Below are 55,056 nucleotides of genomic sequence, written 5' to 3' on the forward strand. Positions count from 1 at the left end.
GCTCGAAACAGTGCCCCCGCTCGCCATCTATCTGCTGGTGGGACTGGTCATCGGCCTGGAGAGCCTGGGTATCCCGCTGCCGGGCGAGATCATCCTGGTCTCGTCGGCGCTGCTCGCCTCCCAGCACGGTGACATCGACCCGTTCGTCCTCGGCGCCTGCGCCACCGCCGGGGCGATCATCGGCGACTCCATCGGTTACGCGATCGGCCGCAAGGGTGGGCGTCCCCTGCTGGCCAAGCTCAACCGGCGGTTCCCCAAGCACTTCAGCGAGAGCAATATCGCCGTCGCCGAGCGCTCCTTCGACCGCTGGGGCATGTGGGCCGTCTTCTTCGGCCGTTTCATCGCCCTCCTGCGCATCTTCGCCGGCCCTCTCGCCGGAGTCCTGCAGATGCCCTACTGGCGCTTCCTCGTCGCGAACGTGCTCGGCGGCATCCTCTGGGCCGGCGGCACCACAGCCGTCATCTACTACGTCGGAGTCGTCGCCGAGGCCTGGCTCAAGCGCTTCTCCTGGCTGGGCCTGGTCCTGGCCGTCCTCATCGGCGTCACGTCGATGCTGGTGATCAAGCGCAAGGCGAAGAAGGCGGCGGAAGCGGCGGAGCGGACCGGCGGGGAACTCGTCCCCGCCGACTCCTGAGGGGCGCGGGGCCGGCTGCCTGAAGGTGGCACCTCCGCCGTCCCGTCGTACCGCCGTCCCGTGGCGACCGCGAGACCGGGCCGGCCGGGCCCGAAACCGGCGGACCGGCACCGGTGGACGGGGGCCGAGCCGGAGCACCGGGCTCCGAGCCGAAACCGCAACACCGGGCCCGAGCACGAACCACAACACCAAACCCGAGCGTGTACCGCAGCACCGGCCCCGCCCCGCGCACGGTCTACGCGCCGTACTCCTCCTGCGCCTCCCGGTGCGCCGCGGCCAGCTCCGCGTAGTGCGTGCCGTTCAGGGTCACCAACTCCCGCTCCTCGTCGGTGAGCGGCCGCTTCACCTTCGCCGGCACGCCCGCGACCAGTGAGCCCGGCGGCACCCGCATCCCCTGCGGGACCAGCGCCTGCGCGGCCACCAGCGACCCCGCCCCGATCACCGCGCCGTTCAGCACCGTCGCGCCCATCCCGATCAGGCAGTCGTCCTCGACCGTCGCCCCGTGCACCACCGCGTTGTGCCCGATGGAGACCCGCGCGCCGATCGAGACCGGGAACCCGGGGTCGACGTGCAGCGTGCAGTTGTCCTGGACGTTGGCGTCCGCGCCGATCACGATCGGCTCGAACTCGGCCCGCAGTACGGCCCCGTACCAGACGCTCGACCCCGGCCGCAGCGTCACGTCACCGATCACCACCGACGTGGGGGAGACGAACGCGGCCTCCTCCACATCCGGCTTGTTGCCGCCGAACGTCGTGATCAGGGCCCGCTGCCGGTTCATCGCCGCCTCCTGGTGGTGGATGAGGATCTGTCCTCACCCGCACCGTAAGCCATGGCACGCGCATCCCGTGGGGTGAAGATCACAGCCGTACGGCGTCATGCGGGTGCCGCGCGGTGAGTACCGTGAGCGGGTGCCGAAAAGCAAGAACACGTTCTCGTCCTGGCGGGGCCGCCTCACGCAGCGCGCCGTCCACGCGGGCTGGGCGTGGCTGCAGCGCACGGGGTCGGTGACGGCCGACCGGCCCGGCGCCTTCCGCTTCGGCGCGATGGGAACGGGTACCAGACTGGCCTTCCCGCTCGGCACGGTCTTCGGTGAGCCGTGGATCCAGCTCGGCTCCCACTGCATCATCGGCGAGCAGGTCACTCTCACCGCTGGGCTGATGCCCGATCTGGACCTCGGCGCGGAGCCGATCCTGCGCATCGGTGACGGTGTCGTCCTCGGCCGGGGCAGCCATGTCATCGCCGACACCACCGTCACCATCGGCAGCGACTGCTACTTCGGCCCGTACGTGTACGTGACGTCCACGAACCACTCCTACGACGACCCGCACCAGCCGATCGGCAAGCAGTGGCCGCGGATGGACCCCGTGTCCATCGGGCCGGGCTGCTGGATCGGCACGGGCGCGGTGATCCTCCCCGGCGCCCGGGTCGGCCGGAACGTGGTGGTCGCCGCGGGAGCCGTGGTGCGGGGGGTGGTGCCGGACCACTCGGTGGTGGCGGGGGCGCCCGCGCGGGTCGTGCGGCGCTGGGATCCCGCCGAGGGGTGGCAGCCGCCGATCCGGACGCCCGCGCCGGTGCCGATCCCCGACGGGGTCACGCCGAAGCAGCTGCTGGCCCTGGCCGAGTGGGACGCGCAGGGCGCGGGGGAGTCCGCCTAGGAGGGCGCTGGGGAGTCCGCCTGGGCGATCAAGGCCCCGGCCCCCGCGCAGTACAGTTCGGTGCGTGTCCGGTGCACCCCGCCGCGGTGCCTCGCGGTGAACTCTCCCCTTGAGGATATTGGACGGAATGTGTCGGATCTCGATCTGCTGACCCAGTCCCTGGCGCGGAACGTCAAGCGCTGGCGCACCGAGCGGGGGTTCACCCTGGACGCCCTCGCGACCCGCGCCGGGGTCAGCCGCGGCATGCTCATCCAGATCGAGCAGGCCCGCACCAACCCCAGCATCGGCACCGTCGTGAAGATCGGGGACGCGCTCGGCGTCAGCATCACCACCCTGCTCGACTACGAGCGGGGGTCCCGGGTCCGGATCGTCCCGGCCGAGCAGGTGGTCCGGCTCTGGCACACCGAGGCGGGCAGCCACAGCAAGCTGCTGGCCGGTGCGGAGGCGCCCGGCCCGCTGGAGATGTGGGACTGGCTGCTGATGCCGGGAGAGGGCAGCCGGTCGGACCCGCACCCCGTGGGCACGGTCGAGATCGCCCATGTCACGGAGGGCGAGCTGACCCTCACCGTCGAGGGCACGGAATACCGGGTGCCGGCCGGTGCGAGTGTCACCTTCGAGGCCGGCGCGGAGCACGAGTACGCGAACCGGGCGGACGTGCCGACCCGGATGGTGCTGACGGTGTCGGTGCCGGCCGTGCACTGAGCCGTCGCCGCGGCCGCCCGCCGCGCTTTGTTACGGTGCGGCCCATGCGCGCACCCATCGGAGACTTCGACCACGCCACCCCCGCCCCCGACTGCCTCGACGACCTCGTGGGCCCGGTCTCCGGCGCCGTTCGCGCCTGGTCCGGCAGCGTGCCCGCCGACCGGATCCTGTACGTCGACACGGACCCGGAGTGGGCCGACACCGCCGTGTTCGTCCAGCACTACGGGCAGGACCTGCTCGACACGTCCGCGAACTGCGTGGTCGTCGCGGGCAGGCGGGGCGGCGAGACGACTCTGGCCGCGTGCGTGGTGCTCTCCACCACCCGTGTCGACGTCAACGGCGCGGTCCGCCGCCGGCTCGGCGCCCGCAAGGCCTCGTTCGCGTCGACGGACACCGCCACCGGGGAGACCGGCATGGAGTACGGCGGCATCACCCCGGTGGGACTGCCCGCGTCGTGGCCGGTCCTGGTGGACTCCGCCGTGGTCGACCTGCCGTACGTCCTGGTCGGCAGCGGGCGGCGGCGCGGCAAACTGCTGGTGCCGGGGAAGGCCCTGGCGGAACTGCCCAACGCGGTCGTGCTGGAGGGACTGGGGGTCGTCTGACCGTCCGGCCGCCGGGTGCGACGGGGTGCCGGAGCGCCGACGCCGGGCCCCGGGCGCGCGGCCCGGACCCCGGCGTCGTACGACAGCCGCCCGATCAGGCGGCGACGGTGCCGGCCTGGGCGCTGAGCTGCTCCAGGACCGCGGTCAGGCCGGTGACGACCTCGGCGTCGTCCGCCGGGTGGGTCTCGGCGAAGCGGACGACCGAACCGGGGATGGAGAGCTTGGCGTCCTCCAGGACCGTGGCGCCGGCGATGCCGAGGGCCTTGCGGGTCTCGTCCTGCGCCCACACGCCGCCGAACTGGCCGAACGCGGTGCCGACCACGGCGACCGGCTTGCCGGTGAAGGAGCCGGCGCCGTACGGACGCGACAGCCAGTCGATGGCGTTCTTCAGGACGGCCGGGATGGTGCCGTTGTACTCGGGGGAGAAGAGGAGGAAGCCGTCGACCTGGCCGGCCGCCTCGCGCAGCCGCGCGGCGGTGGCCGGGAGGGCGGCCTCCGTGTCGATGTCCTCGTTGTAGAACGGGACGTCGGCCAGGCCCTCGTACAGCTCGATCGTGACGCCCTCCGGGGCGTGCTTCACGGCGGCCTCGGCGAGCTGGCGGTTGTGCGAACCGGCGCGAAGGCTGCCGACGAGCGCGAGGATGCGTACGGACATGAGCTGACTCCTAGCAAGGGTGAGCACGCGGGGACAAACTAAACGGACCAGGGTCCGTTGAAATTTGTAGCAGCTATCCGGACCGGGGTCCACTTCTCTGTGGTGAGCGTTACGCTCATTTCATGAAAGAGTCGCTGCCGCCCTTTCCGGCGCCTCAGGATCCCGACCCCCTCGACGGACTGCTGAACCTCGCCCCCACCGCCCCCGAACAGCCCCGACTGCGCGCGGACGCGGCCCGCAACCGCACCCGGCTGCTGGAGGTCGCCGCACGGCTGGCGGCCGACGGCGGGGCCGCCAAGCTGACCATGGAGGCCGTGGCGACCGCCGCCGAGGTGGGCAAGGGCACCGTCTTCCGGCGGTTCGGCGACCGGATCGGGCTGATGGTCGCGCTCCTCGACCACCACGAGCGGGAGCTGCAGGCCGCCTTCCTGACCGGCCCGCCGCCCCTCGGCCCCGACGCGCCGCCCGTCGAGCGGCTCCGGGCCTTCGGCGTGGCCGTCATCCGTCACGAGTACGCCCACCGCGACCTCTACCTGGCCGCCGGTGCGGACGTCTCCCGCCGTCACATCAGCCCGGCCAACCAGCTCCGCCTGGGCCACCTGTGCATGCTGCTGCGCCGTGCCAGGACGGCCGGCGACATCGAGCTGCTGGCGCAGACCCTGCTGGGATTCCTGGACATCGGCCTCGTCGACCATCTGGTGGAGCGGCGGGGGATGCCCCTCGAACGGCTGGAGCTGGGGTGGGCGGATCTGGTGGAGCGGCTGGTCGTGACCGCGTAGGCGGCGGGAGTCGGAGGGTGAGTCGTGCTGGCGGCGCGGGCGGGTCGTGGGGAGGCCGGGACAGCAAAAGCGACCGCTTGGTAACTTGGGGGAGGGTGTCGGGGAGCGGCCTCGTACGCCGGGTGAGGGGACGGGCCACATGACCGACGAGACCGCCGAGACCACCGGCAGGGGCGCGGGCGACGCGCAGATCCGCCCGGACAGCCCCGGCACCGGCTTCTTCGCCTCCGTGGACGATGTCGCCGCACGGCTCGCCGAAGCGGGATACCTGGCTTCGACGGCCGTCGCCACCACCGTCTTCCTGGCCGACCGGCTCGGCAAGCCGCTGCTGGTGGAAGGCCCGGCGGGCGTCGGCAAGACCGAGCTGGCCAAGGCCGTCGCCCGCGTCGGTGCCGCCCGGCTGGTCCGGCTCCAGTGCTACGAGGGCATCGACGAGTCCCGCGCCCTGTACGAGTGGAACCACGCCAAGCAGCTGCTGCGCATCACCGCCGGACGCGACGAGGCGTGGGACGACACCCGCACCGACATCTTCAGCGACGAGTTCCTCCTCACCCGCCCCCTGCTGACCGCGATCCGGGGCGACGAGCCGACGGTCCTGCTCATCGACGAGACCGACAAGGCGGACGTCGAGGTCGAGGGGCTGCTCCTCGAGGTGCTCAGCGACTTCCAGGTCACCGTCCCGGAGCTGGGCACGATCACCGCCACCCGGCGCCCCTTCACGGTCCTCACCTCCAACGCCACCCGTGAACTGTCCGAGGCCCTGCGCCGCCGCTGTCTCTTCCTCCATCTCGACTTCCCCGACGCGGAGTTGGAGCGGCGGATCGTACGCCTCAGGGTTCCCGGTCTGGACCTCGCACTCGCCGACTCCCTGGTCCGGGTCGTCGGCGCGCTGCGCGAGATGGAGCTGCGCAAGGCCCCCTCCGTGGCCGAGACCATCGACTGGGCACGTACCCTGCTGGCCCTCGGCGCGGACACCCTGGACGAGAACGTCGTCCGGGACAGCCTGGGAGTGATCCTCAAGCACCAGGACGACATCGAGAAGGCCGCGCGGAAGCTGACGCTGGTATGAGCGCCGGGGCCCGTGACGCCGGCGACCCGACGCCCGGCTCCGCGCTGGCCGACCGGCTGACCGCGTTCGTACGGGCGTTGCGCGGCCACGGGATCCGGATCGGGCCGGGCGAGACCGTGGACGCGGCGGCCGTCCTGGAGGTGCTGGGCCTCGCCGACCGGGAGCGGATCCGCGAGGGGCTTGCGGCGGCGCTGCTGCGCGCGGACCGCCAGCGGGCCGTGTTCGACGCGGCCTTCGAGCTGTACTTCCCGCTGGGGGTGGGGGAGTTGGCGGCGGCGCGCGGTGCGCCCGCCGGGGACCGGGACGAGCTGCGCGACCGGCTCGCCGAGGCGCTCGCCGCGAACGACACGGCGGCACTCACCCGGCTCGCGGCCGAGGCCGTGGAGTTGCTCGGCCGTTACGGCTCGCCGGGTGCGGACGGCTGGTCCGCCCACCAGACGCTGGACCGCCTCCGTCCGCAGACACTGCTGGCTCGGATACTGGCGGGTGCGCGCGCGGACGGCGGGGAGGGCGCCGGTGTCCCGGGTGCGGGGGGCGGTGGCGGGTTCCGCATGGGATTCGGCGGCGGATTCGGACTGGGTACGGGTGTCGGCGTGGGTGCGGGTGCGCGATCCGTTTCGGGTTCCGAAGCCGGTTCGGGTTCCGGTTCCGGCTCGGGTCTCGGAGCGGGTGGGTTCACCGACCGGCTGGACGCCGACGAGATCCGGCGCCGTATCGAGGACTTCCGGAGACGGGTGGGTACGGAGGCGCGGCGGCGGGTCGCCGAGCGGCGGGGCGCGGAGATGATCGCCCAACGGGGCATCGCCCGCGGTGCCGACCAGGTCGACTTCCTCGTCGCGAGCCGCGAGCAGCTCGTCGGACTACGCCGTACGGTCCAGCCGTTGGCCCGCAAGCTCGCGACCCGGCTGGCCGCCCGGCGGCGCAGGGCCGCGCGCGGCCAGATCGACATCCGGCGCACGCTCCGGCGCTCACTGTCCACCGGCGGGGTGCCGCTGCGCCCGGCGTATCGGCGGCATCGGCCCGCGCGTCCGGAGATCGTGCTGCTGTGCGATGTGTCCGGATCGGTCGCCGGATTCGCCAACTTCACGATGCTGCTGGTCCAGGCGATGCGGGACCAGTTCAGCAAGGTGCGGGTGTACGCGTTCGTCAACCGCGTCGACGAGGTCACCGGCCTCGTCACCAACGGCGAGGCCGATCCCGCCGGACTCGGCCGCCGGATCGCCGGCGAGGCCGCGGTCTCCGGCTGGCACGGCAGCAGTGACTACGGTTCCGCGCTCGGGGAGTTCGCCGAGCGCCACCTCGACGCGATCGGCCCCCGTACGTCGGTGATCGTGCTCGGGGACGCCCGCACCAACGGGTTCGACCCGCGCGCGGAGGCACTGCGGCGCATCGCGGCCCGCGCCCGCCGCGTCCACTGGCTGAACCCCGAGTCGCCCGAACAGTGGGGGACGGGCGACTCCGCCGCCCTCGTCTACGCCGAGATCGTCGACATGCACGCCTGCCGGAACGCGCGGCGGCTCGGGGAGCTGGTGACGCGGCTGCTGCCGGTGTGAGGCGTACGGAGGCGCCCCGGCCTCACTCCCGGCCGGTGTCGATCACGCAGAAGCGGTTGCCCTCCGGGTCGGCCAGGACGACGAAGTCGGCGCCCGCCGGATAGGAGTCCCACGCCACGCGGTGCGCTCCGAGGCCCACCAGCCGCTCGACCTCCGCCGCCTGGTCCGCCGCGTTGCCCGCGTAGAGGTCCAGATGCACCCGCGGGCGCTCCTGCACCGGGGTCTCGCTGAGGGTGAGGGAGAGCTGGACGCCGGTGCCCCGCGGATGCACCAGGACGACCCAGTCGTCCTCCGGCTCCTCACGCGGGACGTACCCGAGGGCCTGTGTCCAGAACGCGGTGGCCCGCCGTACGTCGGACGCACCCATCACCACGGAACCGATGCTCAGCATGGTCCGATTCTCGCCCCTGCGGATCCGCCGCCCTGCGGCGATGCTGGAAACAGACCTCGACCTCAGGAGGTGCGCCCCATGTTCCGCACCGTCACCGTGGGTATCGACGGTTCGCGCGAGAGCCTGGCCGCCGCCGACTGGGCGGCCCGGGAGGCGCGGCTCCGCGCGCTGCCGTTGCGGCTGGTCAACGTCTGGGAGCCCGTTCCCGAGCCGATGGGGCGGGAGCCGGTACTGGGTCCGGCCACGGGAGCGGACGGGCTGGACGGGCGGGCGGGGCCGGGTGCTTCGGGGGAGACCGGCGTCGGGAGGGTGCTGCGGGAGGCCGCCGACGGGATACGGCTGCGGCACCCCGGGGTCGACGTGAGCGTCGCGCAGCTGACGGGGCGGGCGAGCGAGGAGCTGGTGCGGGTCGCGCACGAAGGCGAACTGCTGGTCCTGGGGTCCCGCGGGTTGAGCGGGCTGGCCGGCTTTCTGCTCGGCTCGGTCGGGCTGCACGTCGTCGCGCACACCGAGCGGCCGGTGGTGCTCGTGCGGGCGGAGGAGCGGGCCGAGGACGAGCATGCGCCGGGCGCCACCGGGGCGCCGTCCGCCCTGGCGCCGTTCCGGCCCGTCGTGCTCGGGCTGGACACCGTGCAGCCGGACCACACCCTGATCGGGTTCGCGTTCGAGGCGGCGGAGGTGCGCGGGACGCCGTTGCGGATACTGCACGACTGGCGTCCGCCGCACTCCGGGCTGCGGGAGAGGCCCGGTCTGGAGGCCGATCTCGATGCCGACGTGGGAGAGGTGGAGGCCGGCACGCTGCACGAGGTGCTGGTGCCGTGGCGGCGGGAGTTCCCGGGGGTCGACGTGGTGGAGGAGTCACGGCGGGGGAAGGCGGCGGAGCATCTGCTGGAGGCGTCCCGGGACGCCTCCCTCGTCGTGGTCGGGCGGCGCGTGCGGCACGCGCCGGTGGGGGCGCACGTCGGGCCGGTCGTGCACGCGCTGCTCCATCACGCGGGGGTGCCCGTGGTGGTCGTCGCGCACGAGTGAGGCCGGGGTGGACCTGTCGCGCGGTTGCCCGAGCCCCGGGGCGCACGGGAGGGAGGCGCCGCGCTCCCCGGGACGGGGGCTCACCGGAGGGTTCAGGCGTCGGCGGGCAGGCGCGGGATCTCTATCGCCGGGCAGCGGTCCATGATCATGTCCAGGCCCGCCGCCCGGGTGCGGTGGTAGGCCGCCTCGTCGAGAACGCCCAGCTGGAACCAGACCGCCCTGGCGCCGATGCGGGCGGCCTCGTCGGCGACGGGGCCCGCGAGGTCGCTGTTGACGAAGACGTCGACGACGTCCACGGCGAAGGGGATGTCGGAGAGCGAGGCGTAGCCCTGTTCGCCGTGGACCGTCTCGGCCTTGGGGTGCACCGGGACGACACGCTTGCCGTAGCGCTGGAGGACCTCCGCGACGCCGTACGCCGCGCGGCCGCGGTTGCCGGACAGGCCGACGACGGCCCAGGTGTCGCCGAGTTCCGTCAGGACCTTGCGGATCGTGGCGGGATCGCCGTACATGCCGTCTCCTCTGTTCTGGCCGGGTGCCCTGCGGGGGCGTCCTGATGTGGGGGCTGCCTGCGGCAACAGCGGGAGGGGCACGGCGAATTCCCGCGCCCAGGTGCCCCGGGCGTCCGGCTCGATCTCGACAATGGCGTCGTCCGCACTGCGTTCGGCCGTCGTCGCGCCTACGCTCAGCCCGTGCTGCGTATCACTGACGCCCGGACCGGCGAGCCCGCCGAGATCCGCAGGGCGCTCACCCGGGTCCATGCCCACGCTGCGGGGGACACCCCCTCGGCGCTGCGCGTCCTGCTGGTCGCCGATGTCCTCGCCCGCGCTCTCGAACTGGGCGGGAGCCCGGTGCTCCTGGTCGCCGACCCGCCCGCCGCCCTGCGGGAGCGGGCCGACGACCTCGGCATCCGGCAGAGCGAGAACCCCGGGACGACACGGGGCGGGCGGCAGGTCCTGCACGTGACCGGCCCGGGGGAGTCGGTCGACTCCGGCTCCGGCCCCGGGGAGTCGGTCGACCCCGGCTCCGGCCCCGGGATCGGGATCGAGGTGGGCCCGGTGGCCTGGGCCGGTGAGTCGGACGCGGCGGGCAGTGCCCTGCGACTCGCTCTCCTCAGCCACCCGCGCCGGACCCCCGTGACCCTCGACGCCACCGCCGTCGGCGAGGCCGCTGACACGCTCGACCACTGGCGCGGGTCGGTGGCGGCCTGGGCGACCCGTCCGTCGAGGCCGGTCCCCGAGCCCGTACGGGAGGCACTGCGGGACGCCTGGGACGACGACCTCGACGTACGCGCGGTGCTCGACGTCTTGCGGGACGTGGAACGGGCACCGGACATCCCCGACGGCGCCCGGTTCGAGACCTACGCCTACGCGGACCGGCTCCTCGGGCTGGAACTCACCCGGGAGATCGGGGCGACGGCATGACGCCCCGCGCCGGCGCGGGCCCGCTGCGCCGACTCGTCGTCCTGCGCCACGCCAAGTCCGCCTGGCCCGTGGGCGTCCCCGACCACGAGCGCCCCCTGGCACCCCGCGGCCGGCGTGACGCCCCCGCCGTCGGGCGGGCCCTCGCCGACGTGGACTGCCTGCCCGACCTCGCCGTGTGCTCCACGGCTGTACGGGCACGGCTGACCTGGGAACTGACCTCCGCGCAGTGGGGGACGCCACCGCCCGTGCGCTACGACGGGCGGGTGTACGCGGCCGACGTACCCGAGCTGCTCGACGTGGTGCGCGAGACCCCCGGCCATGTGCGGACGCTGCTGCTCGTCGGTCACAACCCGGGGCTGGAGCAACTGGTGCTGGACCTGGCCGGCGACGCGCTCGACGGCGCGCTGGACGACGTACGGACCAAGTTCCCCACCTCGGCGATCGCCTTCCTCTCCTGGCACGGCGCGACCTGGTCCGCGCTCGCCCCGGGCACGGCACTGCTGACGGACGTGATCGTGGCCAGGGGGAGAAAGCGGCCCTGAACAACCCCCGGCCGGCAGCCCGGCCCCCCAGCCCTCGACTCCCGGCCGACGCCCCGCGCGGGCGGGCGCCGGCCTGCGCATAGGCTGGCCGGATGCAGGACGAGTACCGCACCGTCGCCCGCGCCGGCGTGCACGAGACCGAGGTCAACCGATCACGGTTCCTGTGCGCGCTCGCCCCGGCGGCCACCGAACAGGAGGCCCAGGACTTCGTCGCGGCCGTCCGCAGGGAGCACACCGACGCCACCCACAACTGCTACGCCTACGTCATCGGCGCCGACGCGGCCGTCCAGCGCGCGAGCGACGACGGGGAACCCGGCGGCACCGCCGGCGTCCCCATGCTGCAGATGCTGCTGCGCCGGGACATGCGGTACGTCGTCGCCGTCGTCACCCGGTACTACGGCGGGGTCAAACTGGGCGCCGGCGGACTCATCAGGGCGTACGGCGGTGCCGTGGGCGAGGCCCTGGACGCGCTCGGGGGCATCACCCGCCGGCGCTTCCGGCTGGCCACGGTGACCGTCGACCACCAGCGGGCCGGCAAGCTGCAGAACGACCTGCGGTCCACCGGGCGCGAGGTCCGTGACGTGCGGTACGCGGAGGCGGTCACCATCGAGATCGGGCTGCCCGACGCCGAGGTGGGGGCGTTCCGCGCCTGGCTCGCCGACACCACCGCGGGCACGGCCGGGTTCGAACTCGGGGGCGAGGCCTACGGGGACGCGTGACCGGGCGTACCGGCGTACGCGGGTCGGTTCGCCGGTAGGCGCCCGTGATGTCCGACCCGCCTGTTAGGTTCGAGGATCATGAGGCTGCTGCACACTTCCGACTGGCATCTCGGTCGGGCGTTCCACCGGGTGAACATGCTCGGCGCGCAGGCCGAGTTCATCGGTCATCTGGTCACGACCGCGCGCGAGCGCGAGGTGGACGCGGTGGTGGTGGCGGGGGACGTGTACGACCGGGCGGTGCCCGCGCTGGCGGCGGTGGAGCTGTTCGACGAGGCCCTGCACCGTCTGGCCGACCTGGGCGTGCCCACGGTGATGATCTCCGGGAACCACGACTCGGCGCGGCGGCTCGGCGTCGGAGCGGGGCTCATCGGCCGTGCGGGCATCCACCTGCGGACGGCGGCCTCGGCGGCGGGCACCCCCGTGCTGCTGCCCGACACCCACGGCGACGTCGCCTTCTACGGGCTGCCCTATCTCGAACCCGCCCTGGTGAAGGACGAGTTCGGGGTCGAGAAGGCGAGCCACGAGGCGGTGCTCGCCGCCGCCATGGACCGGGTCAGGGCCGACCTGGCCGCCCGCCCGCCGGGCACCCGATCCGTCGTGCTGGCCCACGCCTTCGTCACCGGCGGCGCGCCCAGCGACAGTGAGCGGGACATCTCCGTCGGCGGGGTCTCCTCGGTGCCGGCCGGCGTCTTCGACGGCGTCGACTATGTGGCGCTGGGCCATCTGCACGGCAGCCAGACCCTCACCGACCGCGTCCGCTACTCCGGTTCCCCGCTGCCGTACTCCTTCTCCGAGGCCGACCACCGCAAGAGCATGTGGCTGGTGGATCTCGGCCCCGACGGTTCGGTCGACGCCGAGCGGATCGACTGCCCCGTGCCCCGCCCGCTCGCCCGGATACGGGGCAGGCTGGACGACCTGCTCGCCGAACCGGAGCTGGCCCGGCACGAGGATGCGTGGGTCGAGGCCACGCTCACCGACCCGGTCCGGCCCGCGGAGCCCATGGCCCGGCTCTGCGCCCGCTTCCCGCACACGCTCAGCCTCGTCTTCGACCCCGAACGCGCCCCCGGCGACCCGGACGTCTCCTACGCCCGGCGCCTCGCCGGCCGCGACGACCAGCAGATCGCCGAGGACTTCGTCGCCCATGTCCGCGGCACGGGACCCGACGCGCACGAACGGGCCGTGCTCAGGGACGCGTTCGACGCGGTCAGGGCCGATGAATCGGTTCGGGAGGCTGTTCGATGAGCTGTGGGTGGCGCGGGGTGGGGCGCCCGGTGGGCCGCGTGCGCCGCAGGGTGCACCGCCTGATGGGGGGCGTGGGCCGGTCGGCGGAGGGCGCGGGCCGTCGGGTGGGTCGGTCGGTGTGGGGCGTGGGTGGCGGGGTGGGTTGCTCGGTGTGGGGCGTGCGGGGCTGGGTGTTCGGATCGGCGAGTGGCGTGGGCCGCCGGGTGGGGCGCCCGGTGGGCCGCATGCGTGGCCGGGCGGGTTGTCCGAGGCGCCGCACGTTCCGCCGCGTGCGAGGGACGGTGTGTGGCGTGGGGCCCCGGGTGGGGCGCTCGGTGTGCCCCGTGAGTGGCGGGGCGGGTCGTCCGACGTGCCGCCCGGTCCACCGGGCGGCCTGTACGGCCTGCGCGGTGCGTTGCCGGGCGGGTCGTCCGGCGGCGAGCCGCGGGTGCCGCCGGACGGCCCCTCCGGCGAACGGCCGGGGTGTTCCGGCGAGTCGTCCGTACCGGCCGGAAGGTCCTCCGCCGACGACCGGTCGAACGGCGGCCGCCGGGCACCGGACCCCCGGTTCGCCCCGCCGGGCCGGCACGCTGCCCCGCCCGGCCGGCGTGGCAGGTGGCCGATGAGGCTCCACCGGCTCGACATCACCGCCTTCGGTCCCTTCGGCGGCACCCAGTCCGTCGACTTCGACGTTCTCTCGGCGGCCGGCCTCTTCCTGCTGCACGGCCCGACCGGCGCCGGCAAGACCTCGGTCCTGGACGCCGTCTGCTACGCGCTCTACGGCGCGGTGCCGGGCGCCCGGCAGAACGGCCAGGGCACGACCCTGCGCAGCGACCACGCGGCACCGGCGACGCGCACCGAGGTCCGCCTCGAACTGACCGTCGCCGGACGCCGGTTGGAGATCACCCGGCAGCCGCCCTGGGAACGGCCCAAGAAGGGAAACCGGTCGGGCACCACGGTCGACAAAGCGCAGAGCCGGCTGCGCGAGTACGACGCGGCGGCGGCCTCCTGGAAGGACCTCAGCCGCTCGCACCAGGAGATCGGCGAGGAGATCACCCAGGTCCTGGGGATGAGCCGGGAGCAGTTCTGCCAGGTCGTGCTGTTGCCACAGGGCGACTTCGCACGGTTCCTGCGTGCCGACGCCGAGGCGAGGGGCAGACTGCTCGGCCGTCTCTTCGACACCCACCACTTCGCCGCCGTCGAGAAGCGGCTCGCCGACCGGCGCCGGGCGACCGAGGCCCAGGTCCGCGAGGGCGACGCGGACCTGCTCGCCGACGTCCACCGGATGCAGCAGGCGGCGGGGGACGCCCCGGAGCCGCCCGACCTGGCGCCCGGCGACCCGGGTCTCGCCGACGCTGTGCTGGGCTGGGCCGCCGTCGTCCGCAGCACCGCCCGCGAACGGCTCACGATCGCCCACTGCGCGCGGGCGGCGGCCGAGTCGGCGCGCGCCGCCGCCGACCGGGACCTGGCCGACGTACGCGAAGTGGCTCGGCTGCAGGTGCGGTTCGCGCAGGCGCGCGAGCGGGCCGCACGGCTGGAGGAGCGGGCCGGCGCCCACCGCGAGGACCGGGCGCGCATGGAGCGGGCCCGCAAGGCGGAGGCCGTGGTGCCCGCCCTGGAGCTGCGGGACGAGGCCGAGGCCGCGCACCGGCGGGCGCGAGCGGACGAGCAGGGGGTGCGGGCGCGGCTGCCGGGGACGTACGCCGACGAGGGGGCCGCCGGACTGTCCGCCGCGGCCCGCAGGGCGGCGGAGGAGCTGGGCGGGCTGGCGTCGGCCCGTCGTGCGGAGCGGCGCCTTGCCGAGCTCCTCACCGAACGGGCGGAGTCGGACAGCGAGGAGCGGGCCGATGAGGAGGTCCTCCAGGACGCCGAGAGCTGGCTCGCCGAGTGGGAGACGACCCGCGCGGAGCTGCGGACCCGGATCGAGTCCGCCCAGGAGGCCGCCACCCGCGCCGAACAGCTCGCCGTGCGGCGGGACCCCGCCGAGCAGCGGCTCGCGGCCGCGCGGCAGCGTGATCAGCTCGGGCGTGACACGGAGGACGCGCAGGCGCGCGTGCTCCGGCTCGCCGAACGAGCCGTCGAAGCCCGCGCCCACTGGCTCGACCTCAAGGAACAGCGGCTGTCCGGCATCGCGGCGGAACTCGCCGCCGCACTGGTCGAGGGGCAGCCGTGCGCCGTCTGCGGCGGCACCGAACACCCCGAGCCCGCCCGGAAGGTCGCCGGACATGTGGACCGGGAGACGGAGGAGCGGGCGCTCGCCGCGGTCCAGCGGGCCGACGAGGAGCGGGCCGAGGCGGAGCATCGGCTGGGAGTCGTCCGGCAGGCGTACGCGGCGGCGAGCGCCGAGGCCGGTGACGCGCCGACGGAGCGACTCGCCACGCTGGTCGAGGAGTTGACCGAGGAGTATGCGCGGGCGCGGGCCGGCGCATCCGGGCTGCATCCCGCGCAGGAGGCCCTGCTGCACGCCGAGCGGGAGCGCGACCGGCGGCTCGCCGCCCAGCGGGAGGCGGCCGTGCGGGCCGCGACCCGTAACACCCGGCGGGACGCGCTGGAGCGGGAACGGGCAACCCTGGAAAGGGAGTTGAGCCAGGCCCGGGGTGATGCCGAGAGCGTGGCCACGCGCGCCGCGCAGTGGGAATCGCTGGCCGGGCTCCTCGGCGAGGCCGCCGAGGCGGTGCGGACGGCCGAGGACACCGCGCGGCGCCTGAAGGAGGCCGACGCGCGTCTCGCCGACGCGGCGTTCCGCGCCGGGTTCGACACACCGTCGGCCGCTGCCGCCGCCGTCCTCGACGCCGCCGCCCACCGCGACCTGCAACACCGCCTCGACGCCCGGCAGTCGGAGGAGGCCGCCGTACGGGCCGTCCTCGCCGAGGCCGAGACGGCCGCCGCGGCCCAGCGGCCGCCCGCCGACCTCGCCGCCGCAGAGCGGGCCGCCACGGCCGCCGCCCGGCGGCTCCAGGACACCGTCTCCGGGTGGGACGCCGCCGAGGGGCGCCGCGCCGAACTGGACCGGCTCTCCACGCGGGCGACCGCGTCCGTACGCCGGCTGGCGCCGCTGCGCGAGGAGTACGAGCGCGTCGCCCGGATGGCGGGTCTCGCGGCCGGCACCTCGGCCGACAACGAGCGCAGGATGCGCCTGGAGGCGTACGTCCTCGCCGCCCGTCTGGAGCAGGTCGCCGCCGCCGCGACCGTACGGCTCCAGCGCATGTCCTCCGGCCGCTACACCCTGGTCCACTCCGACGACCGGTCCGGGCGTGGGCGCAGCGGGCTCGGACTGCACGTCGTGGACGCCTGGACCGGGAGGGAGCGGGACACGGCCACGCTCTCCGGCGGCGAGACGTTCTTCGCCTCCCTCGCGCTCGCCCTCGGGCTGGCCGACGTCGTCACCGACGAGGTGGGGGGAGTGCGGCTCGACACCCTTTTCGTCGACGAGGGGTTCGGCAGCCTCGACGACCAGACCCTCGACGAGGTGCTCGACGTCCTCGACGCGCTCCGCGAACGCGACCGCAGCGTCGGCATCGTGAGCCACGTGGCGGATCTGCGGCGGCGCGTCCACGCCCAGCTGGAGGTCGTGAAGGAGCGCACGGGGTCGGTCGTGCGGCAGCGCGGTCAGTGACCGAGGGGCCGCCGGGGGAGCGGTGAGGAGTAGACCACGCTCGTCGTGACCGACCCCAGCGCGCCGAGCCTGCCCGACACCTCCTCCAGATGACGCATCGAACGGGCGGCGACCTTGATCACGAAGCAGTCGTCGCCCGTGACGTGATGCGCCTCCAGGATCTCGGGCGTGACGGCCACCAGGTCGTGGAAGGGCTTGTAGTTCCCGTGCGGGTAGCGCAGACGGACGAACGCCAGGATCGGCAGCCCCAGCCGTTCCGGGTCCACGACGGCCGCGTACCCCTGGATCACCCCGGCCTCCTCCAGCCGCCGCACCCGTTCGGTCACGGCGCTCGCCGACATCGACACGGCCCGGGCCAGCTCGGCGAAGCCGGTCCGGCCCTCGCGCTGGAGGATGTCGAGGATGCGCCAGTCGGTGGCGTCGGGCTCGTACGGGGATTGCGTGGTCATGTGCGAGGAATAGCAGGTGAATCCCCGGCCGAACAAGGCCGGGGCCGTGGATCACCCCTTCTTGCCGGGGCTCGACGGCCGTAGATTCCTGGTCAGGGAGACGGAGCCGAACGGCTCCGCGAGGGAGAGGCCGGTCCATGAGTGTCAGCACGTCCGCCGTCAACCCCGTCCTGAGGGTCGCCCCGGCGGCCCCCGCCGAGGCGGCCGCGTACTTCCGGGCCAGTCTGGTCTTCCACGCCGACGCGTCGGACGTGGCCGCCGCCCTCGCCGCCGACGGCGACCCCGGCTTCGTGCTCCTCGACTCCCGCTCCACCGAGTCCTGGGACCAGGGCCACATCCCGGGCGCGGTCCACCTGCCCACCGCGCTCGTCCCGGCACAGGCCGAGCTGCTCCTCGACAGGTCCGTGCCGGTCGTCACCTACTGCTGGGGCCCCGGCTGCAACGGCGCCACCCGTGCCGCCCTCGCCCTCGCCGAACTCGGCTTCCAGGTCAAGGAGATGCTCGGCGGCTTCGAGTACTGGGCGCGCGAGGGCTTCGCCTACGAGACCTGGGAGGGCGGGACGCGGCGCGCGGCCGACCCGCTGACCGCTCCGGTGGACACCGCCGACTGCGGCTGCTGACAGGTTGTCAACAAGCCTGCCGGGGCGGTCAGTTCCCTCGTACGGGCGCCGTGTAGCTTCTGGGCATGGCGCGATACACGGATACGGCGGTGGCCCCCGGTGCGGTGCGGTGGGTGGAGTCGGGCGGCGGACCGCTCATAGCGCTGCCGGAAGCGGTGCTGCCGTTCTGGGCGGGCGCCGACGGCGACGAGACGTCGTCCGACTACGACCGGGCCTGTGACCTCGACGGACACATCGGCCTGCTGCCGGTCGGCGACACCCGCGCCCTGGTCCTGGGACGTGAGCCCGCCGCCACCACGTATCTGCCCGAGCACGGCACCTTCGTGCGCCGGTACGCCGCCGACTCGGGGGCCGGGCTCCTCGCGGACGTCCCGGCCGCGCTCGACGCGGCCGACTGGGAGCCGGAGGCGCGGTGGCGGGTGCCGGGTCCGGTCGTCCTGTTCGACGCCGCCTGCCCGGGGGACGCCTTCCGTGGGCGGGACCATGTACGGGTGGAGCTGGCCCCCGGCCGCTACGGGGTGCGCGCGGCCCGTGTCGCGACGGGCCCGCGGACCTGGCTCGGTCTCGTCCGGCTCAGACCGCTGACGGGCTGAACCCGGCCGACCCGCGCCGGACCGGCCGCGGCGGGGCCCACGAGAACGGTGCCGGTGCCGGGGGAGCGGGCGGCGGTGGAACCGGAGCGGCGGCCGGGCCCGGTCGCGGGTGACGGGCCCGGCCGGCCCGGATCACAGCCGGGACAGCTCGTCCACCAGATCGTCCAGGCCCAGGGACCCCTGGGACAGTGCGGCCATGTGCCAGGCCTTGGCGTCGAACGCGTCGCCGTGGCGGCGCCTGGCGTTCTCCCGGCCGAGGAGCCAGGCGCGTTCGCCGAGCTTGTAGCCGATGGCCTGCCCCGGCATCGTCAGATAGCGGGTCAGCTCGCTCTCCACGAAGTCCGCGGGGCGGCTGCTGTGGGCGCCGAAGAACTCCTGGGCCAGCTCGACGGTCCAGCGCTCGCCCGGGTGGAAGGGGGAGTCCGCCGGGATCTCCAGCTCCAGGTGCATACCGATGTCGACGATGACACGGGCCGCGCGCATCATCTGCGCGTCCAGGTAACCCAGCCGCTCCTCCGCGTCCTTGAGGAAGCCCAACTCGTCCATCAGCCGCTCCGCGTACAGCGCCCAGCCCTCGGCGTTGGCGCTCACCCCGCCGATCGTGGCCTGGTAGCGGGACAGGTCGTCCTTGACGTAGACCCACTGCGCCAGCTGGAGGTGATGGCCGGGGACGCCCTCGTGGTACCAGGTGGAGACCAGGTCGTACACCGGGAAGCGGGTCGCGCCCATCGTCGGCAGCCAGGTGCGGCCGGGACGGGAGAAGTCCTCGGTCGGCGCCGAGTAGTAAGGGGCCGCCGCGCCGCCGGGCGGGGCGATGCAGGACTCCACCCTGCGGACCGGCTCGGCGAGGTCGAAGTGCGTCCCGTCCAGTGCCTCGATCGCCTCGTCCATCAGGGACTGCAGCCAGGCGCGGACCTCGTCGACGCCCTCGATGTGCCGGCCGTGCTCGTCCAGGTGTGCGAGCGCCACCCACGGCGTCGAGGCGCCGGGCAGGATCTTCGCGGCCTCCTGCCGCATCTCGCCGAGCAGCCGGTGGAACTCGGCCCAGCCGTACGCGTACGCCTCGTCGAGGTCCAGGTCCGAACCCGTGAAGTAGCGCACCAGCCTGCCGTAGCGCTCCCGGCCGACCGTGTTCGGCGCGTCCTCGACCTCCGGGGCGTACACGTCACGCATCCAGTCCCGCAGCTCCACGACGGCCCGGGTCGCCCCGCGGGCGGCCTCGTCCAGCTCGGCGCGCAGCGACTCCGGGCCCGCGGCGGCGAACTCCTCGAACCAGCCGCGTCCCGAACCGTCCGTGTCCGCCCACTCGGTGAGCTGGCCGATGAAGGTCGCGGTCGGACGCGGGCCCGCGTACAGCTTCCGCTCCAGGCCGAGCGCGAGGGACTCGCGATAGCCGGCGTACGCCGTCGGCACCGCGCGCAGCCGCTCCGCGATCGCGGCCCAGTCCTCCTCGGTCTCCGCCGGGGTGATGGTGAAGACCTCCCGTACCTCGTGGGGCGGCGTGACCATGTTGCCGACCGCGCGCAGGCCCTCGTCGGCCTCGTGCACGGCCAGCTCCGCCGACAGCCGCTCGCGCAGCAGGCGTGCGCACCGGCGCTCCGCGTCGCTGTCCGCGCCCGGTCGGCGCTCCGCCTCGTCCAGTCGCGCCAGCGTCGTCCGGATCAGCTCCGCGCGGGCCTCCTGGCCGGCCGGCGAGGTGTCCGGCAGCCTGCTGGAACTCTCCTTCACGCCCAGGTACGTACCGGTCACGGGGTCGAGGGCGACGAGGTCGTCGACGAACGCGTCGGCGACCGCACGGGGCAGCGGGCTCTTGGTGTCAGACATACGGACAATCTTGGTACGCCGACGGGGGCGGCGTCAGCCGCTTGACGGGTGCCAGAGCCTTACGTCGGCCGGATTCGTTCCCCGTCCGGCGGCAGCAGGGGGCCGCACTCCCACTGCTGGAAGATCAACCGGGTCTCCACGCGTGCCACCTCGGGCCGTGACGTGAACCCGTCCAGCACCAGCCGCTGCAGATCCGCCATGTCCCTGACCGCCACATGCACCAGATAGTCGTCCGGTCCGGTGAGGTGGTACACGGTCCGCGACTCCGGCAGCGCCCTGACCCGCTCCACGAACGGCCCCACCAGCTCCCGCCGATGCGGTCTGACCTGCACCGACAACAGCGCCTCCAGACCGCGCCCCAGCTTGGCCGGATCCAGTCGCAGCTGATGACCGAGGATCACGCCCGCACGGCGCAGCCGCGTCACCCGGTCCAGGCAGGTCGAGGGCGCGACCCCGACCTGCGCGGCGAGATCCCGGTACGTCGTCCGGGCGTCGTTCTGCAGGAGACGCAGAAGATGCAGGTCCACCGGATCGAGTGCGACGGATTCGGCCATTGTCCGAACGTAACACGGCGCTTCGTCGCCTCAGCCCGTCCGATGTTCACCCTCATGTCATGAACTCAGCGAGCACGCACGCGTACGATCACGCACGCACCACGCCGAGAGCACTGGCCACCGAGGCCGTGCACGCCGGCCGCGACGACCTCGCGCGCCTGGGCCTGCACGCCCCTCCCATCGACCTGTCGACGACCTACCCCTCGTACGACAGCCGGGGCGAGGCCGCCCGCATCGACGCATTCGCCACGGACGGCGCCGAGCCGGAGGGGCCGCCCGTCTACGGGCGGCTCGGCAACCCGACCGTCGCCCGCTTCGAGACCGCCCTCGCCCGTCTCGAAGGCACCGAGAGCGCGGTCGCCTTCGCCAGCGGCATGGCCGCCCTGAGCGCCGTACTCCTCGTCCGCGCCTCGATGGGCCTGCGCCATGTGGTCGCCGTACGCCCCCTGTACGGCTGCAGCGACCATCTCCTCACCGCCGGGCTGCTCGGCACCGAGGTCACCTGGGTCGATCCGGCCGGTGTCACGGACGCGCTGCGGCCCGACACGGGTCTTGTGCTGGTCGAGTCACCGGCCAACCCCACCCTCGCCGAACTCGACCTGCGGGGCCTCGCCCACGCATGCGGCTCGGTACCGCTGCTCGCGGACAACACCTTCGCCACGCCCGTCCTGCAGCGCCCCGTCGAGCAGGGTGCCCGGCTCGTGCTGCACAGCGCCACCAAGTACCTCGGCGGTCACGGTGACGTCATGGCCGGGATCGTGGCCTGTGACGAGGAGTTCGCCGGGCGGCTGCGGCAGATCCGTTTCGCCACCGGAGGCGTCCTCCACCCGCTCGCCGGCTACCTCCTGCTGCGGGGCCTGTCGACCCTCCCCGTCCGCGTGCGCGCGGCCTCGGCGACCGCCGCGGAACTCGTCCGCCGTCTCGCCGCCGATCCGAGGGTCGCCCGTGTCCACTATCCGCGCATCGGTGGCGCCATGATCGCGTTCGAGGTCCACGGCGACCCCCACGAGGTCATCGCCGCCGTGCGGCTCATCACTCCGGCGGTGAGTCTCGGCAGCGTGGACTCCCTCATCCAGCACCCGGCCTCGATCAGCCACCGCATCGTGGAGGAGTCGGACCGCCGGGGTGCCGGGGTGAGCGACCGGCTGCTGCGGATGTCGGTGGGCCTGGAGGACGTGGACGACCTGTGGGCGGACCTGGACGAGGCCCTGGGGGAGCGGACCGCGGGGGAGCGGGTCCTGGAGGAGGGGGCCGAGCTGTCGGTGGGGCGGGCCTGAGTGTCTTGAGTCCCTGAGTTCCGGGCGGCTCGGGCCGCTCGCGGTCGCCCCGGACCGAGCGACTGGAACATCCGCTCGATCCGGGCCGACCGGGACGGGCTTGGGCCGCCGGGGGGCGCCCCAAGCCCCCGGTCCCTGGTTCGATCCTGTGCGGGTGCGGGTGCGGGTGCGGGTGCGGGTGCGGCGATCGGCTTACGGGCTACCGCGTGCGGGGTTCGGTGTATCGGGTGCGGGAAGCAGGGACCGGCCCGATCGTGCCGGTCAGCAGTTCGGGCGCGGAGAGCCATCCGACCGGTCCCCGCCACACACCGGCACTCGACCTCCTCCTCAACCCCTTCGGCGCCCCTCCGCGGCCCCCACCACCCGCACCTCGTCCAGCCGCGCGGTGATCACCAGCGTCCCCTCCTCGATCTGGTAATCGATCGGCAGTCCGAGCCCTCGCATCGCCGCGACCATCCCCGTGTTGGACGACTGCGTCACCACGTACACGTTCTCGCAGCCAGACTCGGCCGCCATGTCCACCAGTCGGCGCAGCAGTTCGCCGCCGATCCCGCGCCGCTGCCAGTCGTCCTCGACGAGCAGCGCGATCTCCGTCTCGTCACCGTCCCAGAGGAGGTGCCCGAGTCCGACGAGACGGCCGGACGTCGTCCGTGCCGCGAGCGTCCGCCCGAAGCGGGGACTGAGCAGGTGCCGGAGATACCGGTCGGCGTCACCCACCGGTCCGTGGTACCGCATGCCCAGCGTGCGCGGAGAGCACCGCTCGTGCATCTCCTTCGCCGCCCGCAGATCCCCGGCGTCGGCGCGTCCGACCATGATGTCGTTGCCCTCGGGCAGTGTCAGCACGTCCCGGTCGCGCGGGATCCGTGGCCCCAGCCGCGCGTCCAGCTCCACCAGGGCCCTCGCCCGCGCGAACTCCGTCGGCGTGAACGGCAGATAGGGCCGCTCCACCACGATCACCCCACCCTCCGGCGCCCGCAGCCGCATCACCGTCTCCTCCAAGACCCCTTCGAGCGGGGCGCTCTCCTGCTCCCGGCACGAGCCGGGAGCGGTCGCGGGCAGCGAGCGGATCGTGCAGCGCCCCAGCAACTCCCTGAGCGCGAGCGGGAGTTCCGCCGCGTCCAGTGCCGTACGCGTGGCCAGGCCGAGGATCCGGGTCGGCGCGTCCACCAGGTCGTGGGCGTCGCCGCGCTCCATCCAGGTCCCGGTGCCGCCCGCCGCCGACACGGCCCGGCCGATCTCGGTGGCCGACAGTTCCTCGGGCGCCCGGAGCAGGAACTCGTCCACCGTGCCCTCGGTCAGCGGATGCGTCTGCAGGCTGAGAATGTCGATCCCGTGCTCCGCCAGAGCCGTGCACAGCACGGCCAGCGATCCCGGCGCGTCCCGTACCGTCGTCCGCAACCGCCACATCAAAGTCGAACCCGTGCCCGCACCCGTGCCCGCCCGGACGCCTGTCTCGGACGGCCCGGCCTGCTGCCCCTCGCTGAGCGGCGGCCGGGCGTCGGTATCGCTCGTGGGCGGCGCGTGCCCGTGGCGCCGTTCCCACCAGCTGCGGAACCCGGCGGTGAGGGACCGCAGGCGGTGGTGCGACGGGCGGCTGTCGCGCGCCCGCGTCTCATCAGAGATGTCAGGAGTCATGTGGCCACTGTGAACGAATCGTGTTGCGTGATCACGAACGCTTTGTGACTGACCGGTAAAAGCGTCGTTCCGCTCCTTTTATTGCATTTTGTATGACTGAAGCTGTCGGAAGCGATGGCCATAGTGACCGCAGTGGTCACAGGTCGACGGTCGGGCGGCAGCGGAGATCTACGGCACGCGGGTCACTGCCCGACGAGACCCGGCTGGAGCACCTTCGTGTAGAGCACGGTCCCGTCCTGTTCCCGCAGTCGTACCGTCAGCTCGCCGCTGTGGCCGTCGATGTCGACCTCGCCGAAGAACTGGTAGCCGCCCGCCGGTGAGACGTTCGCCGTCGTCGGCGCCTTCATGAACACCCGTTCGGGGCCGAAGGTGTTGTCGAGCGCGTTCGCCGGGAAGGCGCCGGCGTTGAGCGGGCCCGAGACGAACTCCCAGAACGGCTCGAAGTCGGTGAAGGCGGCCCGCGCCGGCTGGTAGTGCTGCGCCGAGGTGTAGTGCACGTCGGCCGTGAGCCACACCGTGCCCGTGATCCTGCGGTGCTTGACGAACCTCAGCAGCTCGGCGATCTGCAGCTCCCGCCCGAGCGGCGCACCCGGGTCGCCCTGCGCGACGGCCTCGATGTTCGGCCTGCCGTCGCCGGTGTCCGGTACGACCAGGCCGAGCGGCATGTCGGAGGCGATCACCTTCCACACCGCCCGCGACTTCGACAGCTCCCGCTTGAGCCAGTCCAACTGCTCGGCGCCGAGGATGCCCACCGCGTCGGTTGCCTGTGTGCCGGGCGAGTTGGCGTTGCGGTACGTCCGCATGTCCAGCACGAACACGTCCAGCAGGGGGCCGTGCCGCAGCACGCGGTGCACACGGCCCTCCCGGGCGCCCGGCCGCAGCGTGGAGATCGGGAAGTACTCGCTGAAGGCCCGCCGCGCCCGTGCCGCCAGCACGTCCACGCTCTTCTCGGTGTACCGGGCGTCGGTGAGGATCTCGCCCGGGTACCAGTTGTTGACGACCTCGTGGTCGTCCCACTGCACGATCGACGGGACCTGCGCGTTGAACCGCTTGAGGTTCTCGTCCAGCAGGTTGTAGCGGAAGTTGCCCCGGAACTCGGCGAGTGTTTCCGCGACCTTGGACTTCTCCTCGGTGGTGATGTTGCGCCAGGTGCCGCCGCCCGGGAGTGCCGCCGTCGCCGCGATCGGGCCGTCGGCGTAGATGTTGTCGCCGCTGCACAGGAAGAAGTCCGGGTCCAGCGCGCCCATCGCGTCGAAGATGCGGTAGCCGCCACGGTCCGGGTTGATGCCCCAGCCCTGCCCCGCCAGGTCGCCCGACCACACGAACCGTGCCCCGGAGCGCCGCTTCAGGGACGTCGTACGGAACGTCCCGGTGACCGGCTCCCCGGTGCGGCGCGGGTCGTCAGGGTCGGCGAGCAGCACCCGGTAGTGGATCTGCTCGCCCGAGGGCAGGCCCCGCAGGCGCGTCGTACCGGTGAAGTCCGTGCCGGCGTCCAGCAGGGGGCCGTGCCATCTGCGCGGGTTGCGGAACGACTCGGTGGCGGACGTCTCGACGATCATCCGGGCCGGCCGGTCCGACCGCACCCACACCAGACCGGAGTGCGCGGTCACGTCCCCGGCCTGCACCCCCCAGCCGGCCGTCGGCCGCCCCGACAGGGCCAGCGCCGGCACCGAACCGAGCGCGACGGACCCGGGCAGCGCCAGCGTGGCCGACGCGGCGAGCGAGCCGCGCAGCACGCTGCGGCGACCGGGCAGGGGACTCGGCGGACGGTGTGACATGAAGCGCCTCCAGTGACGGATCCGGCCAATGTGCACAGCCACAACTACGCGTACGCCGCAGCGCACACGCAAACGACAAGTGAACAACTGGCCGGACGCCTGGGGAAGCGGTGACACGCGCAGACGGCCGAGGGACGGGTCCGTCGGTGGGTGTGGGTGTGGGGCCGTCGGTCGCCCGGGTCCGGGGGGCGTCGGCCCCGCAACTGGTCAGCGGGTGCCGTCGGATCAGCGGCTGCCGTCGAGGATCACGCGGGCGACCAGGGCCGGGTCGTCGTTCATGGGGCAGTGGCCGCAGCCGGGGAGGCGGACCAGGCGGGCGCCGGGGATGGTCCGCTTGGCGCGCACGCCCTGGCGGGGGACGAGCAGCCAGTCCCGAGTGCCCCAGGCCACGGTGATCGGGATGCCGGGGACGTCGTCGGTGAACAGGACGCTGCCGCCGGCCCGCAGGGTGTCGTCGAACCCCGTCGCACCCGCCAGCGCGAGGGTCTCGGCGACCACCGCCTCGGGTGAACGGCGGCCCGGACGGGCGTAGATGGTGCTCGTCAGAGCGGTGCGGCCGGCCGCCGAACGGGACAGCCGTTCGACCAGGGACAGGGGCATCCGCCGTGCGATGTGCCGCATGGTGAGCAGGATGCCGAACGCGTACCGCCGCTCGGCCTCGTTCCAGAAGCCGGCCGGGGAGAGGGCGGTGACGGACCGCACGAGCTTGTCGCGGCCCAGTTCCAGGGCCAGCAGGCCGCCGAGGGAGTTCCCCGCCACGTGGGGGCGGTCGAGCTCCAGGGCCTCGCAGAAGGCGCCGAACACGGCCGACGTCGTGGGCAGGTCGTAGGTGAGGCCGTCCGGCAGCGCGGGGGACTCGCCGAAGCCGGGGAGGTCCACGGTGATGACCTCGCGTTCGGCGGCCAGGATGTGCGTCACCGGGTCCCACGCCTGCCGGTGATGGCCGATTCCGTGCAGCAGGAGCAGCGGCTCGCCGGTGCCCTCGCGCGTGTAGGAGACCGTCACGGGCCGCGGGCCGAGCGGGGAGGGGACCTGGAAGGAGACCGTGGCGGCGGACATGGTGCAGCTCCTCGTCTGGGAGTGGGCGCGCTGGCGTACGACGTTCATAGACAGCTTGTCAGCAACTGCTACCGGCGGGTAGTCCCTGTGGGTAACAAGCCCGCGAGCGGGCCCGGAATCGCCTGGACAGGCCCGCGTCCCCCGGGATGGGATGGAGCGGTGACCACCGATATCGCGACCGACGTCTTCGAAGAGCACCGCTCCGTCCTCATGGGAGTCGCCTACCGCATGCTCGGCCGGGTCGCCGACGCGGAGGACGTGGTCCAGGAGGTCTGGCTGCGCTGGTCCGGCGCCGACCGGTCCGAGGTGCGCGAACCGCGCGGCTATCTGGTCCGCGTCACGACCCGGCTCTCCATCGACCGGCTGCGCCAGGTCCAGTCCCGCAACGAGGCATACCCCGGCCCCTGGCTGCCCGAGCCCTACGTCACCGACTACGGGGCGACCGTGGAGGACACCGCCGAGCGTGCCGTTCTCGCCGACACCGTCTCGCTCGCCGTCCTCGTCGTCATGGAGTCCCTCTCACCCCTGGAACGCGCGGTGTTCGTGCTCCGCGAGGCCTTCGGCTACCCGTACGCCGAGATCGCGGCCATGATCGACCGTGCCGAGCCCGCCGTGCGCCAGCTGGCCGGGCGCGCCCGCAGACACGTCGACGAGCGGCGTCCGCGCTACGAGGTGGATCCGGCCGAACGCCGGGAGCTGACCGAGCGGTTCCTCGCCGCGGCGGCCGGCGGTGACCTGGACGGACTGATGTCGTTGCTGGCTCCCGACGTGCGCCTGGTGGGCGACGGCGGCGGGCTCGGCAAGGCCCCGGTGCGTGTCCTCGAAACCGCCGACAAGGTGGGACGGTTCGTGCACGGCGCGGCCGGAAAGGGGCTCGTGGACGCGTCGTTCCGCTTCGTGGAGGTCAACGGCGGTTTCGCGGTGGTCTTCCTGTCCGGCGGCAAGGTCGACAGCGTGTTCCAACTCGATGTCGCCGACGGGCGCGTCCAGTGCGTCTACATCGTGCGGAACCCGGAGAAGCTGAGGTCCCTGACGGTGGAGCAGTAGGTCTGCGGCGGCGGGAGAGGGGCGGTTCGCGCTCCGCCTCTCCTCACCGCTTCCCGGCCCGGTTCGCCGTCCTGCCGCGAAGCCTCGACGAACACTGCCGCCGTCCGGCCGACCGGACCCCCGGGCGGCCGATGATTGGTCTTGACCAAGGGTGGGGGCGGGCCTATGGTCGCAAGAAAGTGCAACAACCTTTAATAAACAAGGGCGCTAAAAACGCCGCCGGGCCACGGCGAAGCAGCGGAGGACAGGGTGGGGACCCAGCAGCTCGAAACGGTGCCGGAACCGAAGTACTGGCATCTGAAAACCGTGCTCAGTGAGGCATTGGACTCCGAGTTCTCGGTGGGAGAGATCCTGCCCAACGAACGTGATCTCGCGGCCCGCTTCGGGGTGGCCCGTGCCACGCTCCGCCAGGCGCTGGAGCAGCTCGAACTGGAGGGCCGACTGCAGCGCCGACGCGGCGTCGGCACCACTGTGGCGCCTCCGCGCGTGGGCGTCGCGGTCGGCACCGATCAGCACGCCTGGCCGGGCACGGCCGGTGACACCTGGCAGGCGGTGGACTGTACGTCCGCCACACCGCCCGCCGCGGTCGCCGAGATCCTGGAGAGCGTGCACGGCGAGCAGGTGCACGTCGTACGCCGCTCCCGTGTGTCGCACGGCCAGCCCGTCGCCGCCGAGCTGCTGTACATCCCCGCGGCCTCGGTGCCCGCCCTCTCCGCCATCGACGCGCCCTCGGGCGCCGCACGCGCGCGTGCCGTGCTGCGCGAGCTGCAGCGTCTGGAGCTGGAGGGGCAGGGCCGCTCGGTGGAGCTGGGTTCCGCCCGAGCGGACGACGCCAAGGAGCTGGACCGGCTGCCGGGCGCGCCCGTCCTCGTCGTCACCACCCGCTTCCACGCGGAGGGACGCACGGCGGCCGTCTCCCTGGCCACCTACCGTGCCGACACCTGCCGACTGACCTTCGGCGACTCGGGCGGCGTCGAGATCCACCACGGCCCGGAGCGCCGCGCGTCCTGACGCCGTCGGCCGCCCCTTCGAGCCGTACCCGCCGCGCCCCGGACTCCGGGGCGCGGCGTTCCCGTGCCGTCGGCCCGTCGCGGGCGTGACCCGCGGACCCACGGCACCACCGGACCGGTGCCGCCGACGGCACCGGCTCAGCGCCGCGCCGTCACCGTGCCCTCCACCGCGAACAGCTGTTCCTCGACATGGTCCAGGGCGAGCCGGAGCGCGCCCATGGCGACGGCCGTCTCGCCCAGCCGGGAGAGGGCGACGCGGGGCGGGCGCAGACAGTAGCGGGCCAGCTCGTCGCGCAGGGGGTCGAGGACGTCGTCGATGCCGGTCGCCCAGCCGCCGACGACGACGAGTTCGGGGTCGAGGGCGAGGACGAGGGCCGTCACGTCGTGCACGAGCCGCTGTATGAAGCGGTCGACGGCCTCGCGGGCGCGCACGTCGCCCTCGCGCGCGCGGCAGAAGACCTCGGCGACCGCCTGCTCGTCGAGCGGATGCAAGGGCTCGCCCGTGGTCGACAGCAGCGCCTCCGGGGTCGCCTCACGGCCCAGCAGGTGCAGCGCGCCGATCTCACCCGCCGCGCCGCCGTAGCCGCGGTGCAGCCGCCCGCCGATCAGCGAACCGGCTCCCGGACTCAGCCCCGCCAGTACGAACACCACGTCGTCGGACTCGGCGGCCGCGCCCTTCCAGTGCTCGGCGACCGCCGCCGCGTTGGCGTCGTTCTCGACGAGCACGGAGCACTGGAAGGAGCGGCTCAGCCGCTCGCCCAGGTTCAGGCCCGTCCACTGCGGCAGGGCCGCGCACAGGCGTACGGCGCCGTCCGCCTCGATGACACCCGGACTGCCGACACCGACCGCCCGCAGTGACCCGCGCGAGACCCCGGCCCTGCGCAGCAGCTCGGCCACGGTCGAGCGCAGCCGCTCCAGTCGCTCGTCCGCCGACGCCGCCTCGGAGACCTCCTTCGACAGGGAGCCCAGCACCCGCCCGTCGAGGTCCGCGAGCAGTGCGGTCACCTGGTGCGAGCCCACGTCCAGGCCCAACAGATGGCCCGCCTCGGCCCGGAACCGGTAGTGCCGCGCCGGGCGCCCCTGCCGCCGGGCGGCACCCTCCTCGGCGGCCTGCTCGACGACGAGCCCGGCCTCGACGAGCCCCTCGACCACACCCTCGACCGTGGGTCGGGACAGTCCGGTGACCCTGGTGATCTCGGTGAGGGTCGCATGGTCGGTGGCGCGCAGCGCGTGCAGCACCACGGCCGAGTTGATCCTCCGGAGCAGAGAGGGATCCCCGCCGGTCAGTCGCCCCAACGTCCGTCCTCCCCGCTCGCGCCCGTGTGTGCCGGATGGTACTCGCCACGGCGGAGCCGGGCGAGTGCCTGCCGCCCCCGACCTGCGGAATCCCGGCCGGGCACCTGACCGCCGGCCCGCCGGGCGAGCTGTGGGAACCCCTGACCGAGCGGTCACGCAACGACCGGAACCCGACCGGAACCCGACCGGAACCCGACCGGAACCCGACCGGAACCCGACCGGACCTCTGCCGGGCAGCGGCCGGACCTCTGCCGGGCAGCGGCCGGCACGGGGCGAGTCTCCGGCCGTACGCAGGCCCGCCCTCCTGGTGACGGCGACCGGCCGTCGCCGCCGCACGGCCGCCTGACTCCGCGCCAATTGTCAGTGGTGCCCGCTTTACTGGACCGCATGAGCATCAGCCAGCACCTCGCCGTCATCCACCGGCTGTGCTCCGAGCCCTTCCCGGCGGAGCCCGGCCGGTCGGACGTCGGCGAGGCCGGACCGGGCTATCACGTCGCCGAGTTAGCGACGAGCGCCGACTTCTGGGACGACGACGGCACGCGGCGGGAGGAGACGGAGGAACAGTACGAGGCGGACCGGGACGCCCTGTCGGAGCGGCTCAGCGCCCGCTGGGGCGCCGCTCCGGATGTGTTCAGCCTGTGGAGCGTCCTCGACCGATCGAGGGAGGGGGAGGAGATACCCGAGCCCTGGGCGACCCTCAGTTCCCACGTCCCGGACGTGCACCTCTGGCGGGCCGACGGCCGCTGGGTCGCCCTCGGCGTGTCCCAGTGGGACAAGGAGCTGTCGTTCCAACTCGTCGCGCTGATCACGGAGATCGATCCGCCGTGACCGCCGGCCCTCGGCAGGGCGGGTCAGCTCTCCGCCGCCACCCGCAGCCGCCCGAACTCCTCCGCCATCGTCGCCGCCGTCCAGTGCGCGTTCAGCCCGCTGGGATTGGGCAGCACCCACACGCGCGAGGTCCCGATCGTCCGCTCCTGCGGCCCGACGGCGGCCAAGCGGTCGCCGAACGCGGCCCGGTAGGCGGTCACCCCGACCACCGCGAGCCAGCGCGGCCGGAGCCGTTCCACCTTGGCGGTCAGCAGGCGTCCGCCCTCGACGTACTCCTGCGCCGTCAGTTCGTCGGCGCGTGCCGTCGCCCGCGCGACGACGTTCGTGATGCCGAGCCCGTACGAAGGCAGCTCGCCCTGTTCGGACGGCTTGAGCAGGCGGGGTGTGAACCCGGACAGATGCAGCACGGGCCAGAAGCGGTTGCCGGGGCGGGCGAAGTGATGGCCGGACGCCGCCGTCATCAGCCCCGGGTTGATGCCGCAGAAAAGGACCCGGAGGCCGTCCGCGGTGACGTCCGGCACCAGCCGGTCGCGGGCGGCCTCCAGTTCGGCCTGGGTGTAGCGGGTCAGAGGATCGCCCCGGGCGTGTAGCCGGCGGCCTCCGGACGCTGCTTCACGATCTCCTCGATCCGGCCGACGACGATGGCGACCTGGTCGGCGGCGGCGCCCGTGAAGGAGAGCTTGTCGGCCATGAGCGCGTCCAACTGGGCACGGTCCAGCGGGATGCGGTCGTCGGCGGCGAGCTTGTCGAGGAGTTCGTTGCGCTCGGCGCCCTGCTCGCGCATGGCGAGCGCGGAGGCGACGGCGTTCTCCTTGATGGCCTCGTGCGCGACCTCGCGGCCGACGCCCGCGCGCACCGCGCCCATCAGCACCTTGGTGGTGGCGAGGAACGGCAGGTAGCGGTCCAGCTCGCGGGCGACGACGGCCGGGAAGGCACCGAACTCGTCGAGGACGGTGAGGAACGTCTCCAGCAGGCCGTCCAGCGCGAAGAACGCGTCCGGCAGTGCGACCCGGCGGACCACCGAGCAGGACACGTCGCCCTCGTTCCACTGGTCGCCCGCCAGCTCGCCGGTCATCGACGCGTAGCCGCGCAGGATGACCATGAGGCCGTTGACACGCTCGCAGGAGCGGGTGTTCATCTTGTGCGGCATCGCGGACGAGCCGACCTGGCCCGGCTTGAAGCCCTCGGTCACCAGTTCGTGCCCGGCCATCAGCCGGATCGTCTTGGCGATCGACGAGGGCGCCGCCGCGACCTGGACGAGAGCCGTCACGACGTCGTAGTCGAGCGAGCGCGGGTAGACCTGCCCGACCGAGGTGAACGCCTGCGCGAACCCGAGGTGCCCGGCGATCCGGTCCTCCAGCTCCGCCAGCTTGGCCGCGTCCCCGCCCAGCAGGTCCAGCATGTCCTGGGCCGTGCCCACCGGGCCCTTGATGCCGCGCAGCGGGTAGCGGCCGAGCAGCTCCTCGACGCGCCCGTACGCCACCAGCAGCTCGTCGGCGGCGGTCGCGAACCGCTTGCCGAGGGTGGTGGCCTGCGCGGCCACGTTGTGCGAGCGGCCGGCCATGACCAGCTCGCCGTACTCACCGGCCAGCTTGGCGAGCCGGGCCAGCACGGCCACCGTACGGTCGCGCACCAGCTCCAGGGAGAGCCGGATCTGCAGCTGCTCGACGTTCTCGGTGAGATCGCGGGAGGTCATGCCCTTGTGGACGTGCTCGTGCCCGGCGAGGTCGTTGAACTCCTCGATCCGCGCCTTCACGTCGTGCCGGGTGACCTTCTCGCGCTCGGCGATGGAGGCCAGGTCGACGGTGTCGAGGACCCGCTCGTAGTCGGCGAGGGCCTCGTCCGGCACCTCGATACCGAGGTCCTTCTGGGCCCGCAGCACGGCCAGCCAGAGCTGCCGCTCCAGCCTCACCTTCTGCTCGGGCGACCAGAGCGTGGCGAGCTCGGCGGAGGCGTAGCGTCCGGCGAGGACGTTGGGGATGCGGGGCTTGGCTGGCGCGGAAGTCACGTGTACGGATTCTACTGGCGATTCGTGCAGGTGGGCGCCGCGGGTCTCTTCGGAGGAACCTACGAAGGCCGGCCGCGGCGGTCAGGAGGCGTGGCCGGGCGCCACCGGCACCCGTCGGCCTCGCCTCCTCAGCGCCCGTCCGCGAGCTCCGCCAGGACGTCCCCGTGGCACGGCTCCGGCGCGCACCAGCAGGCCAGGGTCTTGCCCCGCAGTTCCGGTACGAGAGCCATCAGCTCGGGGTCGGACGTCAGGTGGTCCCGGTACTTCGCCATCACCTCGGCCCGCGTCCCGTCGCGCTTCTTCTTCTCGGTGTCGTACTGGAACGGGTTGAACAGCGGATGCCGCGGCAGGTCCCAGTGGCCCATGGTCCAGCGGCGGCCGATGTACACCACGTCGCTGGGGGCGAATTCCAGCCGGGGCCCGAAGTCGCGGATGCGGCCCTTGAGATTGATCACGGTCGTGGTCACACACGCCTCCCGGTACGGCGGCTCCCTACGCTAGCGGGCCCTCGTACGGCAGCAACTCGGGCCGCTCGGCAACCGGCGCACCGGAAGGTCCGCGCCCGGGTGCGGAGCCGGCCCACCGAGCGCGGCACCCCGATGATCTTCGAGGTGCCGCGCTCGGTCGGCGTCGGCGGGAAGGAGCCTCCAGCTCATGACGCGCTGGGCTCCTCCTGCGGCTGCCGGGACGAGTCGGGGCGGTCGGACAGGCGCCGCGCCCAGAAGGAGCGGTCGGTCCAGCGGGCCTCCTGGGCGTGGATGACACGGTGACCGCGCAGATACGCGCTCCGTGCGGCCGCGACCTTGTCCGCGTATGCGGCGAGGGCCGAGTCCGCGCCGTGGGGGGCGCCACCCAGGCAGGTGTCGACGGCCAGGCCCGCGCCGAGCCCGGTGTAGAGAGCGGTCAGCACGCCCTGGGAGGAGAGCGGGTCGAAGGCGACCGCCGCGTCCCCGGCGGCGGTCCAGCCGTCTCCGTACACCGTGTCCAGGTGCGCTGTGTGCGCGGCGGCCCTGCGGGGCGCGGCAGGTGACGTGGGTGGCGGCCCGTCCCGGTGGACCCATCGGGAGAGGTGGCGGGTGGCCGACATCCGTCGGCGGAAGTGGCGCGCGGTGTCAGAAGCGGCGGGCAGGTCGGCGTCGGTGAAGTAGGCGACCAGGCGCCCGCCGGAGGGCTGCGGGGCGGTGTACCACCAGCCGTCCTCGTCGGACTCGACGAGCGAACGACGGTCGGTGTCCAGCGGATCCGCCTCCAGGGGCACGTACAGAGCGGTGAGCCGGTCCCCGACGCGCCGCCGGGCCCCGCACCGGACGGCGATCGCTGCGGCGCGGCCGGTGGCGTCGATCACCCAGCGGCAGCGCACCGTACGCTCGCCACCGGACCGGATACCGGCAGGGCCGGTGCCGCCGCGCAGGACCAGGGTCCAGCGGCCGTCCGGCGTCCGCGTGGTGGCGCGTACGGCCGAACCCTCGGCGACCTCGGCCCCCGCCGCGCGCGAGGCGTCGCGCAGACGCCGGTCGAACAACCGCCGGTCGAGGTGCCAGCCATGGCCGTGCGGGTCGTTGATGAAGTCCACGGCGTGCAGGTCGGCCGAGCCCCACGCCGAGAGGCTGCCGTAGCAGGGCAGATGCCCGGAGCCGAGAACGCGGTCGGCGACGCCGAGGTCGCCGAGCAGCACCCGCCCGGCGGGCACGAGCGTCTCGCCGACCTTGGCCGGCCCGGTGCCGGCGTCCGCCAGCAGAACCGTACGGCCGGCCCGGGCGAGCACGAGCGCGGCGGCGCAGCCTGCCGGGCCGCCGCCCGCCACCACGACGTCGTAGGTGTCCGTGCCGGGAGCGAGTGCGGCGCTCACCGCGCGTCGCGGAAGGGGTCGAGTATCTCGAGATATCCGGCGGTGATCTCCTCCTCGCGGTAGCCGGTCGCCCTGGCGGCCTCGCCGATCACCCGTGCCGCGGACTCGGCCTCGGCGGTTTCGGGGGCGGGCCCGCCCTCGGGCCGGATGCCCGCCGCCGCGGACAACACGTCCGGACCCGCCTCGGGCACGTGCAGGTTGACGAGGTTCGCCGTGTCCGGTGCCTGAGCGAGCGGTTGCCCCGGGCGCGACTCCACCAGGATCCGTTCCGGGAACTTCCCGTCGCCCACGGTGTAGTCGCGTACCTCGACGATGCCGAGCTTGGCCCAGTCCTTGATCATCTGTGTGCGCTGCTGGTTCATGGTGCCGCTGAGGCCGCGCAGCCAGGTCGCCCGTCGCTCGAACGCCTCCTCCCGGGCGCTGTCGTCGGTCCCGGTCGACGGCGTGTTGACCTTCTCGAAGTCCTCCAGCTTGAGGACATGGTTGGGTACCTGGGCAGGCCAGAAGGTCGGCAGATAAGGGCTGTACCGGGGCCCCAGGTTGGCCAGCACCTCGTAGCCGGAGCGGCAGCTCGCGGTGTCCGCCTGCCAGGGGGCGGCCATCCAGCGCGTGAGGTCTCCGGGCCCCTGCGCGTGCAGGGGGCCATTGGCGGCGACCGCCTCCTGCGGAGTGAGGGTGGGCCCGTAGTCGGGTTCCGCGGTGCCGGTGGCGCGGTGCCGGATGCGGAAGGGTTCACTGAACATGCTCGCGTGCCTGATCGGCCAGGTGACCTCGCACCCCGGGTGGAACGCGTCGGCGGCGCAGTTCTCCAGGGCCGCCCGGTCCAGCAGCCCCGGCTGCTCGGCGACAGGGGCGTCGTCGACCGTGGGGCGCGGCTGCCGCACGGGTCCGGCCCGGAACGCCCCGTCCGCCCAGCGCTGCAGCATCCAGTCCTGGGTCGGGGACAGCGCCAGGTGCTGGCGCACGGACTTGGGCTTGCTGGCCATGGCGTCGCCGTAGATCCACGGCCACGGCAGCGGGGACTTTCCGTCCCGGTCGTAGTCGCGCAGGGCGGCGTACGTCTGGCGGCGCAGTTCCCGGTTCCGGTCGGACGGATCGGCGAGCCTCGTCCGCATGGCGGGCGAGAGGAAGAAATGGGGGCCGTTCCAGCCGAACTGTGCCGCGAAACCCTGGTTGACCCACTGCAGATCGCAGAATCGGCGGAGTATCGGCTCGATGTGATCGGTGAACGAGATCTGCTGCGGGCGGGACAGGGAACCGGCCTGGACGAAGACGTCGAACAGCAGGTCGTGGAGGGTGCGTATGGACTTCACGCCGGGGGCGTAGTGCGGGGGCCCCACCACGACCCAGGCCGGGGCGGCGGTCAGATCCCTGCCGTCGATACGGACCTTCGCCGTCACCGGGCCGTCGGACACGTCGTCGTACCAGGTGTTGTTGTTGGCGACCCCGGTGATCGGCTGGTTCTTGTAGGAAGCGGAGTTTCCCCGGCCGCCGAGCACCACCAGGCGGCCGTCGGAACGTGTGGAGATCTCGCCGAGGTACACCGCCTTGCCCATGATCTTGCCGGTGTCGAACTTCTGCGTCTCGGTCTTCGAGCCGCGGACGGTGCGGCTTCCGGGGTCGTTGACCAGCTTCTTCCGCTCGGCGCCCACGACGTCGGCATTGCGCAGAGCGTATTGCTCCGCCGCGAGCGTCTTGCCCTCGGGGATGTCCAGCGCCAGATGGAACTGGTACCAGGCGGCCTTCTTGTTGGCCAGGTGCACCGTCCACTGGATCTCGGAGACACCCTCGTCGCCCGGCTTCAGCTCCCTGACGACCTCCCCCGCGGCGTTGTAGCCGTACACACGGAATCGTGCGGCCTGCCTGCGGAGCGCCCCGGAGCCGTCCTTGTAGGAGCCGGGATCCGCTGGTTCCTGGTCCGGTGATTCCGGGCCGATGAAGGGTGCTTCGACACTGTTGCCGACCCGGGCGACGCCGATGGCGGGGTGAATTCGCACCTTCACGATCTGACTGTCCATCGAGGAACCTTCCGTTGGGGGCCGTCGGGATGCGGTCTCGAACGGAAGACGTGCAATTCCGCCCGGGGGTCACACCGCGCAGGAGCTCATCGACATCCGATCATCGCTGATCCTGTACCAACTGCCGCCGTCCACACGTGAGTTCGCTCCGGCCGGAGGTGCGTGGCCGCACCTGAGGGGATCGCCGACGGAGTTCACCGGGATCGGCCGCGCCCTCGGCGTCGTCGGCCCTGCAAGGGATCCGCAGCGGGTGCACCTGGTCGAGGAGGACGCCCTCGCGCGTCAGGGCGAAAGCCGGCGCCAGGGATGGCGGCGCGCGTGTACCGGAGGATCTTCCTCCGGTACAAGTCTGAGCTCACCCGTGACGTCCCGCAACAACGACCGCGGGCGAGGTGGGGGAAGGCTCCTGGTCAGGGCCCCACCTGGCGCCAGCCCGTCACCGGGCCGGGGGCCGTGTGGTCCGCGGGGGTGACCCAGAACGCCTGGCCCAGCTCAGCGCTGAAATGGGCGCCCGACCGGCCGTCCCCCGAGGAGCGGCCCGTGAGGCGGCGGGCGATCCACGGCAGCAGGTACTGCCGGGTGAACCGGGCGTGGGCCACCTGGCGGGAGGCCCAGCCGGGCGGGGGCGTCAGGGGGATCGGCGTCCGCCACTCCGGGTCCTCGGCCTCGTAGCCGAGCGTCTGCCAGACCGCCTCGGCGACCCGGCGGTGTCCGTCGGGCGTCAGGTGCAGCCGGTCCACGTCCCACATGCGCGGGTCGGTGAGCGACGGGGCGCCATACAGGTCCACGACGAGGGCGTCGTGGCGGGCGGCCAGCTCGTCGACGCAGGCGAACAGTTCCTCCATGCGCGGCCGGAACCGCTGCTGGACGGGGCCCTGGCGGCCCGGGCTGCGCATCAGGACGAGCTGCTTGCAGGAGGGGGCCAGACGCTCCACGGCCTCCTCCAGCAGGCCCCGCACCCGGCCCATGTCGCACTTGGGCCGGAGCGTGTCGTTGAGGCCGCCGACCAGGGTGATCACGTCCGCCTCCATGGCGGCCGCGACCTCCACCTGCTCGGCGACGATCTGGCTGATCAGCTTTCCGCGCACCGCGAGGTTGGCGTACCGGAAGCCGGGCGTCCGCGCGGCCATGCGGCCGGCGAGGAGGTCCGCCCAGCCCCGGTACGAACCGTCGGGGAGGAGGTCGGACATCCCCTCGGTGAAGGAGTCGCCGACCGCGACAAGGCTGGAGTACGTGGGATTCGTCTGCATGGCGCCAACGATGGTAACGCCTTCACATACCCGGCGGTCGGTCCGCTCTCTCCACCGACGAACCTCACACGGCCGGCTGCCCGAACAGCTCCCGCAGCACGTCCTCCATGGTCACGATCCCCGCGAGCCGCCCGTCCGCGCCCAGGACGGCCGCCAGATGCGTCCGGCTGCGGCGCATCGCGCTGAGCACGTCGTCCAGCGGGGTCGTCTCGCGGACCCGGGCGATGGACCGCATGTCCCGCACGGAGAACGGCACGTCGCGCGGGGCCGCGTCGAGCGCGTCCTTCACATGGAGGTAGCCCACGATCCGGCGCCCCTCGTCGACCACGGGGAAACGGGAGAACCCGGACTCGGCCGACAGCCGCTCCAGCTCCTCCGGGGTGACCCCCATGCCCGCGTAGACGACCCGCTCCAGCGGGAGCACGACGTCACGCACCGGCCGCCGGCCCAGTTCCAGCGCGTCGCGCAGCCGCTCCTGCGCGCGGTCGTCGATCAGTCCCGCCTCGCTGGAGTCCCGGACGAGCCGGGCGAGTTCGGTGTCCGAGAAGGTCGCCGCGACCTCGTCCTTCGTCTCGATCCGCATGAGCTTGAGCAGGGCGTTCGCGAAGGCGTTGACCGTGAAGATCACAGGGCGCAGCGCCCGCGAGAGCGTCACCAGCGGCGGGCCGAGCAGCAGGGCGCTGCGCACCGGCTCGGCCAGGGCGATGTTCTTCGGGACCATCTCGCCGAGCAGCATGTGCAGGTACGTGGCGAGCGTCAGGGCGATCACGAACGAGACCACGTGGCCCGCGCCCTCCGGCACGCCCGCCGCGTGGAACAGCGGCTCCAGCAGGTGCGCGATCGCGGGCTCCGCGACCACGCCGAGGACCAGGGTGCACAGGGTGATGCCGAGCTGCGCGGCCGCCATCAGCGCGGACACGTGCCGCAGACCCCACAGCACGCTGCGCGCCCGCCGGTCGCCCTGTTCGGCGTAGGGCTCGATCTGGCTGCGGCGCACCGAGATCAGGGCGAACTCGGCGCCCACGAAGAACGCGTTGACGACCAGCGTCGCGAAACCGATCAGCAGTTGGACGGCGGTCATCGAGTCTCCTCCTCGTGCTCCTCGGCGGACGGGACCGGCGCGTGCAGCAGCACGCGCGCGGCCCGGCGCCCGGCGGCGTCCACCACGTCGAGCCGCCAGTCGGCGACCTCCACGCTGTCGCCGACGGCCGGGATACGGCCCAGCTCGGTGGCGACGAGTCCGGCGAGCGTCTCGTACGGTCCGTCCGGCGCGCGCAGGCCCACCCGGGCCAGCTGGTCGGTGCGGGCCGAGCCGTCGGCGGAGTACAGCTCGCGGCCGTGCTCGTCGGTGCCGACGGGGGCCAGATCCGGCGTCTCGTGCGGGTCGTGCTCGTCCCGCACCTCGCCGACGACCTCCTCGACGATGTCCTCCAGGGTGACCACGCCGGCCGTCCCGCCGTACTCGTCGATGACGACGGCCATCGTGCGTTTGCCCGAGAGCCGGTCCAGCACCCGGTCCACGGTGAGGGACTCGGGGACGAGCAAGGGCTCGCGCAGCAGCTCCGCGACGGAGGTGTGCAGTCGGCGCGCGGCGGGCACGGCGAGGACGTCCTTGATGTGCGCGGTGCCGACGACCGAGTCGAGGCTGCCGCGGTAGACGGGGAAGCGGGACAGACCGGTGGCCCGGGTCGCGTTCGCCACGTCCTCGCAGGTCGCCTGGGCGTCCAGCGCGATGACCTGGACACGCGGGGTCATCACGTTCTCCGCGGTGAGATCGGCGAGGTTCAGCGTCCGTACGAACAGCTCGGCGGTGTCCGGCTCCAGGGCGCCCTCCTTGGCCGAGTGCCGGGCGAGGGCGGCCAGCTCCTGGGGACCCCGCGCGGAGGCCAGCTCCTCGGCGGGCTCGATGCCGAGGAGCCGTACGAGACGGTTGGCGGTGTTGTTGAGGTGGGTGATGAACGGGCGGAACGCGGAGCTGAACCAGCGCTGCGGGTTCGCCACCTTCTTCGCCACCGGCAGCGGTGCGGAGATCGCCCAGTTCTTGGGCACCAGCTCGCCGACGACCATCAGCACGACGGTCGACAGGGCCGTGCCGATCACCAGCGCCACCGAGCTCGACGCGGAGGCGGGTATGCCGGCCGCCTCCAGCGGGCCCGCGATCAGCTTCGCGATGGACGGCTCGGCGAGCATGCCGACGACCAGGTTGGTGACGGTGATGCCGAGCTGGGCGCCGGAGAGCTGGAAGGTCAGATGCCGTACGGCCTTGAGGGCGCCGGCGGCACCCCGCTCGCCGCGCTCCACGGCCCGTTCCAGCCGGGCGCGGTCGACCGTGGTCAGCGAGAACTCGGCGGCGACGAAGGCACCACAGATCAGCGAGAGCAGCACCGCCACCAGAAGGAGGAGTACTTCGGTCATCGGGTCACCTCCGTCCCATGATCGGGCAGGGGGGGGAGGATCGCGCGACGTCGTGCACCGGCTCGGGTGCGGGAGGCACCGGGCCGTGTACTGGGAGGCTCGCCCATGGGCGGACGCTCACAACCTTTCCGTAGAGGTTGACGGGTCCCCTCATGGTAAAGGACCGGCAAAGTGCCTCCCGTCGCCTCGGTGCGGGCTGGGCCTCAGCCCCCGAGCGGCTTCACCCATCGCCGCCATTTCTCCTCGGGCGCGTACCCGGCGGCCCGCCACGCATGCTGGGCGGACTCGTTGCGGACGAGCACCATCGCGTCGCCGCGTCGCCCGCCGAGCCGGACGAACCGCTCCTCCGCCGCGGCGAGCAGAGCAGAGCCGATGCCCTTGCGCCGTCGCTCCGGGTGCACCGCGAGCCGGTACAGATGGCACCGCCAGCCGTCGAACCCGGCGATGACCGTGCCCACGAGATCCCCGTCCAGCTCGGCCAGGATCAGTGCCTCGGGGTCGCGGGCCACCAGCCGCTCGACGCCTTCACGGTCGTCGCTGATGCTCGTGCCCTCGGCGGCCGCCTTCCAGAAGGCGAGGACGGCGTCGAGGTCGTCGGGCGTCGCGGCCCGTATGCGCAGGTCGGTCATGACGCGATCCCATCACGGGGGCCGGAGGGCGGTTCGGAATTCCAGAATCCGGACGCGGCCGCGCGGCGGTGTCCCGGGACGGGTGCGGTCGGGCTCCGTGTCCCGCCCGGTTTCCGAGCCGGCTCGGCACTCCGGGACCGCCCGCGTTCCGGTACCCGCGAGCGCCTCGGGTCCCTGCGCGCGATTCGCTGCCGCGGCGACGGCCCGGAGCCGATACGGCCGACGCAGGACACGACGGCGACGTTCGCGGCCGCCCTGATACTCCCTGCCCGCGCTCCGGGCACCCGGGCAGGGGAGCGGCTCCGGCCGCCTCCGTGTTCGCGCCGGTTCCGCACCGGCTCGGCGTTCACCCGGAGCGCGCTCCTCGCCCCCAGCCTCGTGTCCCCCTCACCTGCCGTGCAGCGCCTCGACGACCTTCGCGAAGGTCTCCATGTTGGGTTCCAGGACGGTCAGATAGGAGAAGCCGTACCGCTCCCGCTGTGCCAGGACCTGGTCGACGATCTCCTGGAGGGTTCCCACGAGGACCAGCGGGAGCTGGAGCGCCTGCTCCTCGGTCAGGTTCGGGAGGTGGTCGAGCCAGGGCTGGACGGCGGCGGCGCGGTCCTCGGTGACCTCGACGATCTGGATCAGCAGGTTCAGCTCGGCGGGTTCCTTGCGCCCGGCGGCGAACTCCTGGTACCGGCCGACCCGTTCGTCGAGTTCCCCGGCGGTGAGCGGTTCCAGCTTGCCGTTCGCCATCGTCCGGGCACCGGTGAACGCCGCGATGTCCGCGTGCTCGGCGGTGATCCGCAGCATGCGGTCGCCGTTGGCCCCGATGAGCAGCGGCACCCGGGGGCGCTGCACCGGCCGTGGCTCGTGCTCCCCGGAGCCGAGCAGCACGTCCAACTCCTGCACCATGTGCAGCAGATGATCGACCCGCCCGCCCGCCGAACCCCACGGCAGGCCCGCCTTCTCGTGCTCGGCCGGGACGTAGCCGGTGCCGAGTCCCAGCTCCAGACGCCCTCCGGTCAGCGCGTCCGTGGTGGCGACCTCGCGCGCCAGCAGCGCCGGGTTCCAGAACCCCGCGTTCAGCACGAACGTGCCGAGCCGCGGCCGTTCGGTGGCCTCCGCCGCCGCGACCAGGGACGGGAACGGGGCCGGCATGCCCAGATGGTCCGGGACCAGGATCACGTCGTAGCCGAGCTGTTCGGCGCGGCGGCACTTCGCGCGCCACTCCCCGGCCGACGTGGGGCTGAGTAAGTTGACTCCGAAACGGAACGGGCGCGGCATGAACTCTCCTCACCTTTACAGGACTTGAGCGGGCACGCCGGTGAGTACACCACCGGCGTGCGCATGCCGCCAGCACATGCGCACGCATGCGCGCGGTCACTCTCGGCGGGCGCTGTCACTCGTGTGCGATCGCCGCCAGGACGTTCATCCGGGACGCGCGCAGCGCGGGCAGCAGGGCCGCCACGACGCCGACCACCGCCGAGCCGATCACCACGGCCACGACCGTGCCCCACGGGATCTCCAGCGCCTTCATGCCCTGCAGCGCCAGCACCTGCTGGGCGCACACCCCCCAGACGAGACCCAGTACGAGCCCGAGGACGGCCCCGAAGACCGCGATCACCACCGACTCCAGCCGGATCATCCGCCGCAGCTGCCGCCGGCCCAGCCCGATCGCGCGCAGCAGCCCGATCTCCCGGGTGCGTTCGACCACCGACAGGGCGAGGGTGTTGACCACCCCGAGGACCGCGATGACGATCGCCAGCCCGAGCAGCGCGTAGACCAGATAGAGGAGCACGGCGATCTGGCCGCGGACCAGATCCTTGTAGTCGGCCTGGTCGCGGACCTGGACCTGCGGGTAGGCGTCCAGCGTCCGCTCCAGGTTCCCCCGCAGCTCGTCGGTGCCGGTGCCCGACCCGGCGTTGACGTACAGCGCGGAGTCCTGCCCGTCGGGCACGTACGTCTCGATGGTGGCCATCCCGAAGTACAGCCCGCCCTGGGTCCCGAACCCGTCGGCGGTGTCCTGGTCGGTGAGCGCGGCCACCCTCAGCTCGGTGTTCCTCCCGGCCGGGAACCGGACGGGGATCGTGCTGCCCACCCGTACGTCGTGGTCCCGCGCGAACTCCGCGTCCATGGCGAGGGCGCCGTCGGCGAGCGCGGCACCGCTGTCCCCCTCGGCGTAGGTGACGTTCGCGATCTCGTCCAGCCGCGCGTCGTAGGCCGCGGCGGTCGTCTCGACGCGCTCGCCGTCCGGCAGCCGTACCGCGACGGGCGTGAACCGCTGCCGTACGACGAGGCCGACGCCGTCGGTGGCGCGGACCTTGTCGGTGACCTCCTGCGGGAACGGCAGGAAGTTCTGGTTCTGGATGACGAAGTCGGCGCCGAGGGTGTTGTCGATCTCGTCGTCGAAGGACCTGGCCATCGACGCGCTCGCCACGGACATGCCGACGACGAGGGCGATGCCGACCATCAGCGCGGAGGCGGTGGCCCCGGTGCGGCGCGGGTTGCGCAGGGCGTTGCGCTGGCTCATCCGGCCGACGGAGCCGAACAGCGCCGGGAAGGCGCCACCGAGGACCTGGATCACCGGTCGTACGAGCAGTGGTCCGGCGATGACGGTCGCGACGAGCGTGAGGACCAGGCCGAGACCGAGCAGGGACGCGGCGGAGCCCGTGTCGGACGACATCGCGCACCCGGCGAGCGCGGCGGCACCGGCCGCTCCGACGATCCCGCCGGCCACCGCGCGCACCTTCAGCGGCCGCCCGATCCCGGCGATCTCGGCGTCGGAGAGGGCCGCCATCGGCGAGACGGCCGAGGCCCGCCGCGCCGGCAGGTAGGCGGCGACGAAGGTGACGCCGAGCCCGACGACGTACGCCGCGATCGGTGTCCCCACACCGATCACCATCTCGGTCGACCTCAGGTTCATCCCGAAGGCGCCCATCAGCTCGATCAGCCCGAAGGCCAGCCCGATGCCGGCGGCGAGGCCGAGCGTCGACCCGACGAGGCCGAGGAGCGCGGCCTCGGTGAGCACCGAGCGCCGCACCTGGCGCCGGTCGGCGCCCAGTGCGCGCAACAGGCCCAGTTCGCGGGTGCGCTGCGCGATGAGCATCGAGAAGGTGTTCACGATGAGGAAGACCCCGACGAGTGTCGCGATCCCCGCGAAGCCGAGCATCACGTACTTGATCACGTCGAGGAATCCGCCGAGCGAGGCGGCCGACGACTCGGCCCGTTCGTCGGCGGTCAGGTACTCGTAGGCCGTCGGCCCCAGCTCGTCGGCGATCCGCCGCTTGAGCCGGTCGTCGCTCACCCCCGGCTCGGCGGTCACGGAGACGCCTGTGGCGGCGTCGGGGTCGCCCAGCAGCCGGGTCTGGGCCGTTCGGGTGTCGAGGTAGACGAGGGCGGCGCCGGGGTTGGTGGTGGTGAAGGTGGCGATGCCGACGACCCGCACCTCGAAGGAGCCCGGCCGGGCGAGCACCGTCAGGGTGTCACCGATCTCCACGCCCTTGTTCTTCGCGGTGTCCGCGTCGAGCAGGGCCTGGCCGGAGCCTCGTGGCGCGTGCCCGCTGGTGAGCTTCACCGGGCTGCGGTCGGTGGGGTGCCAGTTCCTGGCGACGGTGGGGGCGCCCGTGGTCGGTCCCACCGACTCCTTGTCGCTGTCGACGACCGTGACGTTGTCGACGGACGCGTCGATCCGGGCGTCCGCCACGCCGTCGATCCCCGCGATCCGCCGCGCGAGCGAGGCGGGCACGGTCTCGACGGCCCCGGTCGGCAGCTGACCCGTCAGCTCGTCGTCCTTCGGCCCCACGGTCACATCGGCCGAGGTGGAGGCGAACAGTCGGTCGAAGGTGCGGGCGACCGTGTCCGAGAAGATCAGGCTGCCCGCGACGAACGCCACGGACAGGACGACCGCCAGCGCCGAGAGCAGCAGCCGTCCCTTGTGCGCGAGGAAACTCCGCAGGGTCGCCTTCAGCACGGCCTCAGTCGTCCTTGCCGAAGTCGACGGGCCCGGAGACGGACCCGGAGACGGACCCAGCGGCTGTCCCGTCGGCGGACCCATCGGTGGACCCATCGGCGGGTCCGTCGGTGGTCCCGTCCCCGGCGGGTCCGTCTCCGGGTCCGTCCCCTGTGGTGGCCCGCGGCTTGGCCCCGGAGAAGAGGCGCATGCGCTCCAGGACCGCTTCGGCCGTGGGACGCTCCATCCGGTCCACGATCCGTCCGTCGGCGAGGTAGAGCACCAGGTCGGAGTGGGCGGCGGCGCCGGGGTCATGGGTGACCATGACGACCGTCTGGCCCAGCCGGTCGACCGCCTCGCGCAGGAAGCCGAGCACTTCGAGCCCGGCGCGGGAGTCGAGGTTGCCGGTCGGCTCGTCGGCGAAGATCAGCTCGGGCCGGGAGGCGAGCGCGCGGGCGCAGGCGACGCGCTGTTGCTGCCCGCCGGAGAGCTGCGAGGGCCGGTGCCCCAGCCGGTCGCGCAGCCCGAGTGTGTCGATGACCCGGTCGAGCCACTGCCGGTCGGGCTTGCGGCCCGCGATGTCCATGGGCAGCGTGATGTTCTCGGCGGCGTTCAGCGTGGGGATCAGGTTGAAGGACTGGAACATGAAGCCGATCCGGTCCCGGCGCAGCCGCGTCAGTTCGCGGTCCCTGAGCCCGGTGATCTCGGTGTCCCCGAGCCACACCTGCCCGGCCGATACGGTGTCGAGCCCGGCCAGGCAGTGCATCAATGTGGACTTCCCCGAGCCCGAGGGGCCCATCACGGCGGTGAAACGGCCGCGTGCGATGTCCACGTCGACCGAGTCGAGGGCGAGCACCGCGGTCTCGCCCGAGCCGTACGCCTTCGTCAGGCCCCGGGCGCGGGCGGCGACGGCGTCGGCTTCCGCGCGGCCGAGGGAGTGCTCAGCGGCAACAATGGACAAAACGGCCTCCAGGCTCGAACCAGTTCGAATTCCGGGCGCTTCCGGCCGAGCCTAGTGTGATTCGGGGCACAGCAGGAATCCCCCCGAAGTCCGAGGCGGCCTCCGCCGCAGGTCGGGTCCCCGATGTCTATGTAAGGGGCACGCAAGGGGACCCTAGGGGTGGTGCGCGGTGAAGGCGCCCTTGCTCTGCTAGCGCTCCGGCGCTAGCGTCGAGTCATGGCCAAGACTCAGCTGAACGTCCGGGTGGACGAGGACACGGCCCGGGCCGCCCGTGAACGAGCCCTGGAGCGCGGGATGAGTGTGAACCGGTACATCGAGGAACTGGTCCGGCAGGACACCGGGGAGGCGGGCCACACCTTCGTCGAGTCCGCCGCCGACTTCATGAAGCAGTACGAGGCGGTCTTCGCCGAGGAGTTCGGCGCCGATCCCGAAGGCCGGCGCGAGGGACGTCACTGATCCCTTGAGCCAGCTCAGAATCGACCTCGCCTGGCTCCTCATGGTCGCCGAACGGAAGACGCCCGGAGATCCACAGGTCTCCGACTGGGGCGCACTCGTCGCGGCCGTCGCCCGGCACGAGGCCGAGATCTTCGACGTCCCCGTCTACGACACCCCCCACGCCCGGGCCGCCGCCCTCCTCCAGGTCCTCATGCACGTCCCGGCGCTGGAGCGCTCCAACGCGCTGTTCGCCTCCGCCGTCGCCTACGGCTACCTCGTGGCCAGCGGCGTCAAGGTCGTCACCTCCGCCGAACAGGTGCGTGAACTCGCCCGACTGGTCAAGAACGGCGAGGCCACCGTGCAGGACATCACCCGGGAGCTGCGCCAGTGGAGTCTGTGACGCCGGGCCGCCGCGCCCGTCCCAGCACGCAGTAGGAGCTGGGCAGCCGCGGCCCCTGCTCGGGCACCAGGACCTCCCGGACCGCCCCGGTCTCGAACCCGGCGGCCCGGATCACGGCGAGCGGGTCGCGGGACACATGGCAGCCGCCGAACAGCAGGGGCCACACCGTGCCGTCCAGCGCCCGCTGCGCCGTCCGCATCGCCCGTCCGCCGCCCCGGCCGTGCTCGAAGAACCGCAGCTCACCGCCGGGGCGCAGCACCCGCCGCACCTCGCTCAGGGAGCGCCGTACGTCCCGCACGCTGCACAGCACCAGCGACACCACGGCCGCGTCGAACGCCTCGCTCTTGACCGGCAGCGCCTCCGCCGCGCCCGGCACCACGTCCACCGGCACGTCGGCGCGCAGGGCGGCCTCCAGGGCCAACCGCCGCAGGGAGTGCTCCGGTTCGATCGCCACCACCTCCGAGACCGCGTCCGGGTAGCGCGCGAAGTTGAGGCCGTTCCCGGCGCCGATCTCGATGACCCGGCCCGACAGCCCCGCCAGCAACTCGTCGCGCAGGGGACCGATCCTCGGCTCCGCCGACACGCTCAGCCGGGCGTAGAACCGGGCGAAGAGGGGGTGGTGCACGGCGTCCGTCGTCGCGCGGGCACGGGCCATGAGGACCTCCCGAAGAGAACGGCAGATACCGCGATTCTCCCCCCGGAAGCACCGCCTCACCCGTCGCGGCCGGGACGGACGGCCGAGGACGGTCGCGAAGGGCGGCGGAAACGGTTCACCCGCCGCGTGCCCCTGGGGAGGAGGCCACGCGACGGGCACGGGTGTACACGGCACGAGGTGCCGCCGCCGGGGGTCAGGCGATGAAGGCCCGGACCTGGTTGTAGATGCCTTTGTCGTTGTTCATGTCGTTGTGCGAGACACAGCCGACCTCGACGTTCGTCGCGCCGCTGAGGATCGCGGAGGTGTCCGGGGTGAGCGCGTCGTCGCAGTTCGACCAGTAGCTGGCGTACGACACGCTGCCGGGCGTCTCGTCACCGGAGTTCAGCGCGGTGAGGAACGAGCTGCCGGTGTACATCTCGCCGCAGGACGTGTAGAGCCACCGGCACCAACCGGCGACCGTCGTCCCGTGGTTCACACCGGCCGTGGAGACGAAGTCGTCCACGTACGCCGTCCCGCCGAGGTTCTTGAGGTAGTACCGGGAGCTGAGCGCGCCCATCGAGTGCACGACCACGTCGACCTTGGCGGCGCCCGTCGCGGCCCGCACGCTCTCGATCTTGGTCTTGAGCTGCGCGGCCGTCGTGACGTTGGACTGACCCCAGTCGTAGGACCAGGAGTACAGCTCCGAAGACGTGTAGCCGTCGGCCTTGAAGTACGCGACCCAGTCGTCCCAGCTGCTGGACGAACTGCTCAGCCCGTGCACGAAGACCACGGGGTTGCGGGTCGCGGCCTGAGCGGAGGTCGCGGAGAAGGAGAGCGACAGAAGGAGCGTGGTGGTCACGGTCGCGAGGGCCGTGGCGATATGGCGCATGCGGCGCTGCATGGTGCCTCCTGGAACGGGTGGGGTTCGTCTGGAGTGTCAGCGGGGTCTACGCGCGCCGCATCGGCGAAATCGCCGGTCTTTACTGGTCGATTAACTCGCAAGTAACGTGATGAGCGTGGTGACCCCGGTGAACCCCCCACAACTTCCGCATCGCTCGCCACCGCCCCCCTCGCGCACGTGGCCGAGCCCGGACACAGCGTCGGCCGCCGCGCCCACGCTGTCCGAAGGCGTGCGCGTACGCCTGCTGCACGCCGCCCACGGCGACCCGCGCGCGGCCGCGGAACTCGCCGCCGCCCTGACCCCGCGTCAGCTCACAGGACTCGACCCGCTCCCCGCCGAACCGCTGGCGCTGGCCCCCGCCCTGCTGCGCGGCCACCGGCGCGACGTACGGGCCCTGCCCGACGACACCCGCTTCCTGCTGCTCCTCGCCGCCGCCGATCAGTACCCGGTCCCCACGCACGCCTACGCGCGGGCCGTCACCGCGGCCCGGCTCGACACCCGCCCCCTGGACACGGCGGAGGCGGCCGGTCTCGCCCACGCCACGACCCACGGCATCGTCTTCCAGGACGCCTGGACCCGCGTCGCCGTGTACGAGTCCGCGTCCATGGCCGACCGGCGCGAGGCCCACCGTCTCCTCGCCGCCGTCCTCAGCGGCGAGGGCGAGCGCCCAGGCCGCTCCTGGCACCGGGCCGCCGCCGCGCTCGGCCCCAGCCGCCGCCTCGCCGCCGAACTCCGCCTGGCGGCACGGGTGGCACGTGCCATCGGCGACCCCGCGCTCGCCTCCGCCCTCGCCGAACGCGCCGCCGGACTCACCCCCGAACCCGCCGAACGCACGCCCCTGCTGGCCCAGGCCGCCGCCGAGGCCTGGCGGTCGGGCGACGGCGACCGTGCCCGCCGCCTCGTCGCCGCCACGGACGACGACGCCCTCGCGGGACTGCTCGCCCTGCGCGCCGGAAACGCGGCCGAGGCCTTCGACGCCCTGCTCACCGCCACCGTCCGGCAGGTCGGCGACGGCACCCCGGACAGGGCCGCCCACCTGCTGGCACGAGCAACCGAGGCCGCCATCTACACCGGGGACCTGCGCCGCTGCCGGGAGGCCGCCGCCGTCGCCGACGGCCTCGGCATCGTGCCGCCCAGCACCCTCGGCGCACTCGCCGCCGCGTTCGAGGGCCGTTACGAGGACGCCCGGGACGTACTCGAAGCCGCCGCCGGGCGCTGCGGTCCCGGTGGCGACCCCACCCAGCTCATCCACTCCGGGATCGCCGCCCTCCTGCTCGGCGACCACACCCGCGCCTACACCGCCACCGCCCGCGCCGCCGCCTCCGCACGGGCCAGGGGCGAGACGGTGACCGTGCCGCAGGCCATGGAGTTCCGGGCCTACGCGGAGTTCTGGACCGGGCGCCCGAGGGCCGCCGAGGCCGCCGCCGTGGACGCCCTGCGTCAGGCGTACGCCACCGGGCAGGACAACGGCGCCTGTCATCTCCAGGCCGCTCTCGCGATGTTCGCGGCCGTCACCGGCGACGAGCAGGTGTGCCGGGAGCGCGCCGAGTCCGCCCGCGCGTATGCCCTGGAACGCGGACTCGGACTGCCCGCCGCGCTCGCCATGTTCGCCCTCGCCTTCCTCGACCTGAGCACCGGCCGGTACGCCGCCTCGGCGGCCCGCCTGCGCGCGCTGGCCGGCTTCGGCCCCGGGCACGGGCACCGGGCCGTCCGGCATCTGGCCACACCGCACTACGTCGAGGCGGCCGTCCGCACCGGCGACACCCGGGTGGCCCGCGCCGCGCACGCCGACTACGACCGCTGGGCCCGCACCGTCCGCAGCGCCGACGACCTCGCCCTCAGCGCCCGCTGCCGGGCACTGCTCGCCACCGGGGAGGAGGCCGTCGAGCACTACCGCGCGGCGCTCGACCTGCACGCCTCCGGCACCCGCGACTTCGAACGCGCCCGCACGGAACTGCTGTTCGGCAGCGCCCTGCGGCGGCTGCGCAACCGCACCGAGGCCCGGGACCGGCTGCACAGCGCCCTGGAGGCCTTCGACCACTTCGGCTCCCCGCACTGCGCGTCCCAGGCCCGCGCCGAACTCCGGGCCCTCGGGGAGCGTGCGGCCGCGGTGCCGGCCGCGGAGGCTCTGGCGTCCCGCCTCACCGCCCAGCAGTTGATGATCGCTCGCATGGCGGCGGAGGGTGCGACGAACCGGGAGATCGCCGCACGGCTGCTCCTGAGCCCGCGCACGATCGACCACCATCTGCGGGGGGTGTTCTCCCGGCTGGGGATCCGGTCGAGGATCGAACTGGTGCGGCTGCTGGGGGAGACGGAGACGTGAGGCCGTGGCGCGCCCCTCCAGGGGCACGGGGAACCGCGCGGTCAGCCACGACGAACGCGCGGCCGACCCGCCCCAGGTCCCCTACGGCGCGGCTTCGGCGGCACTGAAGGAAACGGCGTCCCACACTCCGGAGAGCGCCGGCGCCAGCCAGCCCCCGGCCCTCGCCCGGAAATCGCCGGGAGCCAGCGCCCCCGCCCCCGCGGGCACCGCACCCAGCAACGGCACCCCCGCCACCACCGGCAGGTCCGCCACATTGCAACGGGACGCCAGATCGGGCGCCGAGGGCCAGCTGCCGATGACGACACCCGCCAGCTCCACCTCACGCACGGCGAGTTCGCGGGCCGTCAGCTCGGTCGTGTTGAGCGTGCCCAACCCCGCCGAGGCGACCAGCAGCACCGGCGCGCCGAGCAGCCGGGCCGTGTCCGCCAGGGTCCCGCCCGCCTCGTCGAAGCGGACGAGGAGGCCGCCCGCGCCCTCGACCAGGACCAGATCGTGGTCGACCGCCAGTTTGGCCGCCGCCCCGGCGACGTCCTCGGGGTGCACCGCCGGGAGACCGGCGCGCCTGGCCGCGGTCGCCGGCGCCAACGGCTCGGGATAGCGGGCGAGTTCGCGGACCGTCACGGCGCCCGCGAGCCGGGCCACCTCGTCCGCGTCCCCGCGCTCGTCCGGACGTACGCCGGTCTGCGCGGGCTTGAGGACGGCCACGGACCGGCCGGACGCCAGGGCCACCGCCGCGACGGCCGCCGTGGTGACCGTCTTGCCGACCTCCGTGCCCGTCCCCGTGACCACCAGGACCGTCATGTCGTTCCCTTCCGTCATCCCGCTGTCGCCGCCGCGCACACCGCGCGCGCGATCCGCGCCACGTCCTCGTCGCCGGTGACGTAGGGGGGCATCGTGTAGACGAGGTCGCGGAACGGCCGCAGCCACACGCCCTCGCCCACCGCGGCGGCCGTGGCGGCCACCATGTCCACCGCGTGGTCGAGCTGTACGACCCCGATGGCGCCGAGCACCCGGACGTCCCTGACCCCCGGCAGCTCACGCGCGGGCGCCAGTCCGTCCCGCAGTCCGGTCTCGATCCGCTTGACCTCGGCGAGCCAGTCCTGGCCGAGCAGCAGCTCGATCGAGGCGCAGGCGACGGCCGCGGCCAGCGGGTTGCCCATGAAGGTGGGGCCGTGCGCCAGCACCGGCACCTCGCCCCGCGAGATCCCGTCGGCCACCCGGGCGGTGCACAGCGCCGCCGCCAGGGTCAGATAACCGCCGGTCAGCGCCTTGCCGACGCACATCACATCCGGCGTCACCGCCGCGTGGTCCGCCGCGAACAGGGCGCCCGTACGGCCGAAGCCGGTCGCGATCTCGTCGAAGACCAGCAGCACGTCGTGGGCGTCGCACGCCTCCCGCAGCACCCGCAGATACGCGGGGGAGTGGAAGCGCATCCCGCCCGCCCCCTGCACCACGGGCTCCACGATCACGGCCGCCAGCTCGTCGGCGTGCCGCTCGACCGCCGAGCGCAGCGACTGCGCGTACGCCTCGTCGAACTCGACCGGCGGCGGGTCCACGAACACCTGCCGGGGCAGGACGCCCTGCCACAGCTCGTGCATCCCGCCCTCGGGGTCGCACACGGACATCGGCTGCCAGGTGTCCCCGTGGTAGCCGCCGCGCCAGGTCAGCAGGCGCCGTTTGCCGGGGCGGCCGAGCGAGCGCCAGTACTGCAGGCACATCTTGACCGCGACCTCGACGGAGACCGACCCCGAGTCGGCGAGGAACACATGCTCCAGACCGTCGGGCGACATGTCGACAAGGTGCCTCGCCAGCCGTACGGCGGGCTCATGGGTGAGCCCGCCGAACATGACGTGGCTCATCCGGCCGAGCTGCTCGCGCGCCGCCTCGTTGAGCACCGGGTGGTTGTAGCCGTGGATGGCCGACCACCAGGACGACATGCCGTCCACCAGCTCGCCGGAGCCGTCCGCGAGCTTCAGCCGGACCCCGCTCGCCGACTCCACGACGAGCGGTTCCTGCCGGCCCGGCATGGGCCCGTACGGGTGCCACACATGCCGCCGGTCGAGGTCCAGCAGCTCCGGCACGCCCAGGCCGGACGCCTCAGGCATTGGGCGCGAGGTCGGTGCCGGCGCCCCGGCGGCGAACCGCGACCAGGTCCGTCCGCGCCTCGCCGGCCGGTGCCGCGGCGGCGACGGACCCGCAGGGACCACCCTCCGCGTGCGATCCGCAGCCCGCGCCGGCGCTCTCGTGCGATCCGCAGCCGCCCCCCTCGTGCGACCCGCACCCCGCGCTCGGACCGGACCCGCACGCCCCGCCGGCGGTGACCGCCGCCCGGTGCTCCGGCAGCGTGACCTGGTCGGTGCCCTCCACCTCGAAGCCGGCGTCCGCGATCATCTCCAGGTCGGCCCGGCCGGCCTGGCCCTCGCTGGTGAGGTAGTCGCCCAGGAAGATCGAGTTGGCCAGGTGCAGCGCGAGCGGCTGCATCGTGCGCAGATGGACCTCGCGCCCGCCCGCGATCCGCACCTCGCTGTCCGGGCAGACGAACCGCACCATCGCCAGGATCCGCAGACAGCGCTGCGGGGTGAGGTTCCACTCCTTGGCGAGCGGGGTGCCCTCGAACGGGATCAGGAAGTTGACCGGCACCGAGTCCGGGTCCAGCTCACGGAGGGAGAAGACGACGTCGACCAGGTCCTCGTCGCTCTCGCCCATGCCCGCGATCAGACCCGAGCAGGCCGACAGACCCGCCGCGTGCGCCTTCTGGACCGTGTCCACCCGGTCGGCGTACGTGTGCGTCGTCGTGATCTCGCCGTACGTCGCCTCGGACGTGTTCAGGTTGTGGTTGTAGGCGTCCGCGCCCGCCTCGCGCAGGCGTTCGGCCTGTCCGTCGGAGAGCAGACCGAGGCAGGCGCACACCTCGACGCCCTCGTTCTGGTCCTTGATCGTCCTGATCGTGTCGGAGACCCGGTCCACGTCCCGGTCGGTCGGGCCGCGCCCGGACGCCACCAGACAGACCCGCTTCGCGCCCCCCGCGAGCCCGGCCGCGGCGGCCTCGGAGGCCTCGTGGGGCTTGAGCCAGGTGTACTTGAGGATGCCGGCGGTCGAGCCGAGCCGCTGGGAGCAGTAGGAACAGTCCTCGGGGCAGAGACCCGACTTGAGGTTGACGAGATAGTTCAGTTTCACCCGGCGCCCGAACCAGTGCCGGCGCACCTTCCCGGCCGCGGCCACCACGTCCAGCAGTTCGTCGTCGGAGGTGCCGAGAACGGCGAGCGCCTCGGCACGGCTCAGCGGCTCGCGCCGGAGCCCCTTGTCCACCAGCGTGTTCAGCAGGTCCATGAGAGCCGATCCTGTCCTACGGGACCGCTCCCGGCCAAGGATGGTTCGGACAACAGAGTGGGATCGACGTGTGGGTATCACCACATCGTGGGCGGCTGGTCGGCCCGTTAGTGTCTGTGCACTGCCTACAAAAGCCCCCGCCGCGCCGCCCACCACGGCACCGGCGCCGAGGGCTGCCCACACCACCCCGGAGGACTCATGGCGTTCGGCTGGATCGACGAGCAGGCCTCCGCACGCCGCCGGGCCGGGCTCGTACGCACCCTGCGCCCCCGTCCGGCCGACTCACCGCTCCTCGACCTCGCGAGCAACGACTACCTCGGTCTCGCCCGGCACCCCGAGGTCACCGAGGGCGCCGCCGAGGCCGCGCGCCGCTGGGGCGGCGGGGCCACCGGCTCCCGGCTGGTCACCGGCACCACCGAACTCCACGGCGAACTGGAACGGGAACTGGCCGACTTCTGCGGCTTCGAGGCCGCGCTCGTCTTCTCCTCCGGCTATGCCGCCAACCTCGCCGCCGTCACCGCGCTCGCCCCCCACGGCTCCCTGATCGTCTCGGACGCGGGCAACCACGCCTCCCTCATCGACGGCTGCCGACTGGCCCGAGGCACCACCCAGGTCGTCGCCCACGCCGACCCCGACGCCGTCCGCAAGGCGCTCGGCACGGCCGCCCCGAGGCCCGCCGTCGCCGTCTCCGACACGGTCTTCTCCGTGGACGGCGACGCCGCCCCGCTGGCCGGACTCGCCGCGGCCTGCCGGGAGTACGGTGCAGGGCTCGTCGTGGACGACGCGCACGGCCTCGGTGTCCTGGGCGACGGGGGCCGGGGAGCGCCGCACGCGGCGGGACTCGCGGGCGCCCCCGACGTCGTCGTGACGCTCACGCTCTCCAAGTCGCTCGGCAGCCAGGGCGGAGCCGTCCTCGGCCCGGCACCGGTCATCGACCATCTGGTCAACGCGGCCCGCACCTTCATCTTCGACACGGGGCTCGCCCCGGCCGCGACCGGCGCGGCGCTCGCCGCGCTGCGGCTGCTGCGCCGCGAGCCCGAGCGGGCCGCGCGCGCCCGTGAGGTGGCCGGGGAGCTGCACGCACGGCTGACGGCGTCGGGCCATGAAGCGGTGCGGCCCGACGCCGCCGTGGTGTCCGTACGCGCGCCGTCGCCGGATCAGGCACTGCGCTGGGCGGCGGACTGCCGGGCGGCGGGTCTCGCCGTCGGCTGTTTCCGCCCGCCGTCCGTGCCCGACGGCGTCTCACGGCTGCGGCTGACCGCCCGTGCGGATCTCACGCAGGGACAGATCGACCGGGCCGTGGGGATCATCGGCGATACGCGACCGTGAGTCGGCGTCCCGGTCGAGCGTCGCCGTAAGCGGAACCTCGCGCGCGGCCGGTGGCGCTCACCGCAGTGTGGTGACGAATCCC

Annotated in this window: 52 protein-coding genes (1 of these 52 only partly in view); 23 read left to right on the forward strand and 29 right to left on the reverse strand. The window is 73.3% G+C overall.

The window, feature by feature from the left end; translation table 11 throughout:
• Positions 1 to 634, forward strand: a 634-nt coding sequence (locus ACFU5F_RS07845; RefSeq protein ID WP_383883495.1) for a DedA family protein, incomplete at its 5' end; no start/stop codon positions are given.
• Between the two features lie 235 nt (positions 635 to 869).
• Here ACFU5F_RS07845 and ACFU5F_RS07850 read toward each other — a convergent pair.
• On the reverse strand, positions 870 to 1,412 hold the full coding sequence (locus tag ACFU5F_RS07850; protein ID WP_383883497.1) for a gamma carbonic anhydrase family protein: 543 nt from the start codon (positions 1,410 to 1,412) through the stop codon (positions 870 to 872).
• A gap of 97 nt (positions 1,413 to 1,509) precedes the next feature.
• Here ACFU5F_RS07850 and ACFU5F_RS07855 point away from each other — a divergent pair, with 97 nt between their 5' ends.
• The 3 genes from ACFU5F_RS07855 (at position 1,510) to ACFU5F_RS07865 (ending at position 3,593) form a co-directional block, all read left to right on the forward strand.
• On the forward strand, positions 1,510 to 2,289 hold the full coding sequence (locus tag ACFU5F_RS07855; RefSeq protein ID WP_383883500.1) for an acyltransferase: 780 nt from the start codon (positions 1,510 to 1,512) through the stop codon (positions 2,287 to 2,289).
• Positions 2,290 to 2,418: 129 nt separating this feature from the next.
• Positions 2,419 to 2,991 carry a helix-turn-helix domain-containing protein gene (locus tag ACFU5F_RS07860; RefSeq protein ID WP_383883503.1) on the forward strand — a complete coding sequence of 191 codons (573 nt, stop codon included), beginning with the start codon at positions 2,419 to 2,421 and terminating at the stop codon, positions 2,989 to 2,991.
• Positions 2,992 to 3,035: 44 nt separating this feature from the next.
• Positions 3,036 to 3,593: a YbaK/EbsC family protein gene (locus ACFU5F_RS07865; RefSeq protein ID WP_383883506.1), complete on the forward strand. Its 558-nt coding sequence runs from the start codon at positions 3,036 to 3,038 to the stop codon at positions 3,591 to 3,593.
• 94 nt (positions 3,594 to 3,687) lie between these two features.
• Here the strand turns inward: ACFU5F_RS07865 and ACFU5F_RS07870 are convergent, their stop codons facing one another.
• Positions 3,688 to 4,248, reverse strand: coding sequence for an NAD(P)H-dependent oxidoreductase (locus tag ACFU5F_RS07870; protein WP_383883508.1), 561 nt, complete (start codon positions 4,246 to 4,248; stop codon positions 3,688 to 3,690).
• A gap of 122 nt (positions 4,249 to 4,370) precedes the next feature.
• Between ACFU5F_RS07870 and ACFU5F_RS07875 the strand changes: the two genes are divergently transcribed.
• The 3 genes from ACFU5F_RS07875 to ACFU5F_RS07885 all read left to right on the forward strand — a co-directional run bounded on the left by ACFU5F_RS07875 (position 4,371) and on the right by ACFU5F_RS07885 (position 7,649).
• Entirely contained in the window at positions 4,371 to 5,027 is a 657-nt protein-coding gene (locus ACFU5F_RS07875) for a TetR/AcrR family transcriptional regulator (RefSeq protein ID WP_383883511.1), read from the forward strand.
• A gap of 139 nt (positions 5,028 to 5,166) precedes the next feature.
• On the forward strand, positions 5,167 to 6,096 hold the full coding sequence (locus tag ACFU5F_RS07880; RefSeq protein ID WP_383883514.1) for an AAA family ATPase: 930 nt from the start codon (positions 5,167 to 5,169) through the stop codon (positions 6,094 to 6,096).
• Positions 6,093 to 7,649: a VWA domain-containing protein gene (locus ACFU5F_RS07885; RefSeq protein WP_383883517.1), complete on the forward strand. Its 1,557-nt coding sequence runs from the start codon at positions 6,093 to 6,095 to the stop codon at positions 7,647 to 7,649. The genes ACFU5F_RS07880 and ACFU5F_RS07885 overlap by 4 nt, the downstream gene beginning before the upstream one ends.
• A gap of 22 nt (positions 7,650 to 7,671) precedes the next feature.
• Here the strand turns inward: ACFU5F_RS07885 and ACFU5F_RS07890 are convergent, their stop codons facing one another.
• Positions 7,672 to 8,040 carry a VOC family protein gene (locus ACFU5F_RS07890; RefSeq protein ID WP_383883519.1) on the reverse strand — a complete coding sequence of 123 codons (369 nt, stop codon included), beginning with the start codon at positions 8,038 to 8,040 and terminating at the stop codon, positions 7,672 to 7,674.
• 78 nt (positions 8,041 to 8,118) lie between these two features.
• On the opposite strand from ACFU5F_RS07890, the gene ACFU5F_RS07895 reads away from it, so the two are divergent.
• Positions 8,119 to 9,069, forward strand: coding sequence for a universal stress protein (locus tag ACFU5F_RS07895; protein WP_383883522.1), 951 nt, complete (start codon positions 8,119 to 8,121; stop codon positions 9,067 to 9,069).
• A 92-nt stretch (positions 9,070 to 9,161) separates the two neighbouring features.
• Here the strand turns inward: ACFU5F_RS07895 and ACFU5F_RS07900 are convergent, their stop codons facing one another.
• A complete protein-coding gene (locus ACFU5F_RS07900; protein ID WP_383883524.1) occupies positions 9,162 to 9,578 on the reverse strand; it encodes a CoA-binding protein in 417 nt (138 codons plus the stop codon).
• Between the two features lie 180 nt (positions 9,579 to 9,758).
• On the opposite strand from ACFU5F_RS07900, the gene ACFU5F_RS07905 reads away from it, so the two are divergent.
• The 5 genes from ACFU5F_RS07905 (at position 9,759) to ACFU5F_RS07925 (ending at position 16,588) form a co-directional block, all read left to right on the forward strand.
• Entirely contained in the window at positions 9,759 to 10,490 is a 732-nt protein-coding gene (locus tag ACFU5F_RS07905) for a hypothetical protein (RefSeq protein WP_383883527.1), read from the forward strand.
• Entirely contained in the window at positions 10,487 to 11,032 is a 546-nt protein-coding gene (locus ACFU5F_RS07910; RefSeq protein ID WP_383883529.1) for a SixA phosphatase family protein, read from the forward strand. Before ACFU5F_RS07905 ends, ACFU5F_RS07910 begins: the two co-directional genes overlap by 4 nt.
• Before the next feature lie 92 nt (positions 11,033 to 11,124).
• Positions 11,125 to 11,751 carry a YigZ family protein gene (locus tag ACFU5F_RS07915; RefSeq protein ID WP_383883531.1) on the forward strand — a complete coding sequence of 209 codons (627 nt, stop codon included), beginning with the start codon at positions 11,125 to 11,127 and terminating at the stop codon, positions 11,749 to 11,751.
• 78 nt (positions 11,752 to 11,829) lie between these two features.
• Positions 11,830 to 12,993 carry an exonuclease SbcCD subunit D gene (locus ACFU5F_RS07920; RefSeq protein WP_383883534.1) on the forward strand — a complete coding sequence of 388 codons (1,164 nt, stop codon included), beginning with the start codon at positions 11,830 to 11,832 and terminating at the stop codon, positions 12,991 to 12,993.
• Positions 12,994 to 13,594: 601 nt separating this feature from the next.
• A complete protein-coding gene (locus tag ACFU5F_RS07925; protein ID WP_383883537.1) occupies positions 13,595 to 16,588 on the forward strand; it encodes an AAA family ATPase in 2,994 nt (997 codons plus the stop codon).
• On the opposite strand, the gene ACFU5F_RS07930 is transcribed toward ACFU5F_RS07925, so the two are convergent.
• Entirely contained in the window at positions 16,582 to 17,037 is a 456-nt protein-coding gene (locus ACFU5F_RS07930) for an Lrp/AsnC family transcriptional regulator (protein WP_383883538.1), read from the reverse strand. The genes ACFU5F_RS07925 and ACFU5F_RS07930 overlap by 7 nt on opposite strands.
• Positions 17,038 to 17,174: 137 nt before the next feature.
• Between ACFU5F_RS07930 and ACFU5F_RS07935 the strand changes: the two genes are divergently transcribed.
• Together ACFU5F_RS07935 and ACFU5F_RS07940 are read left to right on the forward strand one after the other, a co-directional pair.
• Positions 17,175 to 17,657 carry a rhodanese-like domain-containing protein gene (locus ACFU5F_RS07935; RefSeq protein WP_383883542.1) on the forward strand — a complete coding sequence of 161 codons (483 nt, stop codon included), beginning with the start codon at positions 17,175 to 17,177 and terminating at the stop codon, positions 17,655 to 17,657.
• A gap of 65 nt (positions 17,658 to 17,722) precedes the next feature.
• Positions 17,723 to 18,250: an immunity 21 family protein gene (locus ACFU5F_RS07940; protein ID WP_383883546.1), complete on the forward strand. Its 528-nt coding sequence runs from the start codon at positions 17,723 to 17,725 to the stop codon at positions 18,248 to 18,250.
• 132 nt (positions 18,251 to 18,382) lie between these two features.
• Here ACFU5F_RS07940 and ACFU5F_RS07945 read toward each other — a convergent pair whose 3' ends face one another.
• Both ACFU5F_RS07945 and ACFU5F_RS07950 read right to left on the reverse strand, forming a co-directional pair.
• On the reverse strand, positions 18,383 to 20,074 hold the full coding sequence (locus tag ACFU5F_RS07945; RefSeq protein WP_383883549.1) for a DUF885 domain-containing protein: 1,692 nt from the start codon (positions 20,072 to 20,074) through the stop codon (positions 18,383 to 18,385).
• A 59-nt stretch (positions 20,075 to 20,133) separates the two neighbouring features.
• Complete coding sequence (locus tag ACFU5F_RS07950) at positions 20,134 to 20,628, reverse strand: Lrp/AsnC family transcriptional regulator (protein WP_383883552.1); 495 nt, start codon at positions 20,626 to 20,628, stop codon at positions 20,134 to 20,136.
• 59 nt (positions 20,629 to 20,687) lie between these two features.
• Here ACFU5F_RS07950 and ACFU5F_RS07955 point away from each other — a divergent pair, with 59 nt between their 5' ends.
• Positions 20,688 to 21,905 (forward strand): trans-sulfuration enzyme family protein, encoded by a 1,218-nt coding sequence (locus ACFU5F_RS07955; protein WP_383883554.1) that lies wholly within the window; start codon positions 20,688 to 20,690, stop codon positions 21,903 to 21,905.
• Positions 21,906 to 22,232: 327 nt separating this feature from the next.
• Here the strand turns inward: ACFU5F_RS07955 and ACFU5F_RS07960 are convergent, their stop codons facing one another.
• The 3 genes from ACFU5F_RS07960 to ACFU5F_RS07970 all read right to left on the reverse strand — a co-directional run bounded on the left by ACFU5F_RS07960 (position 22,233) and on the right by ACFU5F_RS07970 (position 26,377).
• Entirely contained in the window at positions 22,233 to 23,540 is a 1,308-nt protein-coding gene (locus ACFU5F_RS07960) for a GNAT family N-acetyltransferase (RefSeq protein ID WP_383883557.1), read from the reverse strand.
• A gap of 182 nt (positions 23,541 to 23,722) precedes the next feature.
• Positions 23,723 to 25,318, reverse strand: coding sequence for an alkaline phosphatase D family protein (locus tag ACFU5F_RS07965; protein WP_383883559.1), 1,596 nt, complete (start codon positions 25,316 to 25,318; stop codon positions 23,723 to 23,725).
• A gap of 225 nt (positions 25,319 to 25,543) precedes the next feature.
• A complete protein-coding gene (locus ACFU5F_RS07970; RefSeq protein ID WP_383883562.1) occupies positions 25,544 to 26,377 on the reverse strand; it encodes an alpha/beta fold hydrolase in 834 nt (277 codons plus the stop codon).
• Between the two features lie 159 nt (positions 26,378 to 26,536).
• On the opposite strand from ACFU5F_RS07970, the gene ACFU5F_RS07975 reads away from it, so the two are divergent.
• On the forward strand, positions 26,537 to 27,424 hold the full coding sequence (locus ACFU5F_RS07975) for an RNA polymerase sigma-70 factor (protein WP_383883565.1): 888 nt from the start codon (positions 26,537 to 26,539) through the stop codon (positions 27,422 to 27,424).
• Between the two features lie 249 nt (positions 27,425 to 27,673).
• Positions 27,674 to 28,435 (forward strand): GntR family transcriptional regulator, encoded by a 762-nt coding sequence (locus ACFU5F_RS07980; RefSeq protein ID WP_383883568.1) that lies wholly within the window; start codon positions 27,674 to 27,676, stop codon positions 28,433 to 28,435.
• A 137-nt stretch (positions 28,436 to 28,572) separates the two neighbouring features.
• Here the strand turns inward: ACFU5F_RS07980 and ACFU5F_RS07985 are convergent, their stop codons facing one another.
• Complete coding sequence (locus ACFU5F_RS07985; protein ID WP_383883571.1) at positions 28,573 to 29,730, reverse strand: ROK family protein; 1,158 nt, start codon at positions 29,728 to 29,730, stop codon at positions 28,573 to 28,575.
• A gap of 387 nt (positions 29,731 to 30,117) precedes the next feature.
• Between ACFU5F_RS07985 and ACFU5F_RS07990 the strand changes: the two genes are divergently transcribed.
• Positions 30,118 to 30,558 (forward strand): hypothetical protein, encoded by a 441-nt coding sequence (locus tag ACFU5F_RS07990; RefSeq protein ID WP_383883574.1) that lies wholly within the window; start codon positions 30,118 to 30,120, stop codon positions 30,556 to 30,558.
• Between the two features lie 23 nt (positions 30,559 to 30,581).
• Here the strand turns inward: ACFU5F_RS07990 and mug are convergent, their stop codons facing one another.
• From mug to ACFU5F_RS08050, 12 genes are all read right to left on the reverse strand, one after another.
• Positions 30,582 to 31,079 carry a G/U mismatch-specific DNA glycosylase gene (gene mug, locus ACFU5F_RS07995; RefSeq protein WP_383883576.1) on the reverse strand — a complete coding sequence of 166 codons (498 nt, stop codon included), beginning with the start codon at positions 31,077 to 31,079 and terminating at the stop codon, positions 30,582 to 30,584.
• Between the two features lie 44 nt (positions 31,080 to 31,123).
• On the reverse strand, positions 31,124 to 32,566 hold the full coding sequence (gene purB, locus ACFU5F_RS08000) for an adenylosuccinate lyase (protein ID WP_383883579.1): 1,443 nt from the start codon (positions 32,564 to 32,566) through the stop codon (positions 31,124 to 31,126).
• Positions 32,567 to 32,694: 128 nt separating this feature from the next.
• A complete protein-coding gene (locus tag ACFU5F_RS08005; RefSeq protein WP_383883581.1) occupies positions 32,695 to 33,033 on the reverse strand; it encodes a DUF4326 domain-containing protein in 339 nt (112 codons plus the stop codon).
• Between the two features lie 185 nt (positions 33,034 to 33,218).
• Complete coding sequence (locus ACFU5F_RS08010; RefSeq protein ID WP_383883584.1) at positions 33,219 to 34,415, reverse strand: NAD(P)/FAD-dependent oxidoreductase; 1,197 nt, start codon at positions 34,413 to 34,415, stop codon at positions 33,219 to 33,221.
• The gene (locus tag ACFU5F_RS08015; protein WP_383883587.1) at positions 34,412 to 36,433 is read right to left on the reverse strand and encodes a LodA/GoxA family CTQ-dependent oxidase; all 2,022 of its coding nucleotides are present in this window, start codon (positions 36,431 to 36,433) and stop codon (positions 34,412 to 34,414) included. The genes ACFU5F_RS08010 and ACFU5F_RS08015 overlap by 4 nt, the downstream gene beginning before the upstream one ends.
• 410 nt (positions 36,434 to 36,843) lie before the next feature.
• Positions 36,844 to 37,683 carry an SGNH/GDSL hydrolase family protein gene (locus ACFU5F_RS08020; protein WP_383883589.1) on the reverse strand — a complete coding sequence of 280 codons (840 nt, stop codon included), beginning with the start codon at positions 37,681 to 37,683 and terminating at the stop codon, positions 36,844 to 36,846.
• 64 nt (positions 37,684 to 37,747) lie between these two features.
• Positions 37,748 to 38,764: a hemolysin family protein gene (locus ACFU5F_RS08025; RefSeq protein ID WP_383883591.1), complete on the reverse strand. Its 1,017-nt coding sequence runs from the start codon at positions 38,762 to 38,764 to the stop codon at positions 37,748 to 37,750.
• Entirely contained in the window at positions 38,761 to 40,098 is a 1,338-nt protein-coding gene (locus ACFU5F_RS08030) for a hemolysin family protein (RefSeq protein WP_383883594.1), read from the reverse strand. The genes ACFU5F_RS08025 and ACFU5F_RS08030 overlap by 4 nt, the downstream gene beginning before the upstream one ends.
• Positions 40,099 to 40,301: 203 nt before the next feature.
• Entirely contained in the window at positions 40,302 to 40,727 is a 426-nt protein-coding gene (locus ACFU5F_RS08035) for a GNAT family N-acetyltransferase (protein ID WP_383883597.1), read from the reverse strand.
• Positions 40,728 to 41,114: 387 nt separating this feature from the next.
• Complete coding sequence (locus ACFU5F_RS08040; protein ID WP_383883600.1) at positions 41,115 to 41,996, reverse strand: LLM class F420-dependent oxidoreductase; 882 nt, start codon at positions 41,994 to 41,996, stop codon at positions 41,115 to 41,117.
• A 115-nt stretch (positions 41,997 to 42,111) separates the two neighbouring features.
• Positions 42,112 to 44,682, reverse strand: coding sequence for an FtsX-like permease family protein (locus ACFU5F_RS08045; protein ID WP_383883602.1), 2,571 nt, complete (start codon positions 44,680 to 44,682; stop codon positions 42,112 to 42,114).
• A gap of 4 nt (positions 44,683 to 44,686) precedes the next feature.
• The gene (locus ACFU5F_RS08050) at positions 44,687 to 45,622 is read right to left on the reverse strand and encodes an ABC transporter ATP-binding protein (RefSeq protein ID WP_383883605.1); all 936 of its coding nucleotides are present in this window, start codon (positions 45,620 to 45,622) and stop codon (positions 44,687 to 44,689) included.
• Between the two features lie 216 nt (positions 45,623 to 45,838).
• Here ACFU5F_RS08050 and ACFU5F_RS08055 point away from each other — a divergent pair, with 216 nt between their 5' ends.
• Both ACFU5F_RS08055 and ACFU5F_RS08060 read left to right on the forward strand, forming a co-directional pair.
• Positions 45,839 to 46,078 (forward strand): toxin-antitoxin system HicB family antitoxin, encoded by a 240-nt coding sequence (locus ACFU5F_RS08055; protein WP_013005232.1) that lies wholly within the window; start codon positions 45,839 to 45,841, stop codon positions 46,076 to 46,078.
• A 4-nt stretch (positions 46,079 to 46,082) separates the two neighbouring features.
• The gene (locus ACFU5F_RS08060; RefSeq protein WP_383883607.1) at positions 46,083 to 46,457 is read left to right on the forward strand and encodes a fic family toxin-antitoxin system, toxin component; all 375 of its coding nucleotides are present in this window, start codon (positions 46,083 to 46,085) and stop codon (positions 46,455 to 46,457) included.
• Here the strand turns inward: ACFU5F_RS08060 and ACFU5F_RS08065 are convergent.
• Both ACFU5F_RS08065 and ACFU5F_RS08070 read right to left on the reverse strand, forming a co-directional pair.
• Positions 46,426 to 47,112 carry a class I SAM-dependent methyltransferase gene (locus ACFU5F_RS08065; protein WP_383883610.1) on the reverse strand — a complete coding sequence of 229 codons (687 nt, stop codon included), beginning with the start codon at positions 47,110 to 47,112 and terminating at the stop codon, positions 46,426 to 46,428. The two genes, ACFU5F_RS08060 and ACFU5F_RS08065, sit on opposite strands and share 32 nt — an antisense overlap.
• A gap of 193 nt (positions 47,113 to 47,305) precedes the next feature.
• Positions 47,306 to 47,992, reverse strand: coding sequence for an esterase/lipase family protein (locus ACFU5F_RS08070; protein WP_383883615.1), 687 nt, complete (start codon positions 47,990 to 47,992; stop codon positions 47,306 to 47,308).
• A 109-nt stretch (positions 47,993 to 48,101) separates the two neighbouring features.
• Here ACFU5F_RS08070 and ACFU5F_RS08075 point away from each other — a divergent pair, with 109 nt between their 5' ends.
• Positions 48,102 to 50,315: a LuxR C-terminal-related transcriptional regulator gene (locus ACFU5F_RS08075; protein ID WP_383883618.1), complete on the forward strand. Its 2,214-nt coding sequence runs from the start codon at positions 48,102 to 48,104 to the stop codon at positions 50,313 to 50,315.
• Between the two features lie 81 nt (positions 50,316 to 50,396).
• On the opposite strand, the gene bioD is transcribed toward ACFU5F_RS08075, so the two are convergent.
• The 3 genes from bioD to bioB are packed head-to-tail and all read right to left on the reverse strand — an operon-like array spanning position 50,397 to position 53,645.
• Positions 50,397 to 51,116, reverse strand: a complete 720-nt coding sequence (gene bioD, locus ACFU5F_RS08080) for a dethiobiotin synthase (protein ID WP_383883621.1) — start codon at positions 51,114 to 51,116, stop codon at positions 50,397 to 50,399.
• Positions 51,117 to 51,130: 14 nt separating this feature from the next.
• Positions 51,131 to 52,420: an adenosylmethionine--8-amino-7-oxononanoate transaminase gene (locus tag ACFU5F_RS08085; RefSeq protein WP_383883623.1), complete on the reverse strand. Its 1,290-nt coding sequence runs from the start codon at positions 52,418 to 52,420 to the stop codon at positions 51,131 to 51,133.
• Positions 52,413 to 53,645: a biotin synthase BioB gene (bioB, locus tag ACFU5F_RS08090; RefSeq protein WP_383883626.1), complete on the reverse strand. Its 1,233-nt coding sequence runs from the start codon at positions 53,643 to 53,645 to the stop codon at positions 52,413 to 52,415. The genes ACFU5F_RS08085 and bioB overlap by 8 nt, the downstream gene beginning before the upstream one ends.
• Positions 53,646 to 53,843: 198 nt before the next feature.
• Between bioB and ACFU5F_RS08095 the strand changes: the two genes are divergently transcribed.
• Positions 53,844 to 54,974 carry an 8-amino-7-oxononanoate synthase gene (locus ACFU5F_RS08095; protein WP_383883629.1) on the forward strand — a complete coding sequence of 377 codons (1,131 nt, stop codon included), beginning with the start codon at positions 53,844 to 53,846 and terminating at the stop codon, positions 54,972 to 54,974.
• Between the two features lie 57 nt (positions 54,975 to 55,031).
• Here the strand turns inward: ACFU5F_RS08095 and ACFU5F_RS08100 are convergent, their stop codons facing one another.
• On the reverse strand, positions 55,032 to 55,056 hold the final stretch of the coding sequence (locus tag ACFU5F_RS08100; RefSeq protein ID WP_383883632.1) for a DUF397 domain-containing protein. It continues 200 nt past the right edge of the window; only the last 25 of its 225 coding nucleotides appear in the window; its start codon lies off the right edge, out of view — the gene reads right to left on this strand; it ends in the stop codon at positions 55,032 to 55,034.

Origin of the sequence: Streptomyces sp. NPDC057438 (assembly GCF_042802995.1) — a bacterium.
Taxonomy (GTDB): domain Bacteria; phylum Actinomycetota; class Actinomycetes; order Streptomycetales; family Streptomycetaceae; genus Streptomyces.

Excerpts from the sequence above, each read along its gene's own strand:
- ACFU5F_RS07850 (WP_383883497.1), bottom strand. The coding sequence starts at position 1,412 with ATGAACCGGCAGCGGGCCCTGATCACGACGTTCGGCGGCAACAAGCCG.
- ACFU5F_RS07855 (WP_383883500.1), top strand. The coding sequence starts at position 1,510 with ATGCGGGTGCCGCGCGGTGAGTACCGTGAGCGGGTGCCGAAAAGCAAG.
- ACFU5F_RS07865 (WP_383883506.1), top strand. The coding sequence starts at position 3,036 with ATGCGCGCACCCATCGGAGACTTCGACCACGCCACCCCCGCCCCCGAC.
- ACFU5F_RS07870 (WP_383883508.1), bottom strand. The coding sequence starts at position 4,248 with ATGTCCGTACGCATCCTCGCGCTCGTCGGCAGCCTTCGCGCCGGTTCG.
- ACFU5F_RS07875 (WP_383883511.1), top strand. The coding sequence starts at position 4,371 with ATGAAAGAGTCGCTGCCGCCCTTTCCGGCGCCTCAGGATCCCGACCCC.
- ACFU5F_RS07880 (WP_383883514.1), top strand. The coding sequence starts at position 5,167 with ATGACCGACGAGACCGCCGAGACCACCGGCAGGGGCGCGGGCGACGCG.
- ACFU5F_RS07885 (WP_383883517.1), top strand. The coding sequence starts at position 6,093 with ATGAGCGCCGGGGCCCGTGACGCCGGCGACCCGACGCCCGGCTCCGCG.
- ACFU5F_RS07890 (WP_383883519.1), bottom strand. The coding sequence starts at position 8,040 with ATGCTGAGCATCGGTTCCGTGGTGATGGGTGCGTCCGACGTACGGCGG.
- ACFU5F_RS07895 (WP_383883522.1), top strand. The coding sequence starts at position 8,119 with ATGTTCCGCACCGTCACCGTGGGTATCGACGGTTCGCGCGAGAGCCTG.
- ACFU5F_RS07900 (WP_383883524.1), bottom strand. The coding sequence starts at position 9,578 with ATGTACGGCGATCCCGCCACGATCCGCAAGGTCCTGACGGAACTCGGC.
- ACFU5F_RS07910 (WP_383883529.1), top strand. The coding sequence starts at position 10,487 with ATGACGCCCCGCGCCGGCGCGGGCCCGCTGCGCCGACTCGTCGTCCTG.
- ACFU5F_RS07915 (WP_383883531.1), top strand. The coding sequence starts at position 11,125 with ATGCAGGACGAGTACCGCACCGTCGCCCGCGCCGGCGTGCACGAGACC.
- ACFU5F_RS07920 (WP_383883534.1), top strand. The coding sequence starts at position 11,830 with ATGAGGCTGCTGCACACTTCCGACTGGCATCTCGGTCGGGCGTTCCAC.
- ACFU5F_RS07925 (WP_383883537.1), top strand. The coding sequence starts at position 13,595 with ATGAGGCTCCACCGGCTCGACATCACCGCCTTCGGTCCCTTCGGCGGC.
- ACFU5F_RS07930 (WP_383883538.1), bottom strand. The coding sequence starts at position 17,037 with ATGACCACGCAATCCCCGTACGAGCCCGACGCCACCGACTGGCGCATC.
- ACFU5F_RS07935 (WP_383883542.1), top strand. The coding sequence starts at position 17,175 with ATGAGTGTCAGCACGTCCGCCGTCAACCCCGTCCTGAGGGTCGCCCCG.
- ACFU5F_RS07940 (WP_383883546.1), top strand. The coding sequence starts at position 17,723 with ATGGCGCGATACACGGATACGGCGGTGGCCCCCGGTGCGGTGCGGTGG.
- ACFU5F_RS07945 (WP_383883549.1), bottom strand. The coding sequence starts at position 20,074 with ATGTCTGACACCAAGAGCCCGCTGCCCCGTGCGGTCGCCGACGCGTTC.
- ACFU5F_RS07950 (WP_383883552.1), bottom strand. The coding sequence starts at position 20,628 with ATGGCCGAATCCGTCGCACTCGATCCGGTGGACCTGCATCTTCTGCGT.
- ACFU5F_RS07955 (WP_383883554.1), top strand. The coding sequence starts at position 20,688 with ATGAACTCAGCGAGCACGCACGCGTACGATCACGCACGCACCACGCCG.
- ACFU5F_RS07960 (WP_383883557.1), bottom strand. The coding sequence starts at position 23,540 with ATGACTCCTGACATCTCTGATGAGACGCGGGCGCGCGACAGCCGCCCG.
- ACFU5F_RS07965 (WP_383883559.1), bottom strand. The coding sequence starts at position 25,318 with ATGTCACACCGTCCGCCGAGTCCCCTGCCCGGTCGCCGCAGCGTGCTG.
- ACFU5F_RS07970 (WP_383883562.1), bottom strand. The coding sequence starts at position 26,377 with ATGTCCGCCGCCACGGTCTCCTTCCAGGTCCCCTCCCCGCTCGGCCCG.
- ACFU5F_RS07990 (WP_383883574.1), top strand. The coding sequence starts at position 30,118 with ATGAGCATCAGCCAGCACCTCGCCGTCATCCACCGGCTGTGCTCCGAG.
- ACFU5F_RS08015 (WP_383883587.1), bottom strand. The coding sequence starts at position 36,433 with ATGGACAGTCAGATCGTGAAGGTGCGAATTCACCCCGCCATCGGCGTC.
- ACFU5F_RS08020 (WP_383883589.1), bottom strand. The coding sequence starts at position 37,683 with ATGCAGACGAATCCCACGTACTCCAGCCTTGTCGCGGTCGGCGACTCC.
- ACFU5F_RS08025 (WP_383883591.1), bottom strand. The coding sequence starts at position 38,764 with ATGACCGCCGTCCAACTGCTGATCGGTTTCGCGACGCTGGTCGTCAAC.
- ACFU5F_RS08030 (WP_383883594.1), bottom strand. The coding sequence starts at position 40,098 with ATGACCGAAGTACTCCTCCTTCTGGTGGCGGTGCTGCTCTCGCTGATC.
- ACFU5F_RS08035 (WP_383883597.1), bottom strand. The coding sequence starts at position 40,727 with ATGACCGACCTGCGCATACGGGCCGCGACGCCCGACGACCTCGACGCC.
- ACFU5F_RS08040 (WP_383883600.1), bottom strand. The coding sequence starts at position 41,996 with ATGCCGCGCCCGTTCCGTTTCGGAGTCAACTTACTCAGCCCCACGTCG.
- ACFU5F_RS08055 (WP_013005232.1), top strand. The coding sequence starts at position 45,839 with ATGGCCAAGACTCAGCTGAACGTCCGGGTGGACGAGGACACGGCCCGG.
- ACFU5F_RS08065 (WP_383883610.1), bottom strand. The coding sequence starts at position 47,112 with ATGGCCCGTGCCCGCGCGACGACGGACGCCGTGCACCACCCCCTCTTC.
- ACFU5F_RS08070 (WP_383883615.1), bottom strand. The coding sequence starts at position 47,992 with ATGCAGCGCCGCATGCGCCATATCGCCACGGCCCTCGCGACCGTGACC.
- ACFU5F_RS08075 (WP_383883618.1), top strand. The coding sequence starts at position 48,102 with ATGAGCGTGGTGACCCCGGTGAACCCCCCACAACTTCCGCATCGCTCG.
- bioD (WP_383883621.1), bottom strand. The coding sequence starts at position 51,116 with ATGACGGTCCTGGTGGTCACGGGGACGGGCACGGAGGTCGGCAAGACG.
- ACFU5F_RS08085 (WP_383883623.1), bottom strand. The coding sequence starts at position 52,420 with ATGCCTGAGGCGTCCGGCCTGGGCGTGCCGGAGCTGCTGGACCTCGAC.
- bioB (WP_383883626.1), bottom strand. The coding sequence starts at position 53,645 with ATGGACCTGCTGAACACGCTGGTGGACAAGGGGCTCCGGCGCGAGCCG.
- ACFU5F_RS08095 (WP_383883629.1), top strand. The coding sequence starts at position 53,844 with ATGGCGTTCGGCTGGATCGACGAGCAGGCCTCCGCACGCCGCCGGGCC.